Annotated in this window: 52 protein-coding genes and 1 riboswitch (2 of these 53 cut by a window edge); of the genes, 19 read left to right on the top strand and 33 right to left on the bottom strand. The window is 71.7% G+C overall.

What is annotated here, in order from left to right:
* Together ACGFW6_RS28385 and ACGFW6_RS28380 are read right to left on the bottom strand one after the other, a co-directional pair.
* Positions 1–851 carry the 5' portion of a glycosyltransferase gene (locus tag ACGFW6_RS28385; RefSeq protein ID WP_393515683.1) on the bottom strand. 310 nt of this gene lie to the left of the window's left edge, so 851 of the gene's 1,161 nt are visible here — the first part of the coding sequence; its start codon is at positions 849–851; its stop codon lies off the left edge, out of view.
* Positions 848–1,978 carry a glycosyltransferase family 4 protein gene (locus ACGFW6_RS28380; RefSeq protein WP_393515680.1) on the bottom strand — a complete coding sequence of 377 codons (1,131 nt, stop codon included), beginning with the start codon at positions 1,976–1,978 and terminating at the stop codon, positions 848–850. The genes ACGFW6_RS28385 and ACGFW6_RS28380 overlap by 4 nt, the downstream gene beginning before the upstream one ends.
* Between ACGFW6_RS28380 and ACGFW6_RS28375 the strand changes: the two genes are divergently transcribed.
* Positions 1,880–2,098: a hypothetical protein gene (locus ACGFW6_RS28375; protein ID WP_393515782.1), complete on the top strand. Its 219-nt coding sequence runs from the start codon at positions 1,880–1,882 to the stop codon at positions 2,096–2,098. The two genes, ACGFW6_RS28380 and ACGFW6_RS28375, sit on opposite strands and share 99 nt — an antisense overlap.
* Positions 2,099–2,163: 65 nt before the next feature.
* Here the strand turns inward: ACGFW6_RS28375 and ACGFW6_RS28370 are convergent, their stop codons facing one another.
* Positions 2,164–3,582 (bottom strand): HEAT repeat domain-containing protein, encoded by a 1,419-nt coding sequence (locus tag ACGFW6_RS28370; RefSeq protein WP_393515677.1) that lies wholly within the window; start codon positions 3,580–3,582, stop codon positions 2,164–2,166.
* Positions 3,583–3,882: 300 nt separating this feature from the next.
* Entirely contained in the window at positions 3,883–4,275 is a 393-nt protein-coding gene (locus tag ACGFW6_RS28365) for an ankyrin repeat domain-containing protein (RefSeq protein ID WP_393515674.1), read from the bottom strand.
* Positions 4,276–4,603: 328 nt separating this feature from the next.
* Between ACGFW6_RS28365 and ACGFW6_RS28360 the strand changes: the two genes are divergently transcribed.
* Together ACGFW6_RS28360 and ACGFW6_RS28355 are read left to right on the top strand one after the other, a co-directional pair.
* Positions 4,604–4,798 (top strand): hypothetical protein, encoded by a 195-nt coding sequence (locus tag ACGFW6_RS28360; RefSeq protein WP_004002760.1) that lies wholly within the window; start codon positions 4,604–4,606, stop codon positions 4,796–4,798.
* Positions 4,799–4,838: 40 nt separating this feature from the next.
* On the top strand, positions 4,839–6,473 hold the full coding sequence (locus ACGFW6_RS28355) for an ABC transporter ATP-binding protein (RefSeq protein WP_393515671.1): 1,635 nt from the start codon (positions 4,839–4,841) through the stop codon (positions 6,471–6,473).
* Positions 6,474–6,947: 474 nt separating this feature from the next.
* Here ACGFW6_RS28355 and ACGFW6_RS28350 read toward each other — a convergent pair whose 3' ends face one another.
* Positions 6,948–8,456, bottom strand: a complete 1,509-nt coding sequence (locus ACGFW6_RS28350) for a PLP-dependent aminotransferase family protein (RefSeq protein ID WP_393515668.1) — start codon at positions 8,454–8,456, stop codon at positions 6,948–6,950.
* A 64-nt stretch (positions 8,457–8,520) separates the two neighbouring features.
* On the opposite strand from ACGFW6_RS28350, the gene ACGFW6_RS28345 reads away from it, so the two are divergent.
* From ACGFW6_RS28345 to ACGFW6_RS28330, 4 genes are all read left to right on the top strand, one after another.
* Complete coding sequence (locus ACGFW6_RS28345) at positions 8,521–9,237, top strand: YitT family protein (protein WP_393515665.1); 717 nt, start codon at positions 8,521–8,523, stop codon at positions 9,235–9,237.
* A complete protein-coding gene (locus ACGFW6_RS28340) occupies positions 9,234–10,004 on the top strand; it encodes a glycerophosphodiester phosphodiesterase (protein WP_393515662.1) in 771 nt (256 codons plus the stop codon). The genes ACGFW6_RS28345 and ACGFW6_RS28340 overlap by 4 nt, the downstream gene beginning before the upstream one ends.
* Before the next feature lie 60 nt (positions 10,005–10,064).
* A complete protein-coding gene (locus tag ACGFW6_RS28335) occupies positions 10,065–11,423 on the top strand; it encodes an MFS transporter (protein WP_393515659.1) in 1,359 nt (452 codons plus the stop codon).
* Positions 11,424–11,701: 278 nt separating this feature from the next.
* Positions 11,702–12,076 carry an RNA polymerase-binding protein RbpA gene (locus tag ACGFW6_RS28330; RefSeq protein ID WP_003977404.1) on the top strand — a complete coding sequence of 125 codons (375 nt, stop codon included), beginning with the start codon at positions 11,702–11,704 and terminating at the stop codon, positions 12,074–12,076.
* Between the two features lie 221 nt (positions 12,077–12,297).
* Here ACGFW6_RS28330 and fxsA read toward each other — a convergent pair whose 3' ends face one another.
* The 4 genes from fxsA to ACGFW6_RS28310 all read right to left on the bottom strand — a co-directional run bounded on the left by fxsA (position 12,298) and on the right by ACGFW6_RS28310 (position 16,688).
* The gene (fxsA, locus tag ACGFW6_RS28325; protein ID WP_393515656.1) at positions 12,298–12,852 is read right to left on the bottom strand and encodes an FxsA family membrane protein; all 555 of its coding nucleotides are present in this window, start codon (positions 12,850–12,852) and stop codon (positions 12,298–12,300) included.
* Between the two features lie 149 nt (positions 12,853–13,001).
* Positions 13,002–13,964, bottom strand: coding sequence for a polyprenol monophosphomannose synthase (locus ACGFW6_RS28320; protein ID WP_393515653.1), 963 nt, complete (start codon positions 13,962–13,964; stop codon positions 13,002–13,004).
* Between the two features lie 556 nt (positions 13,965–14,520).
* Complete coding sequence (locus ACGFW6_RS28315; protein WP_393515650.1) at positions 14,521–16,125, bottom strand: amidohydrolase; 1,605 nt, start codon at positions 16,123–16,125, stop codon at positions 14,521–14,523.
* Between the two features lie 122 nt (positions 16,126–16,247).
* Positions 16,248–16,688 (bottom strand): Lrp/AsnC family transcriptional regulator, encoded by a 441-nt coding sequence (locus ACGFW6_RS28310; RefSeq protein ID WP_393515647.1) that lies wholly within the window; start codon positions 16,686–16,688, stop codon positions 16,248–16,250.
* A 268-nt stretch (positions 16,689–16,956) separates the two neighbouring features.
* Between ACGFW6_RS28310 and ACGFW6_RS28305 the strand changes: the two genes are divergently transcribed.
* Positions 16,957–17,397 (top strand): hypothetical protein, encoded by a 441-nt coding sequence (locus ACGFW6_RS28305; protein WP_393515644.1) that lies wholly within the window; start codon positions 16,957–16,959, stop codon positions 17,395–17,397.
* A 28-nt stretch (positions 17,398–17,425) separates the two neighbouring features.
* On the opposite strand, the gene ACGFW6_RS28300 is transcribed toward ACGFW6_RS28305, so the two are convergent.
* Positions 17,426–18,523, bottom strand: a complete 1,098-nt coding sequence (locus ACGFW6_RS28300) for a phosphotransferase family protein (protein WP_393515641.1) — start codon at positions 18,521–18,523, stop codon at positions 17,426–17,428.
* A gap of 12 nt (positions 18,524–18,535) precedes the next feature.
* Positions 18,536–19,621: a hypothetical protein gene (locus ACGFW6_RS28295; protein ID WP_393515776.1), complete on the bottom strand. Its 1,086-nt coding sequence runs from the start codon at positions 19,619–19,621 to the stop codon at positions 18,536–18,538.
* 203 nt (positions 19,622–19,824) lie between these two features.
* On the opposite strand from ACGFW6_RS28295, the gene ACGFW6_RS28290 reads away from it, so the two are divergent.
* Positions 19,825–20,076, top strand: a complete 252-nt coding sequence (locus tag ACGFW6_RS28290) for a hypothetical protein (protein WP_393515638.1) — start codon at positions 19,825–19,827, stop codon at positions 20,074–20,076.
* On the opposite strand, the gene ACGFW6_RS28285 is transcribed toward ACGFW6_RS28290, so the two are convergent.
* On the bottom strand, positions 20,039–21,211 hold the full coding sequence (locus ACGFW6_RS28285) for an acyl-CoA dehydrogenase (protein WP_393515635.1): 1,173 nt from the start codon (positions 21,209–21,211) through the stop codon (positions 20,039–20,041). The two genes, ACGFW6_RS28290 and ACGFW6_RS28285, sit on opposite strands and share 38 nt — an antisense overlap.
* A gap of 334 nt (positions 21,212–21,545) precedes the next feature.
* On the opposite strand from ACGFW6_RS28285, the gene ACGFW6_RS28280 reads away from it, so the two are divergent.
* Positions 21,546–22,796: a glycoside hydrolase family 18 protein gene (locus ACGFW6_RS28280; RefSeq protein WP_393515632.1), complete on the top strand. Its 1,251-nt coding sequence runs from the start codon at positions 21,546–21,548 to the stop codon at positions 22,794–22,796.
* A gap of 64 nt (positions 22,797–22,860) precedes the next feature.
* Here ACGFW6_RS28280 and ACGFW6_RS28275 read toward each other — a convergent pair whose 3' ends face one another.
* From ACGFW6_RS28275 to ACGFW6_RS28255, 5 genes are all read right to left on the bottom strand, one after another.
* Entirely contained in the window at positions 22,861–23,520 is a 660-nt protein-coding gene (locus tag ACGFW6_RS28275) for a TetR/AcrR family transcriptional regulator (protein ID WP_393515629.1), read from the bottom strand.
* A 146-nt stretch (positions 23,521–23,666) separates the two neighbouring features.
* Positions 23,667–23,807 (bottom strand): SCO1431 family membrane protein, encoded by a 141-nt coding sequence (locus ACGFW6_RS28270; RefSeq protein ID WP_393515626.1) that lies wholly within the window; start codon positions 23,805–23,807, stop codon positions 23,667–23,669.
* A 46-nt stretch (positions 23,808–23,853) separates the two neighbouring features.
* Positions 23,854–25,227: a peptidase C39 family protein gene (locus ACGFW6_RS28265; protein ID WP_393515623.1), complete on the bottom strand. Its 1,374-nt coding sequence runs from the start codon at positions 25,225–25,227 to the stop codon at positions 23,854–23,856.
* 246 nt (positions 25,228–25,473) lie between these two features.
* Positions 25,474–27,015 (bottom strand): amino acid permease, encoded by a 1,542-nt coding sequence (locus ACGFW6_RS28260; protein WP_393515620.1) that lies wholly within the window; start codon positions 27,013–27,015, stop codon positions 25,474–25,476.
* Between the two features lie 37 nt (positions 27,016–27,052).
* Positions 27,053–28,006 carry a hypothetical protein gene (locus tag ACGFW6_RS28255; protein WP_393515617.1) on the bottom strand — a complete coding sequence of 318 codons (954 nt, stop codon included), beginning with the start codon at positions 28,004–28,006 and terminating at the stop codon, positions 27,053–27,055.
* Between the two features lie 209 nt (positions 28,007–28,215).
* Here ACGFW6_RS28255 and ACGFW6_RS28250 point away from each other — a divergent pair, with 209 nt between their 5' ends.
* Positions 28,216–28,869 carry a uridine kinase gene (locus ACGFW6_RS28250; RefSeq protein WP_393515614.1) on the top strand — a complete coding sequence of 218 codons (654 nt, stop codon included), beginning with the start codon at positions 28,216–28,218 and terminating at the stop codon, positions 28,867–28,869.
* Between the two features lie 429 nt (positions 28,870–29,298).
* Positions 29,299–31,155, top strand: a complete 1,857-nt coding sequence (locus ACGFW6_RS28245; RefSeq protein ID WP_393515611.1) for an AAA family ATPase — start codon at positions 29,299–29,301, stop codon at positions 31,153–31,155.
* A 25-nt stretch (positions 31,156–31,180) separates the two neighbouring features.
* On the opposite strand, the gene ACGFW6_RS28240 is transcribed toward ACGFW6_RS28245, so the two are convergent.
* The 9 genes from ACGFW6_RS28240 to ACGFW6_RS28200 form a co-directional block, all read right to left on the bottom strand.
* Positions 31,181–32,269 carry a hemolysin family protein gene (locus ACGFW6_RS28240; protein WP_393515608.1) on the bottom strand — a complete coding sequence of 363 codons (1,089 nt, stop codon included), beginning with the start codon at positions 32,267–32,269 and terminating at the stop codon, positions 31,181–31,183.
* Complete coding sequence (locus ACGFW6_RS28235) at positions 32,266–33,597, bottom strand: hemolysin family protein (protein ID WP_393515606.1); 1,332 nt, start codon at positions 33,595–33,597, stop codon at positions 32,266–32,268. Before ACGFW6_RS28235 ends, ACGFW6_RS28240 begins: the two co-directional genes overlap by 4 nt.
* A gap of 202 nt (positions 33,598–33,799) precedes the next feature.
* Entirely contained in the window at positions 33,800–34,255 is a 456-nt protein-coding gene (locus ACGFW6_RS28230) for a PH domain-containing protein (protein WP_393515603.1), read from the bottom strand.
* 11 nt (positions 34,256–34,266) lie between these two features.
* Complete coding sequence (gene hisG, locus ACGFW6_RS28225) at positions 34,267–35,118, bottom strand: ATP phosphoribosyltransferase (protein ID WP_393515600.1); 852 nt, start codon at positions 35,116–35,118, stop codon at positions 34,267–34,269.
* 49 nt (positions 35,119–35,167) lie between these two features.
* Positions 35,168–35,440, bottom strand: coding sequence for a phosphoribosyl-ATP diphosphatase (locus ACGFW6_RS28220; RefSeq protein ID WP_037701316.1), 273 nt, complete (start codon positions 35,438–35,440; stop codon positions 35,168–35,170).
* A gap of 34 nt (positions 35,441–35,474) precedes the next feature.
* Complete coding sequence (ribH, locus tag ACGFW6_RS28215; RefSeq protein ID WP_003988915.1) at positions 35,475–35,960, bottom strand: 6,7-dimethyl-8-ribityllumazine synthase; 486 nt, start codon at positions 35,958–35,960, stop codon at positions 35,475–35,477.
* A gap of 25 nt (positions 35,961–35,985) precedes the next feature.
* Positions 35,986–37,398, bottom strand: a complete 1,413-nt coding sequence (locus ACGFW6_RS28210; protein ID WP_393515596.1) for a bifunctional 3,4-dihydroxy-2-butanone-4-phosphate synthase/GTP cyclohydrolase II — start codon at positions 37,396–37,398, stop codon at positions 35,986–35,988.
* A complete protein-coding gene (locus ACGFW6_RS28205; RefSeq protein ID WP_393515593.1) occupies positions 37,395–38,036 on the bottom strand; it encodes a nicotinamide riboside transporter PnuC in 642 nt (213 codons plus the stop codon). The genes ACGFW6_RS28210 and ACGFW6_RS28205 overlap by 4 nt, the downstream gene beginning before the upstream one ends.
* Positions 38,033–38,650 (bottom strand): riboflavin synthase, encoded by a 618-nt coding sequence (locus ACGFW6_RS28200; protein ID WP_393515590.1) that lies wholly within the window; start codon positions 38,648–38,650, stop codon positions 38,033–38,035. Before ACGFW6_RS28200 ends, ACGFW6_RS28205 begins: the two co-directional genes overlap by 4 nt.
* Positions 38,651–38,797: 147 nt before the next feature.
* Positions 38,798–38,928, bottom strand: a riboswitch (FMN riboswitch).
* Between the two features lie 318 nt (positions 38,929–39,246).
* Here ACGFW6_RS28200 and ACGFW6_RS28195 point away from each other — a divergent pair.
* Positions 39,247–40,134 carry an RNA polymerase sigma-70 factor gene (locus tag ACGFW6_RS28195; RefSeq protein WP_393515587.1) on the top strand — a complete coding sequence of 296 codons (888 nt, stop codon included), beginning with the start codon at positions 39,247–39,249 and terminating at the stop codon, positions 40,132–40,134.
* Between the two features lie 152 nt (positions 40,135–40,286).
* Positions 40,287–41,042, top strand: a complete 756-nt coding sequence (locus tag ACGFW6_RS28190) for an SDR family oxidoreductase (protein ID WP_393515584.1) — start codon at positions 40,287–40,289, stop codon at positions 41,040–41,042.
* Between the two features lie 41 nt (positions 41,043–41,083).
* Here ACGFW6_RS28190 and ACGFW6_RS28185 read toward each other — a convergent pair whose 3' ends face one another.
* Positions 41,084–42,313 carry an ROK family transcriptional regulator gene (locus ACGFW6_RS28185; protein ID WP_393515582.1) on the bottom strand — a complete coding sequence of 410 codons (1,230 nt, stop codon included), beginning with the start codon at positions 42,311–42,313 and terminating at the stop codon, positions 41,084–41,086.
* Between the two features lie 237 nt (positions 42,314–42,550).
* Between ACGFW6_RS28185 and ACGFW6_RS28180 the strand changes: the two genes are divergently transcribed.
* Positions 42,551–43,762, top strand: a complete 1,212-nt coding sequence (locus ACGFW6_RS28180) for an MFS transporter (RefSeq protein WP_393515579.1) — start codon at positions 42,551–42,553, stop codon at positions 43,760–43,762.
* On the opposite strand, the gene ACGFW6_RS28175 is transcribed toward ACGFW6_RS28180, so the two are convergent.
* Positions 43,722–44,180 (bottom strand): acyl-CoA thioesterase, encoded by a 459-nt coding sequence (locus ACGFW6_RS28175; RefSeq protein ID WP_393515576.1) that lies wholly within the window; start codon positions 44,178–44,180, stop codon positions 43,722–43,724. The two genes, ACGFW6_RS28180 and ACGFW6_RS28175, sit on opposite strands and share 41 nt — an antisense overlap.
* 144 nt (positions 44,181–44,324) lie before the next feature.
* Between ACGFW6_RS28175 and ACGFW6_RS28170 the strand changes: the two genes are divergently transcribed.
* The gene (locus ACGFW6_RS28170; protein ID WP_393515573.1) at positions 44,325–45,734 is read left to right on the top strand and encodes a uracil-xanthine permease family protein; all 1,410 of its coding nucleotides are present in this window, start codon (positions 44,325–44,327) and stop codon (positions 45,732–45,734) included.
* 6 nt (positions 45,735–45,740) lie between these two features.
* On the opposite strand, the gene ACGFW6_RS28165 is transcribed toward ACGFW6_RS28170, so the two are convergent.
* Positions 45,741–46,874 carry a glycoside hydrolase family 6 protein gene (locus ACGFW6_RS28165; protein ID WP_393515773.1) on the bottom strand — a complete coding sequence of 378 codons (1,134 nt, stop codon included), beginning with the start codon at positions 46,872–46,874 and terminating at the stop codon, positions 45,741–45,743.
* Between the two features lie 172 nt (positions 46,875–47,046).
* Here ACGFW6_RS28165 and ACGFW6_RS28160 point away from each other — a divergent pair, with 172 nt between their 5' ends.
* The gene (locus tag ACGFW6_RS28160) at positions 47,047–47,733 is read left to right on the top strand and encodes a DUF5995 family protein (RefSeq protein WP_393515570.1); all 687 of its coding nucleotides are present in this window, start codon (positions 47,047–47,049) and stop codon (positions 47,731–47,733) included.
* A gap of 119 nt (positions 47,734–47,852) precedes the next feature.
* Entirely contained in the window at positions 47,853–48,782 is a 930-nt protein-coding gene (locus tag ACGFW6_RS28155) for an LLM class F420-dependent oxidoreductase (RefSeq protein ID WP_393515567.1), read from the top strand.
* 22 nt (positions 48,783–48,804) lie between these two features.
* Here the strand turns inward: ACGFW6_RS28155 and ACGFW6_RS28150 are convergent, their stop codons facing one another.
* Together ACGFW6_RS28150 and ACGFW6_RS28145 are read right to left on the bottom strand one after the other, a co-directional pair.
* Positions 48,805–50,508, bottom strand: coding sequence for a flavin monoamine oxidase family protein (locus tag ACGFW6_RS28150; RefSeq protein WP_393515564.1), 1,704 nt, complete (start codon positions 50,506–50,508; stop codon positions 48,805–48,807).
* 44 nt (positions 50,509–50,552) lie between these two features.
* Positions 50,553–51,341, bottom strand: coding sequence for a carbon-nitrogen hydrolase family protein (locus ACGFW6_RS28145; protein ID WP_393515561.1), 789 nt, complete (start codon positions 51,339–51,341; stop codon positions 50,553–50,555).
* Positions 51,342–51,639: 298 nt separating this feature from the next.
* Here ACGFW6_RS28145 and ACGFW6_RS28140 point away from each other — a divergent pair, with 298 nt between their 5' ends.
* Entirely contained in the window at positions 51,640–52,179 is a 540-nt protein-coding gene (locus tag ACGFW6_RS28140; RefSeq protein WP_393515558.1) for a Repetin, read from the top strand.
* On the opposite strand, the gene ACGFW6_RS28135 is transcribed toward ACGFW6_RS28140, so the two are convergent.
* Together ACGFW6_RS28135 and ACGFW6_RS28130 are read right to left on the bottom strand one after the other, a co-directional pair.
* Positions 52,148–53,344 carry an MFS transporter gene (locus ACGFW6_RS28135; RefSeq protein ID WP_393515555.1) on the bottom strand — a complete coding sequence of 399 codons (1,197 nt, stop codon included), beginning with the start codon at positions 53,342–53,344 and terminating at the stop codon, positions 52,148–52,150. The two genes, ACGFW6_RS28140 and ACGFW6_RS28135, sit on opposite strands and share 32 nt — an antisense overlap.
* A gap of 120 nt (positions 53,345–53,464) precedes the next feature.
* Positions 53,465–54,663, bottom strand: partial view of an HAD-IA family hydrolase gene (locus ACGFW6_RS28130; protein WP_393515552.1) — the 3' portion only. 265 nt of this gene lie beyond the right edge of the window; 1,199 of the gene's 1,464 nt are visible here — the last part of the coding sequence; the start codon falls outside the window, past its right edge — the gene reads right to left on this strand; it ends in the stop codon at positions 53,465–53,467.

The raw sequence follows: 54,663 nt of genomic DNA, 5'->3' as shown, positions 1-54,663 counted from the left end.
GCCAGCGCCACATCGGCGGATGCCTGGAGCGCGCCGAGCAGGCTGCGGTCGGCGACATGGCCGAGGAAGGTGACCGGCAGGTCCCGCTCCTGCGCCCGCTTCTCCAGCCCCGCCCGCAGCGGGCCGTTGCCCGCCACCACGAGCACGGCGCGCACTCCGCGCCGGCGCAGCGACTCCAGGGCGTCGAGGGCGGTGCCGGGCCGCTTCTCCACGGAGAGCCGGGAGCACATCACCAGCAGCGTCTCGTCCGCGCGCGCGTGGGTGGTGCGCAGCGCGGCGTCGCGCAGGGTGGGGCGCCGGTTCATCAGGTCGACGCCCAGCGGGGCCCGTACGACGTTGCGGGCGCCGATCCGCACGAACTCCCGCTCGGCGAACTCGGTGGTGCACACGACCCGCGAGTACGTGTGGGCGGTACGCAGGTTGAGGGCGTCGGCGGCCCGCCGGGACAGGTTCTCCGACAGGCCCCAGGTCCGCAGCACGCCGTCGGCGGTCTCGTGGGAGACCATCACGGCGGGCACCCGGGCGCGGCGGGCCCACTTGCCGGTCCAGCGCAGGGTGGTGCGGTCGGAGACCTCGAGGCGGTCGGGGGCGAGGTCCTCCAGGAGGGACGCGACCCGCCGCTTGTCGAGGAGCACGCGGTAGCCGCCGGTGCCGGGCAGCATCGGGCCGGGCAGGGTGATCACGCGGCCCTGCTCGGTCTCGCAGTCGCTGTACTTCTCGCCGGGCACGATCAGGACGGGGTCGTGGCCCGCCAGCTTGAAGCCCTTGCCGAGCTCGCGCAGCGCGGTGCGCAGCCCTCCGGAGGCGGGCGCGACGAAGTTCGCGAGCCGGACGATCCGCAGGCCGGTCATGCCGCCACCACCGCCCGGCGGGCGGCGAGCACGTCGCCGTAGTGGCCGATGAGCTGGTCGCCGATGGCCGCCCAGGTGCGGCCCTCGACCGTGGCGTGCCCGGCGGCGCCGTACGCGGCCCGCAGCGCCGGGTCGGCGACGAGGGACTGCACGGCGTTGCGTACGGCGTCGGCGTCCCGCGGCGGCACCAGCAGCCCGGTGCGGCCGTGGTCGACCAGGTCGAGCGGACCGCCCGCGGCGGGCGCGACGACGGGCACTCCGCTGGCCATGGCCTCCTGCACGGTCTGGCAGAAGGTCTCGAAGGGGCCGGTGTGGGCGAAGATGTCGAACGAGGCGAAGATCCGGGCGAGGTCGTCGCCGCCGCGGCGGCCCAGGAAGACCGCGCCGGGCAGCGCCTCGGCGAGCGCGGGCTGGCTCGGCCCGTCGCCGACGATGACGACCTTGACGCCGGCCAGGCCACACACGCCGGAGAGCAGCTCGATGTGCTTCTCCGGGGCGAGCCGCCCGACGTAGCCGACGATGACCTCGCCGTTCGGGGCGATCTCGCGGCGCAGTGCCTCGTCACGGAGCTCGGGACGGAAGCGCGCGGTGTCCACGCCGCGTGCCCAGAGCTTGAGCCGGGGAACCCCGTGGGCCTCCAGGTCGTTCATGGAGGCGCTGGAGGGGACGAGCGTGAGGTCGGCGGCGGAGTGGACGGACCGGATGCGCCGCCAGGCGGCGGCCTCGCCGGCGCCCATGTAGGTGCGGGCGTATCCGGCCAGGTCGGTCTGGTAGACGGCGACGGCGGGGATGCCGAGCCGGGCGGCGGCGGCCATGCCGCGTACGCCGAGGACGAAGGGGCTGGCCAGGTGCACGATGTCGGGCCGGTGCTGGATCAGCGCGGCGGCGAGGCGCCGGCTGGGGAGCGCGACCCGGACCTGGGGATAGCCGGGGAGCGGGAGGGAGGGGACATGGACGACGGGGCAGGGCGCCATGGAGGCGGCTGCCTTGTTCCCGGGAGCGGGAGCCGGTGCGACGACGAGGGGCGCGTGACCGCGATCGACGAGGTGTCGGGCGGTCTGGAGCGCGCAGTGGGCCACGCCGTTCACATCGGGGGGAAAGGATTCGGTCACGATGACGACACGCATACCGGTGTTGTCGCCGTGCTGGACGTGGCCGCGTCAAAGTGGATCTTTCCGAACGACAAACGTCCCATGAGCGTTCCGCTGCGCACCCGAGCGGGCCAGATCACGTCCATGCGCGCCTGACCCGCTGGTCATCCCGTGTTCACCCGGCGAGCGGATCTCCGCGAGATTCACAGGGTGAACACATGTCAGCTCGCGCTCGCGTCGGGGCCGATCCGGCTGCGTACGGCGGTCTGGACCTCGGCCTCCTCGGCCGGATCCGCGGCGAGCCTGCGCAGTCGCTCGACGACGCGCGCGTCCCCGGTCTCGGCGTGCCGGGCGGCGATCTCGCGGGTGGTCTCCTCGCAGTCCCAGAGGCATTCGACGGCGAATCCGGACGGGAAGGAGGGGTCGGTGGCGGCCAGGGCACGGGCGGTGCGGCAGCGCAGATGGGACGAGGCGGTCTCGCGGTAGATGTGGCGCAGCACGGGGGCGGCGCAGGCGATGCCGAGCCGTCCGGTGCCGTCCACGAGGGTCCACAGCGTCGGGGCGTCGGGCCCTTCGCCGCGTACGGCTTCCCGTAGGGCGGCCAGGACGAGGTCCTTGTCCTCGGCTCCGCCCCGGCAGGCGAGCATGCGTCCGGCGGCGGCGCCGAGCGGATCGGGCCGTCGGGCCCAGCCGCGCGCCCGGTCGACGGCGGCGACGCTGCGCATGCGCTCGAAGGCGTCGACGGCGGCCTCCACGACGGCGGAGGTGCCGGTGAGCACGGCCGCCTCGATCAGGTCGAGGGCGTCCGGGTCGTTGCTGTCGGCGAGGTAACGCAGAGCGGTACAGCGGGCTCCGTCGATGCCGTCCCGGGCGGCGGCCAGGATCTCGGGCCGGTCCTCCGGGCCGGCGACGGCCATGAGGCAGCGGGCGGCCGGCACATGGAGAGCGGCACCGCGCTCCATGCCCTGCTGGGCCCACTCGAAGACCGCCTGCACGCTCCACCCCGGACGGGGCCCGGTAGGTCGCATCTGCCGCTGCCAGCGGTCGAAACAGCCGGCCTCCTGAGCGGCACGCACCCGCGTGGCGATGGATTCGCGCGGATCCTCGGCCCACAGCCGCCAGGGCCGTGGCTCGAATGCGTCGCGTACGGCGGTGGCCAGCTCGGCCTCGCCCTCGGGGTCGGCGGGGAAACGCGCGAGCACGGGCGCGGCGAGGGCGCGCAGCCCGGTGTCGTCGTCCCGGAGCGCGAGTTCGTCCAGCGCCCAGGCCCAGTTGGAGCCCGAGGCGGCGTACCTGCGCAGCAGTTCCAGGGCGTCCCGCCTGCCGTAGGAGGCGAGGTGGCCGAGGACGGCCAGGGCCAGGCCCGTGCGTGACTCCTCGGTGTCGAGGACGTCCTCGACGTCGAAGAGGTGGGCCTCGATCTCGTCCAGCTCGCCGCTGAGGTCGAGGTAGAGACGGGCGTAGTACAGGGAGCGGTTCTCCACCTGCCAGTCGTGGCGGGGGTCCCGCAGCACGCAGTGGTTCAGAGCCGCGAGCGCCTCGGCCCGCGGGGCGGTGAGCGCGTGCAGTGTGCCGTCGCCGCGGCCCCGCTGGAGCAGGCCGAGCAGCGTTCCACTGGGCGCTATGACCGGTTCGAACATGGGAAACAGCCTCACATCAAGCGTCGACGCAACCGGGGTTCTTGCTTCACCTGGCCGCGTGACAACACGTCGGGGCGCCCGCCGTTTCCTGCTTGCTGTAGACCATCTTCCTCTGCCTCTCGTAGGTGGCCCGTGCGGACCGATCACGGCCCGCGCGGTGCGGCAACACCTGCCCAGCCATCGCGTCCGTGAATCACGACGTCATGATGACTCGGCACTCACATCTGCCGCGACCGAAATTTCGGCGGCCCTGTACCGCCTCCCCCGTTTTCTGTGTTTCAGCCGGTCAGAGCGTTCGGCTCAGTGGGCGCCGAACAGTTCGAGCAGCTCCGCCTTGGCGAACATCCGGGCGGTGTCGACGGCCGAGGGAGTGCCGGCGGCCGGGTCGGCGCCGCCCTCCAGAAGAGCCTTGATCACTTCCGTCTCGCCCTTGAAGACGGCACCCGCGAGTGGTGTCTGGCCTCGGTCGTTGACGCGGTTCGCCTCGGCGCCGCGGGCGAGCAGGGCGCGTACCGCGTCTGCGTGGCCGTGATAGGCGGCGAGCATCACGAGGGAGTCGCCGCGGTCGTTGGTGAGGTTGGCCGGAACGCCTGCGTCGACGTACGCCACGAGCGCCTCGGTCTGTCCCTGCCGGGCCAGATCGAAGATCTTGGTCGCGAGCTCCACGACCTCGGGGTCGGGGGCATCGGTCATGGCCGGACCGCCTCTCACTACGTGCACGGGGACTGCGGGGAACTGCGGGCTGCTGCGGGGAGCAAGGGTACGGCCGGCGAGCGGTGCTCGGCCGTACGAGTGATTCGCCAGCGTACTGGCTAGCGCGGCACATGACCCGGCGTGCCCGAGGCAAAGATCATCGCAGACACAGCCGGACGCATCACCCAAGCTCATCCGCCCGAGGACACTCCGCCACGCGGGGGAAATCTGCCGAATTTCACCCAGTTGCACCTTTTATCGTATGGATACATCCTGTGAGCCTGGAAGTACTCATGGTGACTGTCCCCACCGAACCAGGAGCACTCACATGATCCTCTCCATCTCAGGCGTCGTTCTGCTCGGCATCGTCGTCTTCATCTTCTTCCGCAAGGACGGGCTGAAGGCGTCGCACGCCCTGATCTCGGCCCTGTTCGGCTTCTATCTGGCAAGCACGGCGATCGCCCCGAGCATCAAGGCCGGCGGCGAGAGCCTCGCGAGCCTCCTGGGCGGCATCCAGTTCTGACGCCGCCCCATCCGCCCGTACGCACCTGTAGGAGACAGCAGTGGCCCGCCGCCCCCTCCCGCGCATCCTGAGCACAGGCAGCGCGCAGATCGCCCGGAGCCGGGATCTGGCCCGGGCGCAGTTCGCCCGAAGCCGGGAGCTGGCCCGGACGGCCGGCGACAGCGCCTCTGACGTCCTCCATCCACTGATCACGATCACCCGTGGTCTGCGCCGGCTGGCCTCGGCCGGGCGGCGCAGATGGGCCGAGACCCCCAAGGACAAGCGCGGACCGCTGCTGTTCCTGGTGGCCTCACTGGTCCTGGTCGTGGCACTCGTGCCGTACGGACCGCTGCTCGCCGTCATCACCGTGATGGCGGCGGCAGCCTGGCAGGGCCGGGACCGTAAGCCGACGGCACCCGAGGGCCCCGACGAGTCCCAGCTGGAACGCCTGCGGGCGCTGTACGAGGCACTGGTCCCGTACTTCTCCACGGCGGACGACCCGGCCCCGCTGTACACCCACGGCGGCGAGTGGGAGAAGGCCTTCCCGGAGTTCGACTTCGACGGCACCGGACGGATCAGCCGCCTCCTGGTGCGCTACCCGGCCTACTTCACCGACGGCGAGGCGCAGGCCCGCGCGCGGATCGAGCACCTGCTGACGACGAAGTCCGGCCGCGGCCGGGAGTACCACTTCGACTGGGACGAGGAGGGCAACGAACTCACGGTCTCCGTCCTCGCCCCGCTGCCCACCGACATCGCCGCCCAGCGTTTCGTCACGGCCCCCGGCGAGACCCTCCTCGGCTTCACCGACCCCAGCGGCGTCCAGCGCACGCTCCCCCTGAGTCACGGCGCCCAGCAGCGCGACGTACCGCCGGTCGTCTGGCGCACCGGCATCCGCTCCACCGAGCCGCACCTGCTGGTCGTCGGCCAGCCCGGCAGCGGCACCTCGACCCTGCTGCGCTCCATCGCGCTCCAGGCCCTGCAGTACGGCGACGTCGTCATCGTCGAGGGCGGCAGCACCGGCGAGTACGCCTGCCTGACCGGCCGCGACGGCGTCCTGGCCGTCGAGTGCGGGCTGGCCGGTGCGCTGGCCAGCATGGAGTGGGCCGCGACGGAGACGGAGCGGCGCCTGATCGCCGTGAACCGCGCGCGGCAGGCCGGCAACCCGCCGCCGGAGGACACCAAGCGTCCGCTGTGGCTCCTGCTGGACCGCCCGACCGCGTTCACCCACCTCGCCGCGGCGGACGACCGCAAGGACCCGCAGTCCCTGCTCCAGGTGCCCCTGCGGCACGGCCGCGCGGCGAACGTCACGGTCGTCGTCGCCGAGCAGTGGGACACCATGGACGCCCTGTCCGACGCGGTACGGCAGCACACGCGCGCGCGTGTCGTGCTCGGCCCCGCGACGGCCCCGCAACTGGAGTCGGCGCTGGGCGCCCCTCCGCACACCACGCCGGTGGCCGACGTCCCGCCCGGCCGCGGCTACGCCCGCCTGGGCACCGGCCCCGTGCACCGCCTCCAGGTCCCGGCGACCCCGGACCCCTACGACGACGCGACGAGCGACGTCCACCGCCAAGCGGTGCTGGAACTGCTGCCGGAGCGCACGACCCCGGTGGAGGCGGAACAGATGCCGACCCTGGAGAAGACCGAACAACAGCCGGAGCCGGTCCCCGCGGACGCCGTGGTGGCGGAGACGTCCTGACCACGCACGGCCACGGGCAGCCCTGAGACAGGCCCGCTCACCACTCCGGCGACAAACGACACACCGACTCCGGCCCACGCACGGCCACGGACGGCCCCGAGACAGGCCCGCTCACCACTCCGACGACAAACGACACACCGACACCGGCCCACGCACGGCCACGGACGGCCCCGAGACAGGCCCGCTCACCACTCCGACGACAAACGACACACCGACTCCGGCCCACGCACGGCCACGGACGGCCCCAAGGCAAGCCCGCTCACCACTCCGGCGACGAACAGCACACCCGACTCCGGCCCACGCGTGACCGTCCTTGGACAGGCCCACGCACCACTCAGGCGGTGAACGGCCGTTCGGGATTCCGGGCCCATCTGCGGCCCCGCGCGGCCCTCAAGCGGGCCCGCTCGGGCCGCGAAAGCCGTCCCGCTGCCGGCCGCCCCACCTGGCGCCACAGGCGCACCCAGACAGGCCCGCTCAGGCCACGAACGGCCGGATCGACTCCCCGGCGCCGCTCACCCCGCTCGCGCCGCTCTCCACCAGGCGGGCCGCCGCGGCGAGCCTGATCGCCGCCTCCTCGGCCACCGCACCGCCCACGGTGAACGGCAGCCGCACATACCCCTCGAAGGCTCCGTCGACCCCGAACCGGGGCCCGGAGGGCACCCGCACGCCGACCCGCTCCCCCGCCTCCGCGAGCCGCGACCCGGACAGACCTCCGGTGCGGACCCACAGCGTGAGCCCGCCGCCCGGCACCTCGAACTCCCAGTCGGGCAGCTCCCGGCGCACCGCGGCGACCAGCGCGTCCCGGTTCTCCCTGGCCTGCCCCCGTCGCACGTCCACGGCCTGCTCCCAGCCCCCGGTGCCGAACAGCCAGTTCACCGCCAGCTGCTCCAGCACGGGCGTGCCCAGATCGGCGTAGGCGCGCGCGGCCACGAGGCTGCGGATCACGTCCGGAGCCGCCCGCACCCAGCCGATCCGCATCCCCGCCCAGAACGCCTTGCTGGCCGACCCGACGGTGATCACCGTCGATCCGGCGGGGTCGAAGGCGCAGACGGGCCGGGGCATCTCGACGTCCGGGTCGAGCCACAGCTCGCTCATGGTCTCGTCGGCGACCAGCACCGTCCCGGCCGACCGCGCCGAGTCCACCAGCCGCCGCCGCTGGTCCTCGTCGGCCAGCGCGCCCGTCGGGTTGTGGAAGTCGGCGACGACATAGGCGAGCCGCGGGGCGGCCTCGCGCAGCACCTGCCGCCAGCGGTCCACGTCCCAGCCGGAGAGCCCCTCGGCCATGGCGACGGGCACGAGCCGGGCGCCCGCCTCCCGCATCAACTGGAGGATGTTGGCGTACGACGGCGACTCGACGGCGATCCGCTCACCGCGCCCCGCGAACAGATGGCAGATCGCGTCCATGGCGCCCATCGCGCCGGTCGTCACCATGATCTGCTCGGGCATGGTCGGAATCCCGCGCTCCGTGTACCGCTCGGCGATCATCGACCGCAGAGCGGGCAGCCCGGCCGGATAGTCGCCGTGGGTGTGGGCGTACGGCGGCAGTTCCTCCAGGGCGCCCTGGACGGCGCGGGTCAGCCACGGCTCGGGCGCGGGGAGCGCCGCGGTGCCCAGGTCGATGATCGAGCCGAGCGCCTCGGGCGGCAGCGGCTCCAGGCCGCGCGCGGGCAGCGGGTTCCCTGCCGGTACGGCGGTCCAGCTCCCCGCCCCGCGCCGGGACTCCAGGAACCCCTCGCTGCGCAGTGCCTCGTAGGCGGCGGCCACGGTGGTGCGGCTCACGGAGAGTGCGAGGGCCAGCTCCCGTTCGGCGGGCAGGCGCGCGGCGACCGGTACGCGCCCCTCCAGGACGAGCAGCCGGATGCCGTCGGCCAACGCCCGGTAGGCAGGCGGACGTTTGCTGCCCGGCCCGGCTGGGCGATCCTGCTGGGAGGTGAGGAGTCGGGCGAGCTGCGCGGCACCCACCGCGGAAGTCCACTGCGCCATGATTTCCAGTCCACCTTCTCCGAATTGGCCATGGATGGCGTTGCATCCCAAGCCACAGGGTGTCATGCATCAGGCCACTACCACCACAGGGGGGCACGTCTTGTCCACGCAGGGGCATGTCGCACAAGGGTCCACGCAGGGGCATCTCGTCCGACGGCTGTCACAGCTCTACATCGGGCTCACGCTGTACGGCGTGAGCTCGGCTCTGCTGGTCGAGGCGGGTCTCGGCCTGGAGCCCTGGAACGTGCTGCACCAGGGCCTCGCCGAGATCACCGGCCTGACGATCGGCGTCGTCTCGATCATCGTGGGCGCCGCGGTGCTGCTGTTGTGGATCCCGCTGCGTCAGCGCCCGGGCCTGGGCACCGTCTCCAACGTCTTCGTGTGCGGTCTCGCCATGGACGGCACGCTCGCCCTGCTCCCCGAGGCACACACCCTGGCCGTGCGGATCCCGCTCCTCGTGGCCGGCATCCTGCTCAACGGCGCGGCCACCGGCCTCTACATCGCCGCCCGCTTCGGCCCCGGACCCCGCGACGGCCTGATGACCGGACTGCACCGGCGCACCGGCCGCTCGATCCGCCTGATGCGCACGGCCGTCGAGATCGCCGTCGTGGTGACCGGCTTCGCCCTGGGCGGCACCGTCGGCATCGGCACCCTGCTCTACGCCCTGTCGATCGGCCCGCTCGCCCAGCTCTTCCTGCGGGTGTTCGCCGTCCCCACGGCATCCGACGGCAGCACGGTCGTTGCCACCGGGCAACCCCGGGGAGCGATACTGCGTCCGTGAGCACCACGCGGATACGCCACCCCTACCTCGATCATCCCGGCCCCATCGCCTTCGCCCATCGCGGCGGGGCGGCGGACGGCCTGGAGAACACCGAGTTCCAGTTCCGGCGCGCGGTCGAAACGGGCTACCGGTACATCGAGACCGACGTCCACACCACGCGCGACGGCAAGCTCGTCGCCTTCCACGACTCGACCCTGGACCGGGTGACGGACGGGGCGGGCCGGATCGCCGACCTGCACTGGGACGACGTACGGCAGGCGCGCGTGGCGGGCAAGGAGCCGGTGCCCCTGTTCGAGGAGCTGCTGGAGACGTTCCCCGACGTCCGCTGGAACGTCGACCTCAAGGCGGAGCCGACGCTGCACCCCTTCCTGGAGCTGATCGAGCGCACCGACGCCTGGGACCGCGTCTGCGTGGGCTCCTTCTCCGAGGCCCGCGTCGTCCGCGCCCAGCGGCTGGCCGGCCCCCGCCTCGCCACCTCGTACGGCACCCGGGGCGTGCTGAACCTGCGGCTGCGCTCCTGGGGAGTGCCGGCCGCCCTGCGGCGTTCGGCCGTCGCCGCCCAGGTGCCCGAGACGCAGTCCGGCATCCAGGTGGTGGACCACCGCTTCGTGCGCACGGCCCACGCGCGCGGGCTCCAGGTGCACGTGTGGACCATCAATGATCCCGATGCGATGCACCGGCTCCTGGACCTGGGAGTCGATGGCATCATGACCGATCACATCGACACGTTGCGCAAGGTCATGGAGGACCGGGGCGTCTGGGTCTGACCCGGTCTCCGGCTCCGTCCGCCCTCGCGCGGGATCATCACGGGGAAGCGAGGGCACGGGGTGGGCACCGATACCGTGCGAACCGACGCGGCCGACGAGGCGGCGGGACGGCGGCGCGAGCAGCGCGGCTGGTACTTCTACGACTGGGCGTGCTCCGTCTACTCGACGAGCGTGCTCACCGTGTTCCTGGGCCCCTATCTGACGTCGGTCGCCGAGAAGGCGGCGGACGCGGACGGCTTCGTCCACCCTCTGGGCATACCGGTGCGGGCGGGCTCCTTCTTCGCGTACTCGGTGTCCCTGTCGGTCATCGTGGCCGTCCTGGTGATGCCCCTGGTGGGCGCGGCCGCCGACCGCACCGGCCGCAAGAAACCCCTGCTCGCGGTAGCCGCCTACGTCGGGGCGGCCGCCACCACGGCCATGTTCTTCCTGGGCGGCGACCGCTACCTGCTCGGCGGAGTCCTGCTGGTCGTGGCGAACGCGGCCCAGTCGGTCGCGATGATGCTCTACAACTCCTACCTGCCGCAGATCGCCCCGCCCGAGGAACGCGACGCGGTCTCCTCCCGGGGCTGGGCCTTCGGCTACGCGTCGGGCTCGCTGATGCTGATCGTGAACCTGGTCCTGTACCTGGCACACGACTCCTTCGGCGTCTCGGAGAGCACCGCCGTCCGTATCTGCCTGGCCTCGGCCGGCCTGTGGTGGGGCGCCTGGGCGCTCATCCCGCTACGGCGGCTGCGCGACCGCCCTTCCGCCGGCGACCGGGGGACCCGGCCCGCGGGCGCGATGGGCTTCCGGCAGCTCGCCGCGACGATCCGCGACATGCGCCGCCACCCGCTGACCCTCGCCTTCCTGCTGGCCTACCTGATCTACAACGACGGCATCCAGACCGTGATCTCCCAGGCGTCGATCTACGGCTCCGAGGAACTGGGCCTCGGGCAGTCCACGCTCATCGGCGCCGTGCTGCTGGTCCAGGTGCTGGCGGTGGCGGGCGCGCTGGGGATGGGACGGCTGGCGCGGATCTACGGGGCGAAGCGGACGATCCTCGGCTCGCTCGTGGCGTGGACGGTGACGCTGGCGGCCGGATACTTCCTGCCGGCCGGGGCTCCGGTCTGGTTCTTCGTCCTCGCGGCCGGCATCGGGCTGGTCCTCGGCGGCAGCCAGGCCCTGTCCCGCTCCCTGTTCTCGCACCTCGTCCCGCCGGGCAAGGAGGCCGAGTACTTCTCCGCCTACGAGCTCAGCGACCGCGGCATGAGCTGGCTGGGCCCGCTGCTGTTCGGCCTCACCTACCAGCTGACCGGCAGCTACCGGGACGCGATCATCTCCCTGGTGGCCTTCTTCGTCATCGGGTTCGTCCTGCTCGCCAGGGTTCCGGTGCGCAGGGCGATCGACGACGCGGGCAATCCGGTGCCGACCACGATTTAGCGTTCAGCGTGAAAGGGCGGTAGTGTACGCGTTTGGCCTGCCAGGCGTACCGTTACTGCGCGTCAAAGATGCCGAAACGCTGGGTTACATCTGCTAGCAGATGTGACAAACCGGGCGCCGGTGGGTACGACATTGGTCAGCAAGGCTGCGGCTACGACGGCGACGCACGACCCGGGACGTGACGCGGAACGGGAATCTTTACCGCCGACCGGACGTTGACCGGATGACGACGACAGCGACACCTGTCCTGTGGGCGACAAGCCCGGGAGGCACGATTCATGAGTGAGCGAGCTCTTCGCGGCACGCGCCTCGTGGTGACCAGCTACGAGACGGACCGCGGTATCGACCTGGCCCCGCGCCAGGCCGTGGAGTACGCATGCGAGAAGGGGCACCGCTTCGAGATGCCCTTCTCGGTCGAGGCGGAGATCCCGCCGGAGTGGGAGTGCAAGGTCTGCGGAGCCCAGGCACTCCTCGTGGACGGCGACGGCCCTGAGGAGAAGAAGGCCAAGCCCGCGCGTACGCATTGGGACATGTTGATGGAGCGGCGCACCCGCGAGGAACTCGAAGAGGTCCTCGAGGAGCGTCTCGCCGTACTGCGGTCCGGGGCGATGAACATCGCGGTTCACCCCCGGGACAGCCGCAAGTCCGCATAATCCCACCGCGGCCCTGGGTGGACTGACACCAGGTAACGCGTACAACCGCGGGCGCCGTACGTCTTGATGACGTACGGCGCCCGCGGTTTCGTATGCCCGATTCCGAGTGCGGACCGAGCACCAAGGGGCTTGGGACCAAGCGTGAAGCGCGTGGGACGCGAAGGGCCTGGGGCGCGAAGGGCCTGGGATACGTGCCCCTCGCGCGCGGACCGTTCGGCAGCTCAGCCGGTCAGCGGCGGCCGGGGCCCCTGCGGGGCGTCGCCCGGCTCGTCCCGGATGACCTCACCCTGCACGACCTTGCCGTCCGGCCGGTGAATACGGGCCTGCTGGAAGGCATCGCCGAACGAACCGGGGTTCGCCTCGCGGATCTTTCGGTCGAAGGTCCGCTCGGCATAGCGGCTCAGGACCTTCTGGACCGGCGGGATCAACAGGAGCAGACCCAGCGCGTCCGAGATCAGGCCCGGCAGCATGATCAGCAGGCCGCCCAGCATCATCAGACCGTTGCCCCCGCCGCCGGCGGGGGTGCCGCCGCGCTGCAGCGCCTCGTTCAGCGCCTGGAAGGCGCGCCGGCCGGCCCGCTTGATGACCACCGAGCCGAGCACGAGACCGGCGACCAGCAGCAGGAACACCGCGAGTCCGCCGATCGCGTCCGCGACCACGGTCAGCAGCCAGATCTCCAGCACCAGCCACGCGGCGATGCCCAGCGGCAGGAAGGTGCGCAGCCGGGAGCGCCGGGGCGTTGCGGGATGCGTCGGAGTCGGTGCGCCAGTCGTCATGCGTCCAGTGTGCCTGGGCGCGGCTCAGAGCGGGATAAACGGGCTCCGGGACCCGACAGCGCGATCACGGGCCGCGGCGCCGACGCGGACTCTCGCGCGACGGCGGGACACCGAGACGCCGTCACCGACGGGCGCCTCGGGCCCTACGCCTACGCCTGCGGCTGCGGGGGCTGCTGCTCCGGGTTCTGCTGCGACTCCGGCATCGAGTCGGACTCCGGCCCCGGCTTGGGCTCCGACTCCGACTCCGACTCCGACTGCGGCTGTGACTCTCGCTTCGGCTCCGACTCCGGCTGCGTCTCCCGCTTCGGCCGGGACGCCGAGGCCGGCTTGGGACGGCCGAGCAGCTTGCCCACCCGCTCCTGCGCTCCCCACGTGGTGACCCGCCACAGCGCCTCGACCAGGATGTCGCGGCTCATCTTCGAGTCACCGAGCTCCCGCTCGACGAAGGTGATCGGCACCTCCACCACGTGGTAGCCGGCCTTGACCGCGCGGCGGGCGAGGTCGACCTGGAAGCAGTAGCCCTGGGAGGCCACGTCGTCCAGGCCGAGGCCCTGCAGCGTCTCGCGGCGGAAGGCCCGGTAGCCGCCGGTGATGTCGCGCAGCGGCAGGTCCAGGGCGACCCGGGAGTACAGGCTGCCGCCGCGGGAGATGAACTCCCGGGACTTGGGCCAGTTGACGACCCGGCCGCCGGGCACCCAGCGGGAGCCGAGCACGAGGTCGGCGCCCTTGAGGGCGGTCAGCAGACGGGGCAGTTCCTCGGGCTGATGGGAGCCGTCGGCGTCCATCTCGATGAGGACGCCGTAGTCGTGCTCGATGCCCCAGCGGAAGCCGGCGAGGTAGGCCGCGCCGAGGCCCTCCTTGCCCTTGCGGTGCAGGACCTGGACGTGGTCGTCCTCGGCGGCCAGTTCGTCCGCGAGCTTGCCGGTGCCGTCGGGGCTGTTGTCGTCGGCCACCAGGACGTGCGCGTCCGGCACCGCCTTGCGGACCCGGCCGACGATGCTCTTGATGTTCTCCGCCTCGTTGTAGGTCGGAATGATCACCAACGCCGTGCCGAGCGGACCGAACCGCTTCCCCCGGTCCTGTGCCGCGAGGGTCCCGTCGCCGTCGTTCACTGCTGCCCCTTCATCTCCGTACGCAGAGGACCACCATAGTGGTCGCGGCCTGCGCTGACGTGACAGCACGGTCGTACGGCGGCGCTGATTGCACAAGAGCGAGGCGGGTGCGGGTTTCGCGCGGCCCGTGATCCGGTGCACGCACGCTGCGGATGGGGGCCCGGCGCCCTTCGGGCCGACCTGGGACCCGCTGGCTGCGGGTCGACCGAAAGCCGTTGTCTACTGAGCGCCCGGGCCCCACCCGGGTCACACCTCCCCGACCGGCCGGAAAGTTCCGTCGTCGCCGCGCGAGCGCTGAGCCTGGCTCCCAGTGGCGGTGCCCGGTGCGGCACACCGTCCCTGACCCAGCGGCGTTGCGACGGGCTCCCGGAAGTTCCGCGGTTGCCCGGTCGGGCGTCCGGTGGTGGACTCGGCCGAACCTACCGGCCTCGGACCTCCGCCTGTCAACAGCCGTTTGACCTGCGGTTTTTCGCCTCTTTCGCTGGTCAGCGCAGAGGATGCGCAGGTCGCGCGACGGGGCGGCGCGCGGTGATCGGGTTCGCGCCACCCCGGGAGATCACTCGCCCGGCCGTACGAAGACCGTTCGTCCGCCCACCACCGTGCTCAGACAGACCGGCAGGTCACGGCCCGGGGTGAGGTCGGGCAGGCCAGGGGTGCCGGAGCGCGGGTCGGTGGACCAGCGCGCGACGCGGTCGTCGGGGGCCTGGACCACCAGTTCGTCGGTGCGCCACACGGCGTAGTCGGCGGGTGCGCCGGGCACCAGCACACCCGCGTCGTCGCGTCCGACCGCCCGCCAGCCGCCGCGGGTGTGCGCCGTGAACGCGGCGCGCACCGAGACCCGGTGCTCGGGCGTGTGGTGGAAGGCGGCCGCGCGGACCGTGCCCCAGGGGTCGAGGGGCGTGACGGGGCTGTCGGAGCCGAAGGCGAGCGGGACGCCCGCGCGCAGCAGGGCCGCGAAGGGGTTGAGGGAACGGGCACGTTCGGCGCCGAGGCGCTGGACGTACATCCCCTCCTCACCGCCCCACAGCGCGTCGAAGGCGGGCTGCACCGAGGCCGTCAGGCCCAGCTCGGCGAAGGCGGCCACGGTGTCGGGGGTGAGCATCTCGGCGTGCTCGACGCGGTGCCGGGCGGCACGGACGCGGGCGAGGCCGACCTTCTCGGCGGCGGCCCGCACGCCCTCCACCACGGCGGTCACCGCGGCGTCCCCGATGGCGTGGAAGCCCGCCTGGAGGCCCGCCTCGGTGCAGGCGGCGACGTGGGAGGCGACGGCGGCCGCGTCCAGGTAGGCGGTGCCGCTGTGGCCGGCGTCGGCGTACGGCTGGTGCAGGCAGGCGGTGTGCGAGCCGAGAGCGCCGTCGACGAAGAGGTCACCGGCGGCGCCGAGCGCCCCCAGGTCGCGCGCCTTGGCCACGTCCTGCTCGGCCCAGTAGCCGACGACGCGCGGCCCGGCCTCCTCGGCGGCGAGCCTGAGCAGGCCGGAGAAGTCGTCCTCGGAGGAGATGTCCGGCCCGCCGCACTCGTGGACGGTGCCGATCCCGAGGGAGGCGGCGTGCGCCAGCGCGGCCCGCTGGGCCTCGACGCGCTGGGCCGGGGTGATGGAGGCGAGCGCGGTCGCGCGGACCGCGTGGTGGGCGTCGGCGACGAGCGGGGCGTCGGGGGCGCCGAGGTTCCCGGGGGTCATGTCCAGCAGAGCCGTGGTGACGACCGCCGAGTGGACGTCGATGCGGGACAGGTACAGCGGCCGGCCGCCGGTGGCCGCGTCGAGTTCGGCACGCGTCGGCGGGCGGCCACCGGGCCAGCGGGACGCGTCCCAGCCGTGGCCGAGCAGGACGCGGTCGGCCGGGCGGGCCGCCGCGAAGTCCCGTACGAGTGCGAGAGCGGCCTCCAGGGACGCGGCGCCGCTCAGGTCGAGGCCGGTCAGGGCGAGGCCCGTGGCGGTGGTGTGCACATGGGCGTCGGTGAACGCGGGGGTGACCAGGGCACCGTCCAGGTCGACGACCTCGTCCACGCCGCTCGCGAAGGCGTCGGCGGCCCCCTCGGACCCGACCCAGGCGACCTGCCCGCGCTCCACGACCATCGCGGTGGCGAAGGGGTCGGCGGGGCTGTGGACCTCTCCTCGGCGCAGGAGAACGGTCTTGGGCTGGGCGGCGGTGTCACTCATGGGGAACAGTCTCGCCCCTCACGCCGGCCCCTCTGGACCGGGGGCCGTCGCCACGTCTTCCAGGGGCGCGGGGAGCTGCGCGACAAGCCGTGGACGCCCCGCGGCCGAAGAGCGACCGGTGATCAGATCTTCGGCGGCCGCGCTTCATACGGCGTGGACAGGACAACCGTGGTCCGGGTGGAGACCCCGGCCAGCGACCGCACCCGGGCCAGCAGCTCCTCCAGCTCGTGCGGCGTGGCCACCCGGACCTTGAGGATGTAGTTCTCGTCGCCCGCCACGCTGTGGCAGGCCTCCAGCTCGGGCACCCCGGCGAGCCGGTCCGCGATGTCGTCGGGGGCACTGGGGTCGAACGGTTTCACCGAGATGAAGGCCGTCATGGGCAGCCCCACGGCCTCCGGGTCGACGACCGCGGCATAGCCACGGATGACGCCACGCTGCTCCAGCCGGCGCACCCGCTGGTGCACGGCCGACGTGGACAGGCCCGTGGCCTTGCCCAGGTCGGTGTAGCTCATCCGCCCGTCCTTGACGAGCAGCTGCACGATTTGTCGGTCCAGCTCCTCCATGGCGCAAGAACCTACAGTGCGGCTGATCTCCACCGATACCTCTGCAGCGCAGGTCATGCCCGGTTTGTGATGTGGCGCGCGGTCCGCTGTGAGCCACCTGAGGGACAAACCGGCCGCCTCGGGCACCTGCGAACGGCATGTGACGAAGGCCACAGTCCCCGAACAGGCTCCGTGATGCCCCCGTGATTAATGCCGAGACGAGGCGGGAAGTGCTTGCTGTGGTCGAGGCCGCAGTGCCGTCACGGCCCAGCCCGAGGGGGAGAATCCCATGCAGAGTCTTAAGCGCCCTGGTCGTACCACGCCCAAGCGGCAGCAACTGATCGTCGAGCCCGCTCCGGAGGGTGTCGAACCCGACGCCCTGGAGGACGACGACGAACTCGACGCGTACGACACCTTCGAGATGTACCGGGTGATCTGCCCGGACTGCGCGCAGCCCATCGCACTGCTGGCGGACGAGGAGATCCTGCCGGAGCACGCGCTGTGCGCCTCGCCGTGGAACCCGTTCGGCCTCACGGTCTGCGCCGGTACGGGCCGCCGGGCCGCCGAGGCCCGCTCCGCCGACGAGTCGGACGAGCCCCAGGAGCAGGACACCGCCCTGCTGTTGACGCTGCCTCAGGGGCTGGACTGGCGGACGCAGCCCTTCTCGCACGTCGGCGGCCCGGGCTCACGCCCCATGAGGGTCCCGGTGATGCGGCGCCAGGCCGCCTGAGCGCGCTCTGCGCTCGTCCGCGCCTCGCTCAACTCCAGTAGCTGCCCTGCACCATGGCTCGCAGGCTGCCGTGGTGCAGGATCAGTGTGTCCGGGTCCGCCGGGACGGCCACTTCGCCGAAGTGGGCCTGGCGGTAGGCGATGCGCAGCATGACGACGGCGTGCCGCAGCGCGGCGTACAGCGTGTAGAAGTCCATGTCGCGCGGGGTGTGGCCGGTGAGTTCGGCATAGCGTGCCTCCACCCGGTCGCGGCGCAGGAAGTCCGGCAGTCCGCGCTGCCCGAAGGCGACCGTGAGGTCCTGGAAGAAGCGGTGCAGATAGACGGTCCAGCCGAGGTCGACCTCGCGCGGGGCCAGGGCCGCCATCTCCCAGTCCAGGACGGCCGCGGGGGTGAAACCGTCGTAGACGACGTTCCCGATGCGCGCGTCGCCCCAGTTGAGCACGGGTGTGCCCGGATCGCGCGGCCAGAGGTCCTCCAGCCGGTCGAAAGCGTCCTCGATCAGCGGTGAGCGGGCGATCCCCTCAACCACCCATTCGTAGTAAGCGCGTTGGGCCGTGACGTGCCGCCGCAGGGCGTCCCCCGCACCCGGCAGGGCGAGGAAATGCGTCTCCTGCTCCGGCACTTGGTCGTGCAGCCGGGCCAGCAGGCCGATCGAGGCCGCCTCCAGCCGCTCGCGCTCCTCGTCGCTCGCGGCGTGCAGCCAGTTGCCCTCGTAGGTGTACGGCATGACGTCCGGCGGCACGCGCCCCTCGACGCGCTCCATGACGAAGAAGGGCGCGCCGAGCGGACCGGGGTCCTCCTCCAGCCACAGCACCCGGGGCACGGGAAGATCCGTGTGCTCGGCGACGACGCGCATCGTCCGGTACTGGCGCGGCATGTCGTACACCGGGAAGACGGTGTACGCCGCCGGGTCGGCCGCGAGGCGCAAGGCGCAGGCCCGCAGCGGTGGTTCGGGGTGCCGGATGTCGAAGAGCAGGGTCTCGCTGGACAGGCCGTTCGACTCGGGGACGGTGACGCCGACCGCCTCGGCACCGGGCAGCCTGGTGCGCAGCCAGGCGGTGAGGCGGCGGGTGATCTCCCCCGGGTCCCGGGTGGTGGTGCGCGGGCGCGGTGCCGTGGCTGCCATGACGCGAACCCCCTAGGGTGCGACCGACGTGAAGTCCGTGAAGCCGCTCGGGTCGTGGCGCCCGAACGAGCCGTGCTCGAAGATGCCGTGGCCGGTCCGGCCGTCCAGCCGGAAGCGCGCGGCGTGGTCGGTGACGCCGTACGCGGCCGACGGGTGCGGCTCGGTGAGGTCGTAGGTGCGCCGGTCGGTCCAGCCGTGCCCGCGCCAGGTGCCGTGCTGCCAGTCGTCGGCGGGCGGGTAGCCGGCCCCGACGGCGAGCGGCGAGGAGGCGAGGATCTCCACCTCCAGCTCCTGCGGCTTGCGGAGGTCGCCGAGATGGATGAGGGCGCGTTCGGGGTGGCGGGTGCCCGGCCGGTAGGTGATCTCGGCCTGGGGCCAGCCGAGTTGGAGGTCCCGGCGGCCGGGGCGGACCAGGGTCGCCTCGTTCAGCGAGCGGTGTCCGTCGGCGTCCTCCTGGAGGATCACCATCAGGAACCGGTCCTCGAAGCGGACCGGGCACCAGATCCAGTGGAAGCCCTCCGTCGGGTGCTCCTCGGCGAGACGGCCGCCCTCCTCCCCCGGGATGGGCCGCACACCCCAGCTGCGGTCCCGGGTGCCGGTCCACTCCCCCTCGGTGACCCGGAACTCCTCACCCCCGGCACGGATCACGCCCGTCACGCTTCCCGCCTGCACGAAGCGGCGCCCTTCGAGGGTGAGCCGCTCGCCGCGGCGCTGAACGTGATGGGGTTCCCACAGCGCCGGGAAGCCGGCGGTCCAGGTGAGGTCGTACGACAGCGAGTCACCGGGCACGGAGCTGCCGCTCGGAGGGCCGCCCGCCCGGGACTCGCTGTCGCACACGAGCCGCAGCCGGCGCAGCGGCTCGTCCACCTCGATCCGCAGCGGCCCGACGGCGAGCCGCATGCGGTCCTCACCGAGCGCGTCCGAGGCGCGTACGGCGTGCAGGGTGTCCCCCACCCTGAGGGTCGCGTAGGCGTCGATCACCCCGGCGTTCGGATACACCCCGAGACCGAGGATCAGCAGCGCACGCCCCTCGTGGTCGAGGACGTGGAAGATGCAGCGGTCGTAGGCGTTCCGGTCGCCGGTCGCGACGTGCTTCATGGACAGGGGCACCTGATGCACCGGGTACTCGTCGAGCGGTACCGGGCGGTCGTCGTCGACCACGGCAAACCTCCCTGGACGCGGGCTGGGCTGACGGTACGTCAGACAGCCTCGGGTGACCAGAGAGGGAACCGGACGCGGGTGAACTCACGCCCGATTCCGACCGGCGGTGACTTGTCCCGGCACCTCCGCGTTGCCCTGGTATGCCCCACACCTACTACGGGACCGGGCCCCAGCGCCGCGTCTTCGTCCCCCGGCCCGCAGGAACGCTTCAGCCCCCGGCGCCCCCGCAGCAGCAGGATCCGCCGATCTACCGCGACCTGATGCGGATGTGGGCCGACCGGGGCCGCACCCTGCCCGGGCACCACGACCCGGAGTGGATCCGGCTCGCGGCACCGCAGGTCAAGCACGGTCAGTTCAGCGTCCCTCGGGACCAGCCAGGTGACGGGCGATGACCATCCGCTGAATCTGGTTCGTGCCCTCGACGATCTGGAGGACCTTGGCCTCGCGCATGTAGCGCTCGGCCGGGAAGTCCGCGGTGTAGCCGTACCCGCCGAGGATCTGGACGGCGTCGGTGGTGACCTTCATCGCCGTGTCGGTGCAGTGCAGCTTGGCCATCGCCGCCTGCTTGGCGAACGGCCGGCCGGCGTCCCGCAGCCGCGCCGCCGCGAGGTACAGCGCACGGCCCGCCTCGATCTGGGTGGCCATGTCGGCGAGCATGAAGCGCAGGCCCTGGAAGTCGGCGATCGGCTTGCCGAACTGCCGGCGCTCGGTCGCGTACGTCACCGCCTCGTCGAGCGCCGCCTGGGCGACACCGATCGCGCAGGCCGCGATGCCGAGCCGGCCGGAGTCGAGCGCGGACAGGGCGATGGCGAAACCCTGGCCCTCGTCGCCGATGCGCCGCTCGTCGCCGACCCGGACACCGTCGAAGTGGACCTGGGCGGTGGGCGATCCCTTCATGCCCATCTTCTTCTCTGGCAAAGCCGCGCTCAGTCCGGCCGTGTCACCGGGCACCAGGAACGCGCTGATCCCGCGCGGGCCGTCCTCGCCGGTGCGGGCCATGACGGTGTAGAAGTCGGCGATCCCGCCGTGGGTGATCCACGCCTTGGTGCCGCTGATCACCCAGCTGTCACCGTCACGCACGGCCTTCGTCCGCAGGGAGGCCGCGTCGGATCCGGAGGCCGGCTCGGACAGGCAGTACGCGCCGAGGAGCCCGCCGCCGAGCATCGCGGGGAGGTGCTCGACCTGCTGCTGCTTGGTGCCGTAGGTGGCGAGCGCGTAGCAGGCCAGGGTGTGCACGCTGACGCCGAGGCCGACGGTGAGACGCACGGCGGCGAGCTCTTCGAGAACCTGGAGATAGACCTCGTACGGCTGGTCGCCGCCGCCGTACTCGGAGTCGTACGGCAGGCCGAGCAGTCCGGATTCGGAGAGCAGGGTGAAGACCTCGCGCGGGAAGCGTCCGGCGTCCTCCTCCTCGGCCGCCTTCGGGGCGATCTCGCGCTGCGCGATGTCGCGGACGAGCGAGATCAGATCCCGGGCCTCGTCCGTCGGCAGTTGACGGTCCACCGGCTGCGGGGCGCGGTCGGGCATGGCGACGATCCTCCCTGTCGGGCACGTCGGCGGTCGTACGCCTTGGGTGGGGCGGCTCCGCCGGGTCTCACTGGTGCCGGGCCGATGCTCGCATTTCCGGGTCTCGGAAGCTGCTGACCAGCGGCTGTGCGCTGTGAGTATGCCCGATCGGAGGCATCGCGTCACCAGTTAACGACCGCTCACATCAATAAGTGTCCGACACGTCATCAACGCTTCCACAATTGGTCCGAACCATTGACGTACTGGTCTAGTCCTCCTACCGTGACGGATCAACGCATCATCGCGTCCATGCCAATCGGCACATGCTCCCCTCTCCCCCACGAGGAGACACCCGATGCACCTCTCGCACCGCCCCCGCGCCCGGCTGATGGCGCTCGTCTCCGCCGCGTGCGCGGCCGTGCTCGGCGCCGGACTGCTCGCCGGCGCGAGCACCGCGACCGCTGAACCGTCCGACGCCGCCCAGCCCGCGGCCGAGCTGGCCGCCGGCTCCAAGGTCGTCGGCTACTTCACGGAATGGGGCACCTACGACCGCAAGTACTACGTCAAGAACATCGAGACCTCGGGCTCGGCGGCCAAGCTGACCCACATCAACTACGCCTTCGGCAACGTCACCGGCGGCAAGTGCGCGATGGGCGACTCGTACGCCGCGACCGAACGCACCTACACCGCCGCGGAGTCGGTGGACGGCGTCGCCGACACCTGGGACCAGCCGCTGCGCGGCACCTTCAACCAGCTGCGCGAGCTGAAGAAGAAGCACCCGGGCCTGAAGGTCCTCTATTCCTTCGGCGGCTGGACCTGGTCGAGCGGCTTCGGCGAGGCGTCGCGCAACCCGGCCGCGTTCGCCCAGTCCTGCTACGACCTGGTCGAGAACTCCAAGTGGAAGGACGTCTTCGACGGCATCGACATCGACTGGGAGTACCCGAACGCCTGCGGCGCCACCTGCGACACCAGCGGGCGGGAGGCGTTCAAGAACCTGATGTCGGCGGTGCGCGCCAAGTTCGGCTCCGGCAACCTGGTCACCGCCGCGATCACCGCCGACGCGACCAGCGGCGGCAAGATCGACGCGGCCAACTACGCGGGCGCGGCCCAGTACGTCGACTGGTACAACCCGATGACGTACGACTTCTTCGGGGCCTGGGACGCGACCGGTCCGACGGCTCCGCACTCGGCACTGAACTCCTACTCCGGCATCCCGAAGGCGGGCTTCCACACCTCGGCGACGATCGCCAAGCTCAAGAGCCTCGGCGTCCCGGCGTCCAAGCTGCTGCTCGGCATCGGCTTCTACGGCCGCGGCTGGACCGGCGTCACCCAGTCGGCGCCCGGCGGTACGGCGACCGGGGCGGCCGCCGGCACCTATGAGGCGGGCATCGAGGACTACAAGGTCCTCAGGACCAAGTGCCCGGCGACCGGGACGGTGGGCGGCACCGCCTACGCCAAGTGCGGCACCAACTGGTGGAGTTACGACACCCCGGCGACCATCGGGACGAAGATGACGTACAAGAACCAGCAGGGGCTGGGCGGGACCTTCTTCTGGGAGCTGAGCGGGGACACGGCGAACGGTGAGCTGATCAAGGCCATCAACTAGCCGGTCCCACGGGGGGCTTGGGGCGGAGGACCACGAGACCTCCGCCCCATGCGCGTGTCCGGACTCAGTCGTCCCGGCGAGCGGGCTCCGGGGCGGGGTAGGCGGGGTCGAGCTCCTCGATGGAGCGCATGGCGCCGCCGAGCATCTTCACCAGCAGCTCGCGCATGGTGTCCCGGGGCAGCTCGGGGCGGTCTATCCAGTCGAGGGTGGCGCCCTCCACGCTGCACACCCAGGCGAGCAGGCCCATGCGGGCCAGCGGGGCGATGTCGGTCCGGCCGTACGCCCCCTCGGAGAGGGTCGCGACGATCGCCTCGCGCACGCCGTCCCGGATGGCGTGCACCTCGGTGTCGAAGCCGACGCCGCCGCTGACGATGGTGCGGTAGGCGGCCTGGTTGTGCTCGGCGTAGCGCAGGTAGCTGTCGATGGTGCGGTGGACCCGGTCCACCGCGTCCAGCTCGATGCCGCTCGCCGCGTAGGTGACCAGGTCGGCGACGGAGTCCTGGATGATGGCCAGGTAGTAGCCGCGCTTGGACTGGAAGTAGTAGTAGATCAGCCCCTTGGCGACATGGGCCTGGCGGGCGATGTCGTCCATGGAGAGCGCGTCGTACGACGTGTCGGCGAACAGTTTCCGCCCGATGGCGATGAGTTCGGCACGGCGCGCCACCGAACGTTCGGTGCCACGTGCCCGGGGACGGGCCGCGTCGCGCGGTTGACTAATATTCAATTTAGACCCTGTTGTTCAACGGGCTGCGGGACATCGGCAGTATGGCAGACCTTCACCAGTCGCCCGTTCGAGTCTGAACGACTCTGACGTACGCATGAACAACAGGGTCGGTATTTGTCCACACAAACGTTTCTGTGTGGGTCAGCTCACAGCAGGCCGAGCTGCGTGACGAGCATGGCGACGACCACGACGAGGGTCCAGCCCAGGGCGTGCTCGAGGATCTTGGGGCCGTCCTGCCGGGGGCCGCCGGTGCGGGCCCGGGCGGCTGCGGCCGAGTGCGTGGTCATATGTCCACCTTGCCATCGGGCACGTCGTGTGCGGCGGAGACCTTGCTCACAGGACGCCCACGGCGGCGAGCGCGGCTCGCTGGCGCGGGCTCGGGCACGCGGGGAAGTACAGGTAGCAGACGCCGCCGGTGCCGGAGACGACCTTGCCGCTGGCGTTGTACCGCTTGGTCCTCAGCCAGATGTTCTCCCACTCGCGCCGCTTGTAGACGCGCCGGACGGCCTCGTTGCTCGCGGAGTTCGGGTCGTTGGCGATCACGTCCCCCTCCGCGGTGAAGCCGATGACGGTCATCAGATGGCCCGCGGTGCCGTACCCCGCCCCGGTCAGTTCCTCCTTCAGGAAGGACTGGGACGTTATGGCCGGGATGCCGGCCGCGATCAGCGTCTCCAGGTCGGTGAGCGAGCCGAGCCGGGTGACGACACCCTGGAGCTCGTCGAAGGTGGCCGCGTAGGCGGCGTTGAACGGCCAGTTCCCGCAGCCGTCGTACTGGTAGTCGAAGGTGAACCGGGCCGCGTGGCAGACCTGCGGGTCGGCGAAGGCCGGGTCGACCCAGGACGTCTGCTCCGGGGTGAGGCGGCCTCCCCAGTACTCGACGATCATCTGCGAGGAGGTGGGGCTGCACCAGGCCTCGCCGCCGTTGTCGTACTCCGGGTACTGGCCGACGTGGGTCTCCTGCGAGTAGCGCGGGACAGCCAGCTCCTGGGCGAGGCCGGGAGTGGAGGCCGGGACGGTGAAGCGGTCGGGGACGTCGGAGCCCATCGCCCCGACCCGCCACACCTTGGGGGTGAGCCGGGTGCCGGGCCTGCGGTAGAGGGTGAGCCGGAGCCGGTACGCGGCCAGCCGCAGCCCGGTGGCCGGGTCGTCGATCGCGAAGGTGTCCGTCCAGACGCTGCTTCTGCCGTCGCTCTGGTCGTCGACCGAGGTCCGGCGGATGTCCTGGTCACCGGCGGCCCAGCGGCCGAGGACGTACCAGGGGGTGGCCGTGCCGTCGGAGTACGTGCCTTCCAGTTCGATCTGGATCCAGGTGCCCTCGGGGGTGTGCGCGTTCCAGGAGGCGATCGCCTCGGTCGCGGGCACGCCGAGCCGGTGGACCGGGGAGGTCCAGGTCGCGTACTCCCAGCTCGCGGTCCGGCCGGTGTGGGGGTCGGTGTAGTCGACGGTGCCGGCGGGCGCGGTGATCACGATGCCCGGACGGCGGCCGGAGAGGGCCCGGGTGCCCTCAGCGGTGCCGCAGCGCCAGTCGCGGTACGTGGTCCAGGCGCGGTTGTCGACCGTGCGGGCCCGGGCGTCGGCGGAGGGCGAGGGGTCGGCGGCGGTCTCGGCGATGCTGTCGGCTGCGGCCGGGCCCGCGCCGCCGGCGACGGCCGCGGCGACCGCGGCGGCGAGGACGGTTCTGCGGGACGGCTGTTCGGCTCTGCTCATGGGCGGATGACCCCCAGGTGTCCGGGTAGGGCGGATCCTGTGCACGGCTGTCCGCCAACTATGAACGCAGGAGGCAGCCTCTGCCAGCACTTCGGCCCCTGGCGTGGCTACGAATATTGGACTCGACCATTGGCATGACCTGGGCAAGCCCCACAGCCCAACTCTCTTGCACGTTGGGCCAGATGGAGGCCCCGCCCCCCGGTGCACACCGCCGCGACGGTGTGCACCGGGACCGATGGCGGTTCGTCAGACCAGATCCATCGCCGCCACCTCGTCGGGCCGGCCGTAGCTGACCGGGCCGTGGAAGCGGCGGCGGGCGCTGGTGAACCACCACACCGTGGCCACGGCCAGGACCCCGGCCAGGGCGACCGGCGCGTAATTGAACGAGTCGGCCGTGACCGGCGCGGCCTGCGGCAGCATGAACAGGACACTGCTGACCAGGATCCAGGTCACCGCGACGATGCCGACCGGCCGCCCCCAGCGGCCCAGGTGCCAGGGGCCGGGCTGGAACTCGTCGCCGAGCCGCAGCCTGAGCAGGATCGGCACGGCGTAGGCCAGGAACAGCCCGACGACGTTGACGCTGACGATGGCCGTGAACGCCGTGTGCGACCACCAGCCGGGCACGACGAGCGCCAGCGAGCAGCCGACCGCCAGCCACACCGCCTTCACGGGGGTACGGGTGCGCGGCGAGACCGAGTGCCACCAGCGTGAACCCGGCATCGCGCCGTCCCGGGAGAACGCGAAGATCTGCCGGGTGTTGCTGGTGAGATTGGCCAGCCCGCAGAAGAGCATGGCCCCGATCACGATCAGCAGCAGTGCCTTCGCGCCGCCGAGTCCGAGCCCGTCGATCAGAATCTGCACCGGCGGTGCGTCCGCGCCCGCGACCCGGTCGTAGTCACGAATGCTGTAGACCAGTGCCAGCATCAGCACCAGTCCGGCGATTGCCGAGTAGGCGATCGCCCGTGTGATCCCCTTCGGCGCGTTGACCGTGGCCCGGACCGTTTCCTCGGACATGTGGAAGCTGCCGTCGAAGCCGGTGAAGGTCCAGCTGGTGACGAGCAGTCCGAGCATGCCGCCGTAAAGGCCGCTCGTGAAACCGGTGTTGTTCGCGAAATGCGTGACGTACGAGACCGGCTGATGGTGATCGGGAATGACCGTCAGAGCCGTCACGATCACCACGAGTCCGCAGAGCAGCCACCAGACGGAGATCCTGTTCAGTACGGCGACGAGCTGAACGGTGTAGGTGTTGGCGAGCCCCTGGAGCACGATGATCAGGGCCGTGATCAGCACCGTGCGGTGGCCGGTGGTCTCGTACGAGGGCCACTGGAGGTTGATGAAGGCCTGGATGAAGGTGGCGGCGGCGTACCCGGTGGCGGCCGTGCCGCCGACCTGGCCGACGAAGTTCAGCCAGCCGGTGTACCAGGACCAGGCGCCCTTGTGGCGTTTGGCCAGTTTCCCGGCGGAGAAATACAGCGCGCCGCTCGTCGGATAGGCCGAGGCGACTTCCGCCATCGCTGCTCCCACGAAGAGCACCATGACGGAGACGCCTATCCAGCCGAAGACGAGAATGCTCGGACCGCCCGCGTTCAGACCGAACCCGAAACCCGAGAAGATACCCGAGATGATGTTGATGATGGTGAACGAGATGGCGAAATTGTCGAACGCCTGAAAGCGTCGCGTGAGTTTTCTCGGATAACCCATCGCATGCAGGGTGGCGTCGTCGTCGAGCGCGTGCGGATCCGCTCCCCCGCGCGCTCGGGCACGCGGGGCGGATATCCGGTGTGACACGGGCCGGACCTCTCTCTCGGTGGGGGGTGGCGGCACGTCAGGCGCCCGGCACGGGCAGCCCGCAGGCGCGGCGCGCCCGGGACAGTTGCTCGGCCGGGTCGCCGAAGACGGACCAGGGCATGCGCGAGGCATAGGGGCCCATCGCCGTGAAGACGGCGCGTGCCTGCGCCTCGCACCCGGCCATGACCATGGCGTGCGCGAGGTAGGCCAGGTCGAGGACCGGAGTGAAGGGGTAGCCGGCCACCACCGGCAGCCAGTTCCGGTGGATGTCCAGCGCTGTCGAACGCCATTGCGGCTGCTCCCAGACGCGGTCGGCGAGCAACCGGGTGGGGTCGTAGCACTCCACCAGAGCGACCAGCGGGAGCAGCCGCAACGGCGAATCGGCGGGTGCCCGCTGCCCGAGGAAGGCGGCGACGTCCCAGGCGGCGGTCACGGAGCCGCCGTAGCGAGGGAAGAAGCAGGCCAGAAAGCGGTGGTGGGCCTCGCGGTGCCAGGGGTCGAGGGACAGGACGTGGGCGAAGAGGCGCCATGGACCGGGCGGCGCGGTGAGCAGCCCGCGCGGTGCCTGGTCGCGCAGCCGGTGCAGCCGGGCCATGGCCAGCTTGGCCACCCAGGGCGTGGGGTCGGCGGGGTCGGCCGTCGTGGCCCGTTCACAGGCGGCCAGCGCTATCCGCTCCAGCGCCTCGGTGCGCGGGTCGCGGGCGTCGGCCGCGCGCAGCGCCCGCAGCACGGCGACCCGCGCCCACATCAGGGCGGCCTCGGGGCCGGGCTCCTCGGCCAGCCAGCGCTCGACCAGGTCGGAGTCGGCGGCCTCGGAGGCGAGCACGAGGGAACGGTGGGCACGCAGGGCGAAGGCACCGCGAGTTTCGGCCAGGGCGTCGCGGGAGCTCAGATAACGCCCGGCCCGGACGTCGACGCATACGCTCGCCAGCAGGCGGTCGTCGGCCGCCGGATGCCAGACATACTGCCCCTCGAATAACCCCGCGGCCATGTGTCCCAGCCCATCCCCGTTACGTCACCTCACTGTTGCACACCAGGCACCTTACTCAGCGTGGGCCTCAACCGGAACGTGGATTTCACCGGGGTGGCCGGAGTTTTTCGGCGGCATTGACGACCTCCGCCGGCTAGTTCAAAGCGACACCTTTTCTCATCCCGCCGCCGCATCCGCTTTCACCCACTACTAGAATGTTCCAACGAAATATGCCCAACCCCGACCAGCTTTCAGGAAAAACGATTCACGAGCTCGCCGCGCGGCTCCGCCGCCTCCCCCCGTCCTGCGGCCCCGTCCGCCTCGTCGGCGTCGACGGGCACGCGGGCTCCGGGAAGTCGACCTTCGCCGGGCGGTTGGCCCGGGAGCTGGACGACGCCCCGGTCCTGCACCTCGACGACATCGCCAGCCACGACGAGCTGTTCGCATGGACGGACCGACTGCTGGCCCAGGTGATCGCGCCGCTCACCGAGGGTCGGACCGCCCACTACACCCCCTACGACTGGCGGGCCCGCCGCTTCGGCACGCCCCTCGCCCTGCCGCCCGCACCGGTGATCGTCGTCGAGGGAGTCGGCGCCGGACGCCGCGCCCTGCGCCCGCACCTCGCCCGGCTGCTGTGGATGGACGTGCCGCACGAGGAGTCGTGGACGCGAGGACGCTCGCGGGACGGGGAGGAGCAGCGGGACTTCTGGGAGGGGTGGGTCAGGGCGGAGCTGAGTCACTTCGCCGAGGACCCTTCGAGACCCTTCGCCGACCTTCTGGTTCGGCAGTGCGGCAAGGGATATGAGGTGATTCCTGGGCCTGCCGGGACTGCTGGACCGGACCACTCCCTCACACACGGTGACGACCCATCGGCAATGTGCTGAACTTGTGAAGAGACCCTCCGGACAAGTTCCCGGAGTGCTTCAACTCGGCTTGACCCGGGGGCCGTACAGGACTTACGTTCTGAATGTGCGGTCATTCGAGACCGCCCGAAGACGCGAAGCCCCCGGTTGTTCCCCCGTGATCGGGGGCTTCGTTCTGCCCTCACTCCGTTTTTCGGGCGCCGAGAGGCGTGATTTGCTCACCCTCGGTCACCGCCCGCTCTCCCCCCGATCTGCTCCCACCTCGCCAAACGGCCGGTGCGGCACCCTGGGGCGGGCCATACCCTCGCAGGTACGATGCCCTCGGTGCGACCTACGGACGGCTGCTCTGCGCACCGTTGCAACTCCGTTCCGCGGTACGGCGGTTCGGTTCCGGCGGCCGGCGGGCGAGTGGTCGGCCAACCGACGGGGGCACGGTTTGTGGGGGACGTGATGGACTTCGGCACGCAGGGCCCCGAGGCCCCGGCCGACCTCGCCTGGCTGCGAGGTGTGGACGCCTACACGATGGGGGCGTATCCACAGGCGGAGGAGGAGTTCCGCACCGCTGTGCGGATCGATCCCGGGATGGCCGACGGCTGGCTCGGGCTGCACGCGCTGCGCGTGGACACCACGACCGCGCTGCTGCGGATGTTCCGGCACCGGGACCGCTTCGGGGAACAGCGCGCCCGGCACCGCCGCACTCTCAACTCCTGGTACTGGCTGGGCTGGTGGGTGCAGCCGGTCCTGGAGAGCCCGCGGGACCTGCTGCTGGCGCACGCCTCGCACTGGCTGGACGGCCGGCACGTCCCGGAACTGGACCGGGCGCTCGCCGGGCTCCCGCCCGTGGACACCGACCACCAGGTCCGCTTCCTGCACGCCTGCCGCGCCTATCTGGTGAAGGACTGGGAGCAACTCGTCCAGCACACCGAGCCGTTGCTCGACGATCCGATGCTCGGCATAGAGGCGGGCCTGTTCGGCGGGATGGCGCGGGTGCGGCTGGAGATGTACGGACAGGCCGAACCCCTGCTGTCGGCCGCGCTGATGCGCTGCCGCAGCGAGCAGCCGCAGCGCAAGGAGCTGCGCTACTGGCTGGCCCGCGCGCACGAGGGCACGGGCCGCTCGGCCGCCGCCCTCCCCCTCTACCGTGCCGTGCACCGCGTCGACCCCGCCTTCATGGACACCTCGGCCCGGCTCGCGGCCATCGCCGAGGGCGACGGGTACGACGACCCGACCGACCTCGCGGCGATCACACTCACCGGCTTCGGACAGGACATGGCCGACGGGCTCGATCCACTGTTCGGCACCGAGGGACGGGACCTGAAGCTGTCCGACCCCGACCTGCCGCCCACCGGCCCGCTGCCGTCGGTGGTGGATCCCGCGGTGCGCGAGAAGACCGCCGTGTCCGCGCAGCCGCTGCCGGCCGGTCCGACCGACCCCGCGTTACTCGAGGAGGCGCTCGCCGAGCTCGAGCGCATGGTGGGTCTTGAGCCCGTCAAGCGCCAGGTCAAGGCGCTGTCCGCCCAGTTGAACATGGCTCGGCTGCGCACCGGGCAGGGGCTGCCGGTGCAGCCGCCGAAACGGCACTTCGTCTTCTCCGGCCCCTCGGGCACCGGCAAGACCACGGTCGCGCGCATCCTGGGCCGCGTCTTCTACGCCCTCGGGCTCCTCGGCGGCGACCATCTGGTGGAGGCCCAGCGGGCCGACCTGGTCGGCGAGTACCTGGGCCAGACGGCTGTGAAGGCCAACGAACTCATCGACTCCGCGCTCGGCGGGGTGCTCTTCGTGGACGAGGCCTACTCCCTCTCCAACACCGGCTACGGCAAGGGCGACGCCTACGGCGACGAGGCCCTGCAAGTGCTGCTGAAGCGGGCGGAGGACAACCGGGACCACCTGGTCGTGATCCTCGCCGGCTACCCCGAGGGCATGGACCGGCTGCTGGCGGCGAACCCCGGCCTGTCCTCGCGCTTCACGACCCGCGTCGACTTCCCCTCGTACCGCCCCCTCGAACTGACCTCGATCGGCGAGGTCCTCGCCGCCGAGAACGGTGACGTGTGGGACGAGGAGGCGCTGGACGAGCTGCGTTCGATCGCCGGGCACGTGGTCGACCAGGGGTGGATCGACGAGCTGGGCAACGGGCGGTTCCTGCGGACGCTGTACGAGAAGAGCTGCGCGTACCGGGATCTGCGCCTGACGACCTATCCGGGAGCGCTGACCCGGGACGAGCTGTCGACGCTGCGGCTGCCGGATCTGATGCAGGCCTACGGCGAGGTCCTGTCGGGCCGGGGTCCGCAGGATCCGTCGGCCATGTGACGGATCCCGCGGTCCCGTGTCCGGGTCAGCCGGCGAGTGCCTCTTCCGGCTCGCCGCTGCCGACCCGCGGTGCCGTGACCCGTACCTCGGGCAGCTCCCGGTGCGCCGGGTCCCGCACCTCGCCCACCAGGAGTTCCAGTACGTCCTCCAGCGTGACGAGGCCGAGGACCCGGCCGGAGGCGTCGGCGACCTGGGCGAGGTGCGTCGCGGCGCGGCGCATCACCGTCAGGGCGTCGTCCAGGGGCAGTTCCGAGCGCAGGGTCGTCATCGGGTGCCACACCTGCTGCGGCACCGCACGCTCGGACTCCTCCAGGTCCAGTACGTCCTTCACGTGCAGATAGCCCATGAAGGCGCCGTTCTCCACGGCGACCGGGAAGCGGGAGTACCCGGTGCGGGCGGTGAGCGCGACGATCTGGCCGGGGGTGACCGAGGGGCTGACGGTGACGAGGGACTCGCGCCCGAGCAGGACGTCCGTCACCGGGCGGCTGCCCAGCTCCAGGGCGTCCTCCAGACGCTCCTGCTCCTCCGGATCGAGCAGTCCGGCCTGGCCGGAGTCCTCGACGAGCCGGTTGAGCTGCTCGCTGGTGAAGACCGCCTCGATCTCGTCCTTGGGCTCGACGCGGAACAGCCGCAGGATGGCCTGCGCGACCGCGCCCAGCGCGACGGTGATCGGCTTGCAGAAGCGGGCGAACCACACCAGGCCGGGGCTGAGCCACAGCGCGGCCTTCTCCGGCGCCGCCATGGCCAGGTTCTTCGGCACCATCTCGCCGATGACCAGGTGGAAGAAGACCACCGCGGCGAGCGCGATGGCATAGGTGAGCGGATGGATCATGCCGTCCGGCAGATGGGCCCACTCGAAGACCGGCTCCAGCAGATGCGCCACGGTCGGTTCGGCGACCGCGCCGAGCGTCAGCGAGCAGACGGTGATGCCGAACTGGGCCGCCGCCATCATCTGCGGCAGGCGCTCCAGGCCGTACAGGACCTGACGGGCGCGTGCCGTGCCCAGCGGTTCGATCTGGCTGCGGCGCACCGAGACGAGTGCGAACTCGGCGCCCACGAAGAAGCCGTTGGCGAGCACGAGCAACGCGGCGAAGACGAGTTGGAGCACGCTCATCGGGCGACCTCCACCACGGACCCGGTCCGCACCAGGCGGACCCGCTCGGCGCGGTAGTGGCCGACCCGGCGCACCGACAGCCGCCAGCCCGGCAGCTCCGCCCGGTCCCCGACGGCGGGGATGCGTCCGAGCAGGTCGGCGACGAGTCCGGCGACGGTCTCGTACGGCCCCTCGGGCACGTCGAGTCCTATGCGCTGGAGGATGTCGACCCGGCAGCTGCCGTCCGCGTCCCAGGCGGGACGGCCGTCCTCGGCCGGGGCGGCGGCGAGTTCGGGCGGTTCGTTGAGCACGTCGTCGTGCTCGTCGCGGACCTCGCCGACGATCTCCTCGACGATGTCCTCCAGGGTGACCACGCCGGCGGTGCCGCCGTACTCGTCGACGACGACCGCGATGGGCTGCTCACTGCGCAGCTGGGCCAGCAGGGGCCGGACCGGCAGGGTCTCGGGGACGAGCAGTGCCGGGCGGGCGATACGGCCGACCGGGGTACGCAGCCGCTCACTCGAACGGATCGCCAGCGCGTCCTTCAGATGGACCATGCCGACGATCTCGTCGATCCTCTCCCGGTAGACCGGGAAGCGGGACAGACCGGTGGCGCGGGTGAGGTTGACCACGTCCTCGGCGGTCGCCGACGACTGGAGCGCGCTGACCTTCACACGCGGGGTCATGACGTGCTGCGCGGTGAGCTCGGCGAGCGACAGGGTCCGTACGAACAGGTCCGCGGTGTCCTGTTCGAGGGCGCCGGCCTGAGCGGAGTGCCGGGCCAGGGAGACGAGTTCGCCGGGGGTGCGGGCGGAGGCCAGTTCCTCGGCGGGCTCGATGCCCAGCGCGCGCACGAGACGGTTCGCGACGGCGTTCAGCCCGGCGATGACCGGGCGGAAGAGCCGCGCGAAGGCGTGCTGCGGGCCCGCGACGAAGCGCGCGACCTGCATCGGCCGGGACACCGCCCAGTTCTTGGGCACGAGCTCGCCGATCACCATCTGCACGGCCGAGGCCAGCAGCATGCCGACGACCACGGCCACGCCGGACACCGCGCCCTCGGGGATACCGATGGCGGTGAAGGGGCCGCCCAGCAGCTGGGCGAGCGCCGGTTCGGCGAGCATGCCGACGACGAGGGAGGTGATGGTGATGCCGAGCTGGGTGCCCGAGAGCTGGAAGGACAGTTCCTTGAGGGACTCGACGACCCGGTGGGCCCGGCGGTCACCCTCGGCGGCTGCCTTCTCGGCGTCCGTCGCCTCGACGGTGACCAGGCCGAACTCGGCGGCCACGAAGAAGCCGTTGGCGAGGATCAGGAGGAACGCGGCTGCGAGAAGCAGCAAGGGGATGCTCATGACGCGGCCGCCCCGGTATGTCGGGTGGGGGCGGCGCAGGTACTACAGGACGATCCGTCCATCGCTGGAGGGAATCACTCCTCGGGTCGCAGGGGGCCTCTGAAGACCGTGGGGAACATCAGTGGCGGAGGCGTCACGAAAACGCCTCCGCCAACAGATTAATCAAGACATGGCGATTTCCGGCAGGGTGAACGCCGCCGAGTCAGCCCTCATGGTCCTCGGGCTCCTTGATGCCATGGGCCTCGGCGAGCGCCCGCAGGGCCCGCGCGTCGGCGATGGCGTGCTGCTTGGCGATGCCCGGCTGGATGCCGAGCGCGGGCAGGCTGGTGCCGTCGCTGAGGTTGAGGAACACCCAGGGGTCCCCCGGACGGAGGTTCACCTGGAGGATCTCGGCCCAGTCCAGCCGGCGCCGGGTGGCGATGTTCACCACGGTGACGCCGGACTCGTCGGCGACGACCTTCACACGTGCCAGCATCGCCAGTACGCCGAACATGAGCGCGCCGGTGAGGATGAAGCTGAGGCGCTCTCCGGGGCCGAGCTTCTCCAGGAGCAGCGCGACGGCCGTGATGACGACGAAGATCGCGGCGCCCGCGGTGAGCAGGACGGCCCGGGTGCGGCCCGGTCGGAACGTGACGGGAAGAGCAGGCAGTTCGGACATCTCGGGGCTCTCTACAGGCGGCAGGCGTGGATGGCCGTGGTCAGGATGGCCCGGGCGCCGATGTCGTAGAGGTCGTCCATGATCCGCTGGGCTTCCTTGGCGGGGACCATCGCGCGGACGGCGACCCAGCCCTCGTTGTGCAGCGGGGAGACGGTCGGCGACTCCAGGCCCGGGGTGAGCGCGACGGCCTTCTCCAGCTGCTCGACGCGGCAGTCGTAGTCCATCATCACGTAGGTCCGGGCCACCAGGACGCCCTGGAGGCGGCGCAGGAACTGCTGGACCTTGGGGTCCTCCGCGTCCGCGCCGGTGCGGCGGATGACGACGGCCTCGGACTTCATGATCGGCTCGCCGACGACCTCCAGACCGGCGTTGCGCAGCGAGGTGCCGGTCTCGACGACGTCCGCGATGACCTGGGCGACACCGAGCTGGATGGCGGTCTCTACGGCGCCGTCGAGGTGGACGACGGAGGCGTCGATGCCGTTGTCGGAGAGGTGCTTGGCGACGATGCCCTCGTAGGAGGTGGCGACCGTCTTGCCCTTCAGGTCCGCCAGGTCGTCGCCGACGGTGCCGGGCTTGGTGGCGAAGCGGAAGGTGGAGCGGGCGAAGCCGAGCGGCAGGATCTCCTCGGCGTTCGCGTCGGAGTCGATCAGCAGGTCGCGGCCGGTGATGCCGATGTCGAGCTGGCCGGAGGCGACGTAGATGGCGATGTCGCGGGGGCGGAGGTAGAAGAACTCGACGTCGTTGCCGGGGTCGACGATCCGCAGTTCCTTGGACTCGCGCCGCTGCTGGTAGCCGGCCTCATGCAGCATCTCCGCCGCAGGGCCGGACAGGGAACCCTTGTTGGGGACGGCGATGCGCAGCATGAGGTCGGCTTCCTTCGTTCGCTTCGATGGGGTGCTGGGTTGCTGATGCTCAGAGGTGGGCGTACACGTCGTCCAGGGAGATGCCGCGGGCGACCATCATCACCTGGACGTGGTACAGCAGCTGCGAGATCTCCTCGGCGGCCGCTTCCTTGCCCTCGTACTCGGCGGCCATCCAGACCTCGGCGGCCTCCTCGACGACCTTCTTGCCGATGGCGTGAACGCCCTTCTCGACGAGTTCGGCGGTACGGGAGGTGGCGGGATCGCCGGTGGCGGCCTTGTGCTGGAGCTCGGTGAAGAGCTCCTCGAACGTCTTCTTGGACATGGTGACGCTCAGCCTATGCCACATACGCCTTTCGTCAGCGCCAGGGTTCAGATACTGAGCGCAGCGTCGCCGCCGTGGCCACGGCGGCGGTCACCGCCTCGTGTCCCTTGTCCTCGTTCGAGCCCTCGATGCCGGCCCGGTCCAGGGCCTGCTCCTCGGTGTCGCAGGTCAGCACGCCGAACCCGACGGGGACGCCGGTCTCGACGGAGACCTGGGTGAGCCCCTGGGTCACGCCCTGGCACACGTACTCGAAGTGGGGGGTACCGCCGCGGATGACGACCCCGAGGGCCACGATCGCGTCGTAGCCGCGGCCCGCGAGGACCTTGGCGACCACCGGGAGCTCCCAGCTGCCGGGGACCCGCAGCAGGGTCGGCTCGTCGATCCCGAGGTCGTGCAGGGCGCGCAGCGCGCCGTCCACCAGTCCGTCCATCACCTTCTCGTGCCACTGTGCCGCGATGACCGCGACCCGCAGGTCGCCCACATTGCGTACGGACAGCTCCGGTGCGCCCTTGCCGCTCACGTTCTTGAGTCTCCTCGGTGTGCTGTTACTGGTTGGTGCAGGTGGACAGGGGGGCCGCGGCCACGGGGACCGTGTCCAGCCAGGGCAGGTCGTGGCCCATCCGGTCCCGCTTGGTGCGCAGGTACGTCAGGTTGTGCTCGCCCGCCTGCACGGGCATCGGTTCGCGCTCGGTGACCTCGATGCCGTGGTCGCGCAGCGCGTCGGACTTGTCGGGGTTGTTGGTCAGCAGGCGCACGCTGTGCACGCCCAGGTCGGCCAGGATCCGCGCGCCGGCGCCGTAGTCGCGGGCGTCGGCGGGCAGGCCGAGTTCGAGGTTCGCGTCGAGGGTGTCGCGGCCGCGCTCCTGGAGTTCGTAGGCGCGCAGCTTGGACATCAGACCGATCCCCCGGCCCTCGTGTCCGCGCAGGTAGACGACGACTCCGCGGCCCTCGTCCTGGATGCGTTCCAGCGCCGCCTGAAGCTGCGGGCCGCAGTCGCAGCGCAGCGAGTGGAAGACGTCGCCGGTGAGGCACTCGGAGTGGATGCGGACCACGACGTCCTCGCCGTCGCCGAGCTCGCCGTGGACGAGGGCGACGTGCTCGACGCCGTCGACGGTGGAGCGGTAGCCGTACGCGGTGAAGGTGCCGTGGGCGGTGGGGAGATGGACCTCGGCCTCGCGGCGGACGGTGGACTCGGCCGGGAACGACTCGCGCTCGGCCGGGGCCTGCTCCGCGTGCTCAGGGCGCTCGGTGTCGCGCAGGTAGGTGATCAGGTCCTCGATGGAGATGATCGTCAGGCCGTGCTTGCGGGCGAACGGGATGAGCTCGGGCAGCCGCAGCATCTCGCCGTCCTCGCCGGCGATCTCGACGATGGCGCCTGCCGGGCGCAGGCCCGCGAGGCGGGCGAGGTCGACGGCGGCCTCGGTGTGGCCGTTGCGCACGAGGACACCGCCGGGGCGGGCGCGCAGCGGGAAGATGTGGCCGGGCCGGACGAGGTCCGACGGCTGCGCCTTGCCGCTCGCGAGGAGCTGGAGCGTGGTCGAGCGGTCGGAGGCCGAGATGCCGGTGGTCACGCCGTGCGCGCCCGAGGCGTCCACGGAGACGGTGAAGGCGGTCTTCATCGACTCGGTGTTGTCCTGGACCATCTGCGGGAGCTCCAGGCGCTCCAGTTCGTCGGGCTCCATGGGCGCGCAGATCAGGCCGCGGCACTCGCTCATCATGAAGGCGACGATCTCGGGGGTCGCGTGCTCGGCGGCGATGACGAGGTCGCCCTCGTTCTCGCGGTCCTCGTCGTCGACGACCACGACCGGGCGGCCGGCCGCGATGTCGGCGATGGCCCGCTCGACCGGGTCGAGGGTCAGGTCCTCGATGTCATCGGTGCGGTACAGGGTCGGTGGGATCGAGGGGGCGGCGCGAAGCGCCTCGTTCAGGGTGGTGGCGGGTGACGGGTGGGCGGTCATGCCGGCGCTCCTTCCAGGACGGGCCGCGCGTTCCTGCGGGAGCGCAGCCACCAGTCGCGCATGCCCCACAGGACCAGTGCGCCGTAGATGACGTAGACGAAGCCGGAGAAGGCGTAGCCGTTGGCGAAGTTCAGGGGGACGCCGACGAGGTCGACGAGCAGCCAGGCGAACCAGAACTCGACCATGCCGCGCGCCTGGGCGTACATGGCGACGACGGTGCCGACGAAGATGTAGGCGTCGGGCCAGGGGTCCCAGGACAGGGTCGGGTACGCCTTGAAGAGCAGTGCCACCGCGACGGTGCCGGCGGCGGCCACCGCGACCATGGCCCCGCGCTCGCGCCAGGTGGCGAACCGTACGGCGATGTGGCCGTCCTCGCCCTGGTCCTTGCCGCGCTGCCACTGCCACCAGCCGTACAGCGCGACGGCCATGACGACCGCCTGCTTGCCCGCGCTGCCGGTCAGATGGCCGAAGAAGGCGCCGAAGAGGATCAGGCCGGCGAGGAACTGCACGGGCCAGGTCCATATGGAGCGCCGCCAGCCGAGGGCGAGGGCGGCGAGGCCGAAGAGGTTGCCGATCATGTCCGACCAGAGGATGTGCTGGCCGAACAGGGCGAAGGCCTCGGAGTTCAGCGAGTTCACCGGTCCGTCGCTCCTTCGGAGGAGAGGCGGTCGCCCAGCATGCGCTCGACGTACTTGGCGATGACGTCGACCTCGAGGTTGACCGGGTCGCCGGGCTGCTTGAGGCCGAGCGTGGTCAGGTCGAGGGTGGTGGGGATCAGGCTGACGGTGAAGTAGTCGGGGCCGGCGTCGACGACGGTGAGGCTGATGCCGTCGACCGTGATGGAGCCCTTCTCGACGACGTACCGGGACAGGTCCGCGGGGAGGGAGACCTTCACGATCTCCCAGTTGTCGGAGGGCTTGCGCTCGAGGACCTCGGCGGTGCCGTCGACGTGACCCTGCACGATGTGCCCGCCGAGGCGGTCGCCCACGGCGGTGGGGCGCTCCAGGTTGACGCGGGAGCCCACGGAGAGGACGCCCAGGCTGGAGCGGTTCAGGGTCTCGGCCATCACGTCGGCGGTGAACTCGTCGCCCTCGTGGTCGACGACCGTGAGGCAGACGCCGTTGACCGCGATGGAGTCGCCGTGCTTCGCGCCGTCGGTGACGACGGGCCCACGCACTCGGAAGCGACAGGCGTCGTCGAGGGTCTCGACGGCGGTGATCTCGCCCAGCTCTTCGACGATTCCGGTGAACACTTCCCGGGTCCTCCTGCCACATAGGGGCACGGACTCCGGGGCCTGTCGGTGACGACAGAATGTACGAGCAGGGACACCGGGGGCGACGCCGGACAGGGCTCGCCCCGTGGACGAACCGGTACGGCGGCGCGCACGAATGCCCGCCCGCCGCGCACTGCCTCCCATCCGGACTTTAACCGTCGGTCCAGGAATTTCACCTGGTCAACCGGCCGCTGGAGGCGACCGGGTCGCGGACTGTAACCGCCGGTTCGGACTTTCACCGACCCCGGAGTGCGCTGCTTCTGGTACACGGCCAGTGTGCCACGCCTGATCGGTGTCCATACGGGCGAAGGGTGTGGGGTGGCTCACAGGCCGTTGTGATGGACTTCCACGGCGACGGCACGAGCCGCCAACTCCCTTGTGCGGAAATGCTCTTGGGATTGGTCCATACCTATTGACGCTATGGTCTAGTCCTCTTTAGGGTGCGGGAACCTCCCCGTCCTCGGATCCCTCTTCCTCTGGAACCCCCGCAGACGACCCGGCGGCGGTGACGACGGCCCTTGCCCGCCGCCGGGTCTCCCAACCGGTGCCCGTGACGCCTCTGGCAGGGTGAGGGCATGACGAGCGCGACCGCCGAAGAGTTCGAGTCACACCGCCCGCGGCTGTTCGGTCTGGCGTATCGCATGCTCGGCTCCGCGGAGGAGGCCGAGGACACCGTCCAGGACGCCTACCTGCGCTTCAGCGGCGCCGACCGGGACACGATCGAGCACCCGCCGGCCTGGCTCGCGAAGGTCGTCACCAACCTCTGCCTGAACCGGCTGACCTCGGCGCGAGCCCGGCGCGAGCGGTACGTCGGCCCCTGGCTGCCGGAGCCGGTGGCCACCGCGGACGGCGCGCTCGGGCCTCTGGAGTCCGTCGAGCAGCGGGACGCGGTGTCCCTGGCGATGCTGGTGCTGCTGGAGCGGCTGACGCCGACCGAGCGGGCCGTGTACGTGCTGCGGGAGGCGTTCGCCTACGGCCACCGGGAGATCGCCGAGGCGCTGGACCTGACCGAGGCGAACTGCCGGCAGCTCTACCGGCGCGCGGTGCAGCGGGTCGGTGAGGAGCGTTCCCGGTTCGAGTCGACGCCCGAGCGGCAGGAGGCGCTGGTGAGGTCGTTCCTCACGGCGGCCCGTGAAGGTGACCTCGGCGGACTGGAGAAGCTGCTGGCGGCCGACGTCGTCTGGTCGAGCGACGGCGGCGGCAAGGTCTCGGCGGCGCGGCGGCCGATCGAGGGCCGGGAGAAGGTGTCCCGTTTCCTCGCCGGCGCGTCGCGGACGTTCCTGGCCGGCGTGGACTTCACGCTCGCCGAGGTCAACGGTTCGGCCGCCCTGGCCGTCTGGACGGGCGACACGCTGAAGACGGTGGTGGCGTTCGAACTGCGGGACGGGCTGATCTCGCACGCGCGGGCCGTGGTCAACCCGGGCAAGCTGGAGTTCGTGCGCCGTCAGCTCGCGCGGGCGTAGCGCGGCCCGACCGCGGGGCGGGGTGACCGGCCCGCGGGTGAACCGGCCGGGCTCCGCGGCGCCCGGCTGTCACATTCACCCGGGGTACCCGGTCCCAGTGGGCGAGGGGTGCTTCGACCGGGAGCGCCCGGCGTCCGAAGGGACTGCAGAGCATGACCACGATCCTGGTGACCGGCGGCACCGGCACCCTCGGCCGGCTCGTCACGGAGCGGCTGCGCTCGGGCGGGCACGAGGTGCGCGTGCTCAGCCGGCACACCCAGCCGTACGCCGTCGACCTCCGCAAGGGCGGTGCCGGCCTGGACGCCGCGGTGGCGGGCGTGGACACGGTCGTCCACTGCGCGACCTCGACCAACGGCGGCGACGAGAAGGCTGCCGGGCAGCTGATCGCGGCTGCGCGGAAGGCCGGCGTACGGCATCTGGTCTACATCTCCATCGTCGGCGTCGACCGGGTGCCGCTCGGCTACTACAAGGCGAAGCTCGCGGTGGAGCGGATGGTCGAGGAGTCGGGGCTGGAGTGGACCGTGCTGCGCGCGACCCAGTTCCACGACCTGGTGGTGAAGGTGCTCGGGGCCATGGCCAGGGTGCCCGTCGTGCTGATCCCGTCCGGTGTGCCGGACCAGCCCGTCGAGGTCGCCGAGGTGGCGGACCGGCTGGCCGAACTGGCCGTCGCGGCCCCGGCCGGACGGGTCGACGACATGGGCGGACCCGAGGTACGGAGCTTCGACTCGCTCGCCCGCGCCTATCTCGAGGCCACGGGCCGCAAGCGGCTCGTCCTGAACGTGCCGCTGTGGGGCAAGGCGTACCGGGCCTTCCGCTCGGGCGGCCATCTGGCACCGGAGCGCGCGGTGGGCAAGGGGACGTTCGAGGAGTACCTGGGGCGGCGGGCCGGGGGCGGGCGGGGCGCCTGACGGGCACGGTGTCCCCCGGCGACGCGGATCGCTCGTGCCGGTCAGCGGTCCTGGGGTGCGAACAGTTCGTCCTGTGCCGCGTCGCGTGCGGTGAGCAGCGCGCCGCGCAGGACGGCGCCGCCGCCGAGGCCGCTGGGCCGCACCACAGTGGGGAGCGGTGACATCCGTCGGATCCGCTCCTCCACCCGCGCGGCGAGCACCTCTCCCCCGGCCTGCCCGACCTCGCCGCCGAGGACCACACAGCCGGGGTCGAGGATGGCGACGACCGAGGCGACGCCGATGGCCAGGCGGTCGGCGAGGGTGTCGAGGAAGCGGTCGGCCGGGGACGTGTCGCGCGCCGGCCGGCCCGGAGCGTCCGCCGTCCCGGTCACCAGCGCGACGGCGTCTCCCACGACGCCGGCCGCGAGCGGCTCGGACGCGGAGGCGTCCTCGACCGGCAGGCCGTAGGACTCCGCGAGTTCCACGATCGCCGCCGACCCCGCCAGCGAGTGGAACCCGCCGTCGCAGTCCACCGCCGACGGCAGCCCCGTCGTCCCGGGCACCGGAAGGAAGCCGATCTCGCCGGTGCCGCCGGAGGCCCCGCGGCGCAGCGCGCCGTCGAGGACGACCGCCGCGCCGGTGCCGTGGCCGAGCCACAGCAGCACGAAGGTGTCCCGGTCGGCGGCGACTCCGTCACGCTGCTCCGCGAGGGCCGCGAGGTTGGTCTCGTTCTCGACGCTGACGCGGGCCTCGGGAAGCCGTTCCTGAAGGGCGGCCACCAGGCTGCGGTGCCATTCGGGCAGGCCCGTGGAGTCGCGCAGTTCACCGCTCGCCGGGTCGATCAGGCCCGGGGCGCCTATCCCCACCGTATGGAGGCGGTCCGCCCCGGCCTCCTTCACGACCCGTTCCACCAGCGCCACCGCCTGCTCCACGGCGGGCCCCGTCCCGGTGTCGCCGCCGATCGGCGCCGACGCGTCGGCGAGGACGGTCCCGACCAGGTCGGACACGACCACCGAGACGCCCTCGGTACGGACGTCCAGGGCCGCCAGCTGGGCGCGGTCGGCGACGATGCCGTACAGCTTGGCGTTCGGGCCGCGGCGCTGCTCACCGGCCTCGCCGACGACCGCTATCAGCCCGGCTTCGGTGAGGCGCTCGACGAGGTCGGCCACGGTCGGCCGGGACAGTCCGGTCAGCCGCTTCAGCTGTGCTGCCGTCAACGAGCCCTCCTGCTGGAGCAGTCGGAGGGCGAGCCGGTCGTTGATGGCCCGGGCGGTGCTCGGTGATGCGGGCATGCCGGGATCCTTCCAGATCGCGGGTCGTGCGACGGACGGCCTGACATCCGGCAGCCGGAAGCGACGGCGGCGAATACGACCGACCGGTCATCCGGCAGCCAACGACGGCCACGGCAGCGGCAGCGGCAGCGGCAGCGGCAGCGGCAGCGGCAGCCGGTATATCCCCTATCTATCAGGCAGGGTTCCTGATAGTTTACGCCGGACGCAGGCCGAAGCGAAGACCGGGAGGGTCGCACAATGAGTGGGATGGTCTACGACCTGCGCGAAGTGAGGAGAGCCCGGTACGCCGTGGCCGCCGTCTTCGCCGTGCACGGCGCCGTCACCGGCTCGTTCGCGACGCGCGTGCCGTGGATCCAGGACCATGCCGACCTCAGCGCGGGCCAGTTGGGCATCGCGCTCGCCTTCCCCGCGCTCGGCGCCTCCCTCGCCATGCCGCTGGCGGGCAGCGTCTCCCACCGCTTCGGCGCCCGCAACGCCCTGCGTGGTCTGATCGCCCTGTGGACGCTGGCGCTCATCCTGCCCTCGCTCGCCCCCAACCTGCCGGCGCTGTGTCTGGCGCTGTTCGCCTTCGGTGCCACGGCGGGCATGTCGGACGTCGCGATGAACGCGCTCGGCGTCGAGGTCGAGACCCGGCTGGGCCGGTCGATCATGTCGGGCCTGCACGGCATGTGGAGCGCGGGCGCCCTGGTCGGCTCGGCCGCCGGCACGCTCGCGGCGCACCTCGGCTCGGACGCCCGGCTGCACCACGCGCTCGCGGCGGTCACGCTCACGCTCCTCGGCGTGGCGGCCTGCCAGTGGGTCCTCGACCTGCAGGCGGCCGAGGACGAGGAGCCGCCGCCCCGGTTCGCGCTACCGCCCAGGTCGGCGCTGCTCATCGGCGCGGTGGGGTTCTGCGCGGTGTTCGCGGAGGGCGCGAGCCTGGACTGGTCGGCGGTCTATCTGCGGGACCAGCTGGACACCTCGGCGGGCCTCGCCGCCGCCTGCACGACCGGGTTCACGCTCACCATGGCGATCGCCCGGCTGGCCGGCGACAGGGTGGTGGACCGCTACGGCTCCGTGCGCACGGTCCGCTTCAGCGGCGTCCTCGCCACACTCGGCGGACTGCTCATCATCGTGTCCGACCAGCCGGTCCTGGCCATGGCCGGGTTCGCGCTGCTGGGGCTCGGCATCGCGGTGGTCGTGCCGCTGTGCTTCGCGGCGGCGGGCCGCAGCGGCCCCAACCCCTCGCTCGCCATCGCCGGTGTCGCAACGATCACTTACACCTCGGGGCTCGTCGCCCCGAGCGCGATCGGTGGGATCGCCCAGGCCACCAGCCTGATGGTGTCGTTCTGCCTGGTCACCGTGCTGTCCTTCGGGCTCGTGGTGTTCGCGCGCGTCCTGCGCGCCGGTGACCGCGAGCGTCCGAAGGTCAGTCGGCCGGACGCAGCAGTTCCCGACCCGCGGCCCTGAAGCCCTCGCTCCACGGCGCCGGGCGCAGCGTCCCGGCGTCCAGCCGGACCAGGACCCGGGTGCCGTGGGCGTAGGTCACCGAGCCGTCGGCCGAGCAGAACCGGAAGCCGTACGTCAGCCCGGTGTTGCCGAGCCGCTCCAGCCACAGGTGGACGGCGTAGGTGCCGGGCCTGGTGACCGGCGCCTCGTAGCCGATGCGCAGTTCCTTGACCGCGTTGCAGGCGTCGCCGGCGGCGACCCAGTCGCCCTCGAAGCGGAAGCCGTGCTCCTGCCACAGCTCGGCCCAGGCCCGCTCGACCATCAGCGGGTAGCGGGCGTTGTGCAGCAGGCCGAGCGCGTCCAAATCGTCGAAGTGGACGGTGACGGGGACGAGCCGGCCGTAGGACAGGGCGGGCGCGGTCGGGGCTTCGGCGGTCACGGCGGGACTCCTGGGACGTACGAGTTGACTCCCGTCATCCTAAGCGGACGCTCAGCATCCCTGATGGGCCCGGGTCGGCGCCGCCTCCGGTGTCCCTGACAATGGTCCGGACACCCACCCGCACGACGAAAGCGAAACCGCACCATGGATCTCGGCGTCCGCTGGAAACTGCACGGCGACGGACGCACCCCGGCGCCCGGAGCGGTCGTCCGGCCCGACGAACGGCTGACCTGGCCCCGTACGGTCGGACTCGGCGCCCAGCACGTGGTGGCGATGTTCGGCGCGTCGTTCGTGGCGCCGGTGCTGATGGGGCTCGACCCCAACCTGGCGATCATGATGTCCGGCGTCGCGACGGTGATCTTCCTGCTGGCCACGCGCGGCCGGGTGCCCAGCTACCTCGGCTGTTCGCTCTCCTTCGTCGGCGTCGCGGCCGTCATCCGGGCCGACGGCGGTTCGAGCGCGGTCGTGACCGGCGCGGTCCTGGTCGTCGGCGCGGTGCTGTTCCTGGTGGGCCTCGCCGTGCAGCGGTTCGGGGCGCGGATCATCCACGCCACCATGCCGCCCATCGTGACCGGCGCGGTGGTCATGCTGATCGGCTTCAACCTGGCGCCGGTGACGGCCTCCACGTACTGGCCTCAGGACCAGTGGACGGCGCTGCTGGTGATGCTGTTCACCGGTCTGGCCGTGGTCTGCCTGCGCGGTTTCTGGTCGCGGATCGCGATCTTCCTGGGCCTGGTCTTCGGGTACGGGATCTCCTGGGCCTTCGACCGGATCTTCGGCCGGATCCACTCGGCCGACGCGAGCGGCAAGGTCACCGACCACTGGCGGCTCGACCTCTCCGGCGTCGGCAGGGCCGACTGGATCGGGCTGCCCGATCTGCACGGCCCCTCCTTCCAGTGGTCGGCCATCCTCGTCGCGCTGCCCGTCGTCATCGCCCTGGTCGCCGAGAACGCCGGGCACGTCAAGGCGGTCGGCGAGATGACCGGCGACAACCTGGACAGCAAGCTGGGCACCGCGATCTCCGCGGACGGCGCCGCCTCGGTGCTCTCCACGGCGGTGGGCGGCCCGCCCAACACCACGTACTCCGAGAACATCGGCGTGATGGCCGCGACCCGCGTCTACTCCACCGCCGCCTACTGGGCCGCCGCCGGTTTCGCGCTGCTCTTCGGCGTCTGCCCCAAGTTCGGGGCGATCGTGGCCGCCATCCCGGGCGGCGTCCTCGGCGGCATCACCGTCATCCTGTACGGCATGATCGGCCTGCTGGGCGCCCAGATCTGGATCAACGCCGGGGTGGACCTGCGCAATCCGCTGAACCTGGTGCCGGCCGCGGCGGGCATCATCATCGGCGTCGGCAACGTCACCATGGAGTTCACCGACACCTTCGAGCTGAGCGGCATCGCGCTCGGCACGCTGGTCGTCATCACCGGCTACCACGCCCTGCGGGCGTTCGCCCCGGCCCACCTCAAGACACAGGAGCCGCTCCTCGACGAGGGGACGTCGTCCTACGACGAGGAGGGCGGCACCGGCGCCGAGCCCGAGGGTGCCAAGCCGTAGGCGGACTCAGCGCGCCAGTTCGTAGGCGTACGACGCGGTGAACGTCCCCGGCCTGCCCTTGCAGCCGTCCGACTCCCCCGGCAGCTTCACCCACAGGTAGGCGTCGATCCGCGACTCGCCCGTCGCCAGGGTCGGTGCCCGGCCCAGCTTGCGGCCCGAGGGGTCGCACCACTCCCCGTCCGCCGGGGCGCCGGCGCCGTTACGGCTGGTGTCGATGACGGCGCCCAGGCTCGCGGGGCCGCCAAGGGCGTCGAGGACCTGCCGGTCGTAGGCGATCTCGCCGGACGTGGTGTGGAAGTTGGAGACGTTGCTGAAGACGCCGTCGGAGGACGCGGTCGAGGCGGCGCCGGCCTGCCGCAGCCACTCCGCCTGCTTGGCGGGCGTGTTCCAGCCGGAGTGCCCCGCGTCGTAGTAGACGCGGGCCTTGGGGTTGGCCGCTTTCAGGACGCGGCCCGCGCGGGCGAGGGAGGCGAAGCGATCGGCGCGGGCGCCTTCGGAGAGGCACTCGGCCTGGGCGACGGAGTCGGGCTCCAGGACGACGATGACATCCCCGGTGCCGAGTCCGGCGGCGAACCGGTCGATCCAGTCGTCGTAGGCGTCGAGCCCGGGCGCCCCGCCCTCGGAGTACCCGCCGCAGTCCCGGTCCGGTATGGCGTACGGCACGACCACCGGCACCCGGCCGAGCGCCGAGCCGCCCGAGGTGACCGCGCGGACCCGGGCGGTGATGGTGTCGGGGGTGTAGTCGGCGAACCAGACCGCGGCCGGCTGCGCGGCGATCCGGGACGCGATGACGGCGTGCCGGGGGTCGGCCGGGTTGTCGCGGACCCACTCGAGGACCTGCGAGTCGGGGTGCCGGTAGAGGCGGCTGGAAACCACGGCCGTGCTCTGCTTCCTCTCGGCCCGTGGGGGCGAGGGCGTGGGGGTGGCCTTCTCCCGCGGCCGGGTGGGCGAGGCGGACGTCGGTGAGGGGGACTTCGTGACCGACGGGGACGCGGACGGCAGGAGCGGCAGGGACTCCAGGCTCGGGGAGCGCGTCACCCGGGGCGGCCCGGCCTCGTCACTGCCGCTGCGGTCGTCGAGCGCGGAGACCATCCCGGTGATCGCGCCGACGGCGACCACGACCGAGGCCGCCACCGCCATGACGCCGCGCCGGGCGGCCCTCCTGCGCTCGGTCCTGCGCGCGGCCAGTCGCTGGGCGCGTGAGCCTGGCACGGTCCTGCTCCCCCTCCCCCACAGCGAGCGCGTCCCCCGTTCTGGGGAAGCGCCGGGCCCGCCGACACTGCGGCCACCCTAAAGCTGGGACATTGCCCCCATGGCGCAATGCGAACAATTCACCACAGCCGTGGACGCGGTCGTCTCCCGTATGCGCTCCCTTGAAGCGATGCTCCCCGAACGCGACGGTGTCGCCGTCTTCAACCGCGTCTACCTCGCCGTCACGGAGGCGGTCGACCGGCACATCGACAGCGGCCGGTTCACGGACGCGCGGGCGGCGATCACGCTGGACGTGCGGTTCGCGGAGCGGTATCTCGCGGCCGTGGAGAGCGCCGAGGACGAACGGCGTCCACCCGCGTGCTGGCGGCCCCTGTTCCAGATGCGGCGCCATCCCGGCGTACGACCGCTGCAGTTCGCGCTCGCGGGCATCAACGCGCACATCGGCCACGATCTGGCGCTCGCCGTGGTGGACGCCTGTCGTAGCCTCGGCTGCGAACCCCGCGATCTGGAGGACGAGTTCGATCGCGTGGGTGATCTCCTCGTCTCGCTGGAGGAGCGCATCCGCGAAGATCTGATGCCGGGTCCCGACCTGCTCCAGATCGCCGACCCGCTCACCCATCTGCTCGGCTCCTGGAGCCTGGAGCGCGCGCGGGACGCCACCTGGTCGTCGGCCCGGGCGCTGTGGGCCCTGCGCGGGTTTCCCGACGTCGCCGAGGAGTTCACCGAGCGGCTCGACGCGGCGGTGGGGTTCGCGGGACGCATGCTGCTCACGCCACTGGCGGACTGATCTCGGCCACACCGCGCGGTACACCTGACCCACGCGGGTACCCGAGTTAAGTTGATGATTGAACCGTCAGTGACGGATCCGAACCGATCTGTGACGGACCGACGCAAAGGAGCGTACGGATGGCCCTTCGGCTGGGGCTCAGCCTCCCTCAAGCACAGCAGTACGACATCGGCCGTGACGTACCGGACGTCGCGCGCACCGCCGAGCGGATCGGCTACGAGAGCCTGTGGGTCTACGAGCGGGCCCTGTTCCCCGAACCCCAGACCCAGGGCCTGTACGGCATCGAAGGGCTGGCGTGGCCCGACATGTACCGGGGCGTGCCGGATCCCCTGGTGACGCTGACCCTGGCGGTGGCGGCCACCGAGCGGGCCCGGCTCGGCACCAGCGTCCTGGTGGCACCCCTGCACAACCCGTTCCAGCTCGCCAAGGCGCTCGCCACGCTGGACTCGGCGAGCGGCGGCCGGGTCGTGGCGGGCTTCGGCACCGGCTGGTCGCTCGACGAGTACGCGGCGGCAGGCGTGGCCCCGTTCGAGGAGCGCGGCAAGGTCCTCGACGAGATCATCGACGTGTGCCGGGCCGTGTGGGGGCCCGACCCCGTGTCCTACGAGGGCCCGCACTCCAGGGTCGCCTCGGCCGTGGTGGCGCCCAAGCCCGCCCGGCCGATCCCGATCCTGGTGCCCACCAACAGCAAGAAGGCGATGACCCGGCTCGTCGACCGCCTCGACGGCTGGATGCCGATCGCCATGGGCGCCGAGCAACTCGCCTCGCAGTGGCGGCAGTTGCAGGACCTCGCGGCCGAACGCGGACGCACCGAGCCGATCCAGGCCGTGGTCCGGATCAACGTCCAGTACAGCCCCAAGGCGTACGACGGCGACGACCGCGCCGCGTTCCAGGGCAGCGTCGACCAGATCGTCGAGGACCTTGCCGCGCACGCCGCGGACGGGCTGGAGGAGTTCTTCTTCGAGCTCCAGGGCCTCGCGCGCGACGCCCAGGAACTGAAGGACGTCGCCGCGGAGGTGTACGAGGCGGTGCGGGCCGCCGGGCTCTGACGGCCGCGCCCGCCGGCCGGGATCAGTCCTCGGGCAGCTCGACCGGCGCGATCTCGTCGTAGACGTCGCCCGGGCCGGGGTTGGTTGCGTCCGTCGACCCGCCGAGGTGGTGCATCACGCCCCAGACCGCGTTCAGCGCGGTCTGGACGGCGCCCTCGGCCCAGCCGGCCGTCCAGGAGATGTCGTCGCCGGCGAGGAAGATGCCCCGCTTGTCCTCGGGCAGCCGGTCCTGCATGAAGTGCGTGAACAGGCGGCGCTGGTAGCGGTAGTGGCCGGGCAGGTTGGCCTTGAACGCGCCCATGAAGTAGGGCTCGTTCTCCCAGGAGACGGTCACCGGGTTGCCGATGATGTGCTTCCTGATGTCGACCTTCGGGTAGATCTCGCCGAGCGACTTCAGCATGACCTCCATCCGCTCGTTCGCGGACAGCGGCAGCCACTTCAGGCTGTCGTCGCACCAGGTGTACGAGAGGCAGATGACGGCGGGCTTGTCCGGGCCGTCGTCCAGGAGGTAGGTGCCGCGGGTCATCCGGTCGGTGAGCGTCATCGACATGACGTCCCGGCCGGTCTCCTCGTCCTTGTCGAGCCAGAACGGCCGGTCGACGGGCACGAACAGCTTCGAGGACTCCATGTAGTGGGTGCGCTCGATCGCGGTCCAGTGGTCGATCGGGAAGAGCGAGTCGTCGCAGGCGATCTTCGACAGCAGCATCCAGGACTGTGCGGTGAAGATCGCCGCCTGGTAGGTGCGGATGTCGCCGTTCGCGTCGGTCACGGTGATCCGGTTGCCCGCGGCGCGGTGCAGCCGGGTCACGGCCGGGCGGGGCGCGCCGTTCTCGTGCAGGGACGCCAGCGAGGTGCCGTACGACCAGTGGACGATCTTCTCCGGCTCGCGCTCCCACAGGCGCACCGGCAGCTGCTGGGAGCCGCCGACGATGCCGCGGTGGTGGTCGTCGGCCTCGGTGTAGACGACGCGCAGGATCTCCAGGATGGAGTTCGGGAAGTCGGTGTCCCAGCCGCCGGTGCCGAAGCCGACCTGGCCGAAGATCTCGCGGTGCCGGAAGGACTTGAAGGACTCGGAGTCGCAGAGGAAGCCGTAGAAGGTCTGGTTGTCGAGCTTCTCGACGAGCTTCGCCCAGATCTCCCGGATGCGCGGCACGTCGCGCTCACGCATGGCCCGGTTCATGTCGGAGAAGTCGGCGCCCTCTTCGAGGCACTTGTTCCACGCCTCGGCGACGTCGCGGTAGACCTGCGGCAGGTCGTCGATCGTCTCGGCGTAGTGCGACTCGCCCTTGAGGTCGACGACGGTCGAGGGCGTCGCCTCGGCGAGCGGGTTGGGGAACGGGCTGGTCTTCAGGTCCACCAGGTCGATGTAGTGCTGGAGCGCCGTGGAGGACGGCGGAAAGCGCATCGCGCCCATCTCGGCCGTCAGGCCCTCGGTGCTGGGGCCGTCGAAGCCGACCGTGCGCAGCCGGCCGCCGATCTCGTCGGCCTCGTACACGACGGGCTTCAGGCCCATCTTCATCAGCTCGTAGGCGGCGATGATGCCGGACAGGCCGCCGCCGATGACCGCGACCTCGGTGCCGTGCTCGGTCGCCGGTATCTGGCCGAGCCCCGCCGGATGGGCGAGGAAGTCGTCGTAGGCATAGGGGAAGTCCGGGCCGAACATGGTGATCGGCGGCTGCTGCTGCTCGTCGGCGTGCTCGACGGCGTTGGGCACCATGGACGTCATGGGGTACGGACTCCTTGCGACTGCGTCAGGGGAAGCGGGGGGATTCAGACGAGCGAGCCGTAGAGGCCGGGGCGGCGGTCCTCCAGGTACGGGTTCGCCTCGCGGGAGGCGGCGACGAAGGCGGGGTCGACGTCGGCGAGGACGAGTTCCTCGGCGCGGCCGGCCCGGGTGCGGGCGACTCCGTCGGGGCCGGCGAGCGTGGAGAGGCCGACGAACTCGAACTCCCCCTCCTGGCCGACCCGGTTGACGTACGCGACGTACATCTGGTTCTCGAAGGCCCGCACCGGGATCATCGACTCGGCGACGAACTGGAACGGGTGCATCTGCGCCGTCGGGACGAGCAGCAGGTCGGTGCCGGCGAGGGCGTGGGCCCGGACGTTCTCAGGGAACTCGACGTCGTAGCAGATCAGGATGCCGATCCGGACGCCGTCGAGTTCGGCCTGGACGACCTGCTGTTCGCCGGGCGTGAAGTGGTCGCGCTCGAAGCAGCCGAAGAGATGGGTCTTGCGGTAGTTCGCCAGCCGGGTGCCGTCGGCGGAGATCAGCTGGGCGGAGTTGAACACGACGTCTCCGTCGCGCTCGGGGTAGCCGTAGACGATCGCCAGGCCGTGCTGCGTGGCGATCTCGGCGATCGCGTCCGCGCAGTCGCCGTCGGCGGGCTCGGCGAGGCGGGCGATGTCGTCGCCGATCGCGTACCCGGTGAGGAACATCTCCGGCGCCACCAGCAGCCCGGCGCCCGCGGCGGCGGCACGGCCCGCGGCCTCGTCGAGGACCTTGAGGTTCTCGACGGTCGAGCCGGGGCGGCCGGAGCTCTGGAGCAGGGCGGTGCGCATGCGTGTCCTCACCGGGGCGAAAGGGTGATTGTGGGGGCCATCTAGAAGGTACGGGCGGCTGACCGGGCCGGACAAGAAGGAGCCGTTGCGCGCCGGTGAGCGGTTTGTTGCGTGCGCCGGGGGGTCGGCGGCGATTCGTTGCGCGACCTCAGGTGTAGTTCCGCTCGTTCCCGGGGCGCAGGGCCCGGTCCGGTCCCCGCCGGGCGGCGGAGACCGGGTCCCGCCCCCGGTGCGATGTGCCGCGCGAGCGCCCCCGGGAGAGTGGTGACCGACCGCTTGACCTGGGGAAAGGACCGCGATGAACCGCCGTACGAAGATCCTCGTGCTCGGCTCCGCACTGCTGCTCTGCGCCACGGCGGCCTCCGCCGCCACCGCGTCCGACGACGCACCGCGGCCGCGGGAGGCGGCCGCGCTCACGGGCACCGCCAAGCTGTACCGGTCGGCCGGGGACGACATCACGTTCTCCTTCGACGCCCACCTGGCGGCGAAGGACACCGCCGACCCGATGAAGGCGACCGGCACCTTCGAGTGGAGCCACTACCTGAACGGCAAGGGCGCCCGGGCGAAGGCGAAGGTCGACTGCCTGGTCACCGGCGGCAAGGTGGCGGTCGTCTCGGGAGTGATCACCGACTCCGACCTGCCGGGCGCCGAGGGCAAGCGGGTCGGCATCACCGTCCATGACGTCGGCCGCCGCGACCGGCTCGGCTACAGCTGGGCCTCCACGGGCAGCCCCGTCGAGACGAAGGAGCTGCCCAAGTGCGTGGGCTCCGCCCCCTTCGAGAAGGTCAGGAAGGGGACGGGCGACTTCACGGTCGTGCCGTGGCGGCCCGACTTCTAGCCAGCGCCGCCGCCGTCAGCAGGTAGGGCACCGCGAGCACCGCGAACACGGTGCTGTGCGCCGCGTCCGTGCCGAGCAGCGCGTACACGCCGAAGGCGGCGACCGTGGCGAGCTCGGTGCCCAGGCTCGCCACCGAGGTGAGGGTGGCCCGGCGGGACTCGTCGATGCGGTGCTGGAGGCGGACGTCGGCGAGCACCTCGGCCAGCTGGAACCCGGCGAAGGCGAGGCTCACCAGCGCGATGCCGGCCAGGGAGCGGGCTGCGGCGCCGACGGCCAGGGCGAGGGCACTGGCCGCGAGAAGCGCCGCGAGCCCGGTCGTGCCGAGGCGTTCGGCCGGTCCGGTCAGGAGGCTGCCGAGGGTGACGCCGGCCCAGATCAGCATGATCAGGTAGGGCACGGTCGCCTCGGCCACGCCGATGTCGCGGACCAGCAGCGGGGTGTACTCGTCGAGCGCGCCCCACACCGCGGCGACGGCCGGGACCAGCAGCAGGGCGCCACGGACCGTGCGGTCCCCGCGGACCTCGGCGAGTCCGGTCCGCAGGGTCGTCGCCCAGCTGTCGTCGCCGGTCTCCGGTGGCACCCGGTGCTCGGGGAACCGGGTCGCGACGGCGGCGGTCAGCAGGCAGGCCGCGAAGCTCGCGGCACCGACCGCCGCATAGCCTCCCCCGGCGAACACGGGCGCCGCGAGGCCGATGGAGGACACGGTGCCCAGCAGCCGCGCGGCCCGGGCCCGGCCCATGACCGCGGCGTACCGGCCGGCCGCGCCCAGCCGGTCCAGCTCGTCGTAGACCAGCGCCTCCAGGGCGCCGGAGCCGAGCGCCCCGCCGGCGCCCCACAGCACGAAGCCGGCCGCGAAGGCCCCGTACGACGGGACGGCCACCCACAGCGCGAAGCCGGCGGCGGTGAGCAGGGGGCCGATCCACAGCAGGCGGCGCCGCGACACGGCGTCGGCCCAGGCCCCGGAGGGCACCTCGAGGAGCACGCCGGTGATCGACCACAGGGCGAACAGGGAGGAGATCTGCCACAGCGACATGCCGGTGTCGGCGAACAGCAGTGCGTACACCGGGTAGAGCAGGACGAAGTCGTCGAGGAACGCGTAGCCGTACAGCGTGGTCGTCAGCCGCCGGACACCGGTGGCGGGCACACGCGCAGGTGAGAGTGTCATGAGGCCTTCCCGCAGGGACGTTTCGGACACCGGGGGTACGGCGTCCGAGGCGGCCCTCGGGAGGCACGGCTGGTGGATCAATGTCGCCAGGTCATGGCACCGATGGTAGGCGCCCGAGACTCACTCGCGCAGGGAGAATGTGGTGATCACGGCGGCGTGGTCGGAGGGCCACTCGTTGTGCTCCACATCCGGCCAGGGGCGCGGGTGGCCGCTGACGCAGGTCTCGGAGTGCAGCACCCGCAGCCCCCGGTGCAGCACGAAGTCGATGCGGTCCTGCGGCTCCGGACGGCCGCTGCCGTCCTCGTGCAGGGTGTGGATCGGCGACCAGGTGTGGCCGGGGTGGGCGGCCGGGTCCGGGTGGGCCTCACGGTAGGAGTCACGCAGGCCCGCCTCCTCGGCCGCCCTGGTCACCGGCCACTCGACGTCGGTCCGGTCCAGGTGGGAGGGGCTGTTGAAGTCGCCGACGAGGACGACCGGGACGCCGGGCGCGGCCGCCTCCTCGATCCGGCGCAGGGCGTCCCGCATCTGTGCCAGACGCACCTGCTCGTGCGCGATCAGCTCGGCGGCCGGGAGCCCGTCGAAGGCGGACTCGTACGGACCGTAGGGCGTGTAGTCGAGGTGGGCCGTCCACAGGTCGACCTCCCGCTCGCCCACCCGGACACGTACGCCGGCCGCGCCGTAGAAACCGACGGCCGGGTCGCCGAAGCGGGCCGTGATCGGGTGGCGGCTGATGATGCCGAGGTTCTCGCCGGCCCGGTGGTGGTACCAGCCGAGGGCTTCGGCGAGGTCCTGCGCGGCGGTGCCGTTCGTCTCCTGCAGGCCGACCACGTCGACACCGGTCTCGGCGATGACCTTGAGCTGCTTGGCCAGGTGGTCGTGGACCCTGGTGCCGCCGTGCCAGAGGTTCCAGCTCATGACGCGCAGTTCGGGCGCGGCCGGGGCGGCAGCCGGCAGGGTGCGCAGCCGCTGGGTGGTGACACCCTCCAGACTGGGCAGGACGGTACGGCCCGGGGCCGGCTCGATGGGGGCGAGCGAGGGCACCGCGAGGACCGTGCAGCCGGCCGCCTCGGCGGAGCTGACGCCGGTGCGGGTGTCCTCGACGGCGACGCAGGCCGCGGGGTCGACGCCGAGGGCGCGGCAGGCGGCGAGGTAGGGGTCGGGGGCGGGCTTGGTGCGGTCGGTGTCGTCGGCGGTGACGGAGACCGCGAAGCGGCTCGCGCCGAGGGCTTCGAGGACGGTGTCGGCGACGGCTCGGGGCGAGGCGGTGACCAGGGCCGTGGGGACACCGTCGCGGGCCAGGGCGTCGAGCAGGTCGAGCG

Origin of the sequence: Streptomyces sp. Y7 (genome assembly GCF_043195415.1) — a bacterium.
Classification (GTDB): Bacteria; Actinomycetota; Actinomycetes; order Streptomycetales; family Streptomycetaceae; genus Streptomyces.
This window is presented reverse-complemented; position numbering and strand designations above follow the sequence as displayed.

What these genes read in the sequence shown, in the direction of transcription:
- ACGFW6_RS28380 (WP_393515680.1), bottom strand. Translation starts at nt 1,978, where the DNA reads ATGCGTGTCGTCATCGTGACCGAATCCTTTCCCCCCGATGTGAACGGC.
- ACGFW6_RS28370 (WP_393515677.1), bottom strand. Translation starts at nt 3,582, where the DNA reads ATGTTCGAACCGGTCATAGCGCCCAGTGGAACGCTGCTCGGCCTGCTC.
- ACGFW6_RS28365 (WP_393515674.1), bottom strand. Translation starts at nt 4,275, where the DNA reads ATGACCGATGCCCCCGACCCCGAGGTCGTGGAGCTCGCGACCAAGATC.
- ACGFW6_RS28360 (WP_004002760.1), top strand. Translation starts at nt 4,604, where the DNA reads ATGATCCTCTCCATCTCAGGCGTCGTTCTGCTCGGCATCGTCGTCTTC.
- ACGFW6_RS28350 (WP_393515668.1), bottom strand. Translation starts at nt 8,456, where the DNA reads ATGGCGCAGTGGACTTCCGCGGTGGGTGCCGCGCAGCTCGCCCGACTC.
- ACGFW6_RS28345 (WP_393515665.1), top strand. Translation starts at nt 8,521, where the DNA reads ATGCATCAGGCCACTACCACCACAGGGGGGCACGTCTTGTCCACGCAG.
- ACGFW6_RS28330 (WP_003977404.1), top strand. Translation starts at nt 11,702, where the DNA reads ATGAGTGAGCGAGCTCTTCGCGGCACGCGCCTCGTGGTGACCAGCTAC.
- fxsA (WP_393515656.1), bottom strand. Translation starts at nt 12,852, where the DNA reads ATGACGACTGGCGCACCGACTCCGACGCATCCCGCAACGCCCCGGCGC.
- ACGFW6_RS28315 (WP_393515650.1), bottom strand. Translation starts at nt 16,125, where the DNA reads ATGAGTGACACCGCCGCCCAGCCCAAGACCGTTCTCCTGCGCCGAGGA.
- ACGFW6_RS28310 (WP_393515647.1), bottom strand. Translation starts at nt 16,688, where the DNA reads ATGGAGGAGCTGGACCGACAAATCGTGCAGCTGCTCGTCAAGGACGGG.
- ACGFW6_RS28305 (WP_393515644.1), top strand. Translation starts at nt 16,957, where the DNA reads ATGCAGAGTCTTAAGCGCCCTGGTCGTACCACGCCCAAGCGGCAGCAA.
- ACGFW6_RS28300 (WP_393515641.1), bottom strand. Translation starts at nt 18,523, where the DNA reads ATGGCAGCCACGGCACCGCGCCCGCGCACCACCACCCGGGACCCGGGG.
- ACGFW6_RS28295 (WP_393515776.1), bottom strand. Translation starts at nt 19,621, where the DNA reads ATGAAGCACGTCGCGACCGGCGACCGGAACGCCTACGACCGCTGCATC.
- ACGFW6_RS28290 (WP_393515638.1), top strand. Translation starts at nt 19,825, where the DNA reads ATGCCCCACACCTACTACGGGACCGGGCCCCAGCGCCGCGTCTTCGTC.
- ACGFW6_RS28285 (WP_393515635.1), bottom strand. Translation starts at nt 21,211, where the DNA reads ATGCCCGACCGCGCCCCGCAGCCGGTGGACCGTCAACTGCCGACGGAC.
- ACGFW6_RS28280 (WP_393515632.1), top strand. Translation starts at nt 21,546, where the DNA reads ATGCACCTCTCGCACCGCCCCCGCGCCCGGCTGATGGCGCTCGTCTCC.
- ACGFW6_RS28270 (WP_393515626.1), bottom strand. Translation starts at nt 23,807, where the DNA reads ATGACCACGCACTCGGCCGCAGCCGCCCGGGCCCGCACCGGCGGCCCC.
- ACGFW6_RS28265 (WP_393515623.1), bottom strand. Translation starts at nt 25,227, where the DNA reads ATGAGCAGAGCCGAACAGCCGTCCCGCAGAACCGTCCTCGCCGCCGCG.
- ACGFW6_RS28255 (WP_393515617.1), bottom strand. Translation starts at nt 28,006, where the DNA reads ATGGCCGCGGGGTTATTCGAGGGGCAGTATGTCTGGCATCCGGCGGCC.
- ACGFW6_RS28250 (WP_393515614.1), top strand. Translation starts at nt 28,216, where the DNA reads ATGCCCAACCCCGACCAGCTTTCAGGAAAAACGATTCACGAGCTCGCC.
- ACGFW6_RS28245 (WP_393515611.1), top strand. Translation starts at nt 29,299, where the DNA reads ATGGACTTCGGCACGCAGGGCCCCGAGGCCCCGGCCGACCTCGCCTGG.
- ACGFW6_RS28240 (WP_393515608.1), bottom strand. Translation starts at nt 32,269, where the DNA reads ATGAGCGTGCTCCAACTCGTCTTCGCCGCGTTGCTCGTGCTCGCCAAC.
- ACGFW6_RS28235 (WP_393515606.1), bottom strand. Translation starts at nt 33,597, where the DNA reads ATGAGCATCCCCTTGCTGCTTCTCGCAGCCGCGTTCCTCCTGATCCTC.
- ACGFW6_RS28230 (WP_393515603.1), bottom strand. Translation starts at nt 34,255, where the DNA reads ATGTCCGAACTGCCTGCTCTTCCCGTCACGTTCCGACCGGGCCGCACC.
- hisG (WP_393515600.1), bottom strand. Translation starts at nt 35,118, where the DNA reads ATGCTGCGCATCGCCGTCCCCAACAAGGGTTCCCTGTCCGGCCCTGCG.
- ACGFW6_RS28220 (WP_037701316.1), bottom strand. Translation starts at nt 35,440, where the DNA reads ATGTCCAAGAAGACGTTCGAGGAGCTCTTCACCGAGCTCCAGCACAAG.
- ACGFW6_RS28210 (WP_393515596.1), bottom strand. Translation starts at nt 37,398, where the DNA reads ATGACCGCCCACCCGTCACCCGCCACCACCCTGAACGAGGCGCTTCGC.
- ACGFW6_RS28195 (WP_393515587.1), top strand. Translation starts at nt 39,247, where the DNA reads ATGACGAGCGCGACCGCCGAAGAGTTCGAGTCACACCGCCCGCGGCTG.
- ACGFW6_RS28190 (WP_393515584.1), top strand. Translation starts at nt 40,287, where the DNA reads ATGACCACGATCCTGGTGACCGGCGGCACCGGCACCCTCGGCCGGCTC.
- ACGFW6_RS28185 (WP_393515582.1), bottom strand. Translation starts at nt 42,313, where the DNA reads ATGCCCGCATCACCGAGCACCGCCCGGGCCATCAACGACCGGCTCGCC.
- ACGFW6_RS28180 (WP_393515579.1), top strand. Translation starts at nt 42,551, where the DNA reads ATGAGTGGGATGGTCTACGACCTGCGCGAAGTGAGGAGAGCCCGGTAC.
- ACGFW6_RS28170 (WP_393515573.1), top strand. Translation starts at nt 44,325, where the DNA reads ATGGATCTCGGCGTCCGCTGGAAACTGCACGGCGACGGACGCACCCCG.
- ACGFW6_RS28165 (WP_393515773.1), bottom strand. Translation starts at nt 46,874, where the DNA reads ATGGCGGTGGCGGCCTCGGTCGTGGTCGCCGTCGGCGCGATCACCGGG.
- ACGFW6_RS28160 (WP_393515570.1), top strand. Translation starts at nt 47,047, where the DNA reads ATGGCGCAATGCGAACAATTCACCACAGCCGTGGACGCGGTCGTCTCC.
- ACGFW6_RS28155 (WP_393515567.1), top strand. Translation starts at nt 47,853, where the DNA reads ATGGCCCTTCGGCTGGGGCTCAGCCTCCCTCAAGCACAGCAGTACGAC.
- ACGFW6_RS28150 (WP_393515564.1), bottom strand. Translation starts at nt 50,508, where the DNA reads ATGACGTCCATGGTGCCCAACGCCGTCGAGCACGCCGACGAGCAGCAG.
- ACGFW6_RS28145 (WP_393515561.1), bottom strand. Translation starts at nt 51,341, where the DNA reads ATGCGCACCGCCCTGCTCCAGAGCTCCGGCCGCCCCGGCTCGACCGTC.
- ACGFW6_RS28140 (WP_393515558.1), top strand. Translation starts at nt 51,640, where the DNA reads ATGAACCGCCGTACGAAGATCCTCGTGCTCGGCTCCGCACTGCTGCTC.
- ACGFW6_RS28135 (WP_393515555.1), bottom strand. Translation starts at nt 53,344, where the DNA reads ATGACACTCTCACCTGCGCGTGTGCCCGCCACCGGTGTCCGGCGGCTG.